A 57,671-nucleotide genomic window follows, 5' to 3' on the forward strand; every position below is an offset into this window, starting at 1 on the left:
GCGACATGACCGGAGTCCCTCCGCCCGACGGTCGTGCACCCGGCGCGGTGGCGGTCGGCTGCACGGCACGCACCTGCGGCGCGGTCGTCGGGCGTACGGTCACTCTACGTGCCGTGCCGCTGCGACGGGGTGGCCGATCGGTGGGTTCCGTCGGGTTTCCGGGAGACGGGCGACCACGGCCCGGAGCCAGGGGAAACTCCGTGCCGTGGCCGCGTCGTGGTCACCCACACCCGCCCAACGAGGCAGGGCGACGGCGGGTTCCCGGGCGCGTCGGCCACCCTCGGCCGGGGACGTGCGTGGCGGCTCAGCCGAACTGCCAGGACCGCTTGGAGAGGCCGAACCAGAAGCCGTCGATGACGCTCCGGTTGTCGAGGCCGCCGGACTCGGAGGCCGCGCCGAGCGTCACGAAGAGTGGGGCGAAGTGCTCCGTGCGCGGGTGCGCCTCGTGGGCGGCGGGCGCCTTGTCGAGGAAGTCGAGGAGGCTGTCGAGGTCCTGGGCCTGCACGGCCTCGTGGGCCCAGTGGTCGAACTCGGCGCTGGCCTGGGGCGGGAGCGCGTCGGCCCCGCCCCGGGGGTCGAACCACCGCAGGTTGTGGGTCGTGAAGCCGGAGCCGACGATGAGGGTGCCCGCGTCGCGCAGCGGCGCGAGCCGCCGGCCGAGCTCGAAGAGCCCGCGCGGGTCGAGGGTCGGCATCGACATCTGCAGCACCGGCACGTCGGCGTCGGGGAAGAGCTCCTTGAGCGGCACGTACGCGCCGTGGTCGAGGCCGCGCGCCTCGTCGCGGTGCACCGGGTGGCCCGGCCCGGCCAGCAGCCGGGTCACCTCGTCGGCGAGCGCCGGGGCGGGCGGGGCGTCGTAGGTGACGTCGTAGTAGCGCTGCGGGAAGCCCCAGAAGTCGTAGGTGAGCGGCGCCCCGGTCGTCGAGCCGAGCGTCGTCGGCGCGTCCTCCCAGTGCGCGGACACGACGAGCACGTTCGCCGGCGTCGGCAGCTGCGCCGACCAGCCCGCCAGCTCCGTCGTCCAGCGGCGGTCGTCGGCGAGCGGCGGGGCGCCATGGCTCAGGTAGAGCACGGGAGCGGGCATCGCGGAGCCTCACTGTCAAAAGTCGTTGAACCATAAATTACCAGACGGGATGCGGGTCCGGGTCCATTCTCACCGGACCCGCGTGCGCCCGGGGGCGCTTCGCCGCGGTCGATCGATGTGGCGGATCGATGTGGCGGATCGATGCGGCGGATCGATGCGACTGCGTGGAGGTGGTGCTGTTACCGTCGGTCCGCGTCCACGTCCGGGCAGCGACGAATCCGCTGCACGTGAGATGCGGGAAGTCGAGGGACAGTCATGGCCGCAGGCAAGGGGCGCAAGCTCGTCATCGTGGAGTCGCCGGCCAAGGCGAAGACCATCGCCGGCTACCTCGGCGGTGACTTCGAGGTCGAGGCGTCCGTGGGTCACATCCGTGACCTGCCGAACCCGTCCGAGCTGCCCGCCGACATGAAGAAGGGCCCCTACGGCAAGTTCGCCGTGGACGTCGAGAACGGCTTCGACCCCTACTACGTCGTCGACCCGGACAAGAAGAAGAAGGTCGCCGAGCTCAAGCGGCTGCTCAAGGACGCGAGCGAGCTCTACCTCGCCACCGATGAGGACCGCGAGGGCGAGGCCATCGCGTGGCACCTGCTCGAGGCGCTGAAGCCCCGGGTGCCCGTCAAGCGCATGGTCTTCCACGAGATCACCCGCGAGGCGATCCAGCGCGCCGTCAACGACACCCGCGAGATCGACACGGCGATGGTCGACGCCCAGGAGACCCGCCGCATCCTCGACCGCCTCTACGGCTACGAGGTGAGCCCCGTGCTCTGGCGCAAGGTCCGCCAGGGCCTGTCGGCCGGCCGCGTGCAGTCGGTCGCGACCCGCATGGTCGTCGAGCGCGAGCGCGAGCGCATGGCGTTCGTCCGCTCCTCCTACTGGGACGTCGAGGGCGACTTCACGCCCGACAGCGCGAGCCAGCAGTTCACCGCCCGCCTCTCCTCGGTCGACGGCGTGCGCGTCGCGACCGGCCGCGACTTCGCCGACGACGGCCGCCTCACCGGCACGGGCGTCGTGCACCTCGACGAGGCGCTGGCCACGCGGATCGCCGAGGCGTGCCTCCCCCTGCAGGCCCGCGTCACCGACGTGCAGGAGAAGCCCTACACCCGCCGCCCGTCGGCCCCGTTCACGACCTCGACCCTCCAGCAGGAGGCCTCGCGCAAGCTGCGCCTGTCGTCCAAGAACGCGATGCGCGTCGCGCAGCGGCTCTACGAGAACGGCTACATCACCTACATGCGAACCGACAGCACGACGCTGTCGGATGCCGCCACGACCGCCGCGCGCAGCCAGGCCCGTGACCTCTACGGCGCGGAGTACGTGCCCGACAGCCCCCGCCGCTACGAGAAGAAGGTCAAGAACGCGCAGGAGGCCCACGAGGCCATCCGCCCCGCGGGCGACCGGTTCCGCTCGCCGGCGCAGGTCGCGGGTGCGCTGCGCGGCGAGGAGTACGCCCTCTACGAGCTGATCTGGAAGCGCACCGTCGCCTCGCAGATGGCCGACGCCCGCGGGTCGACGGCCACCGTCAAGCTCGCCGTCGACACGGCGGTCGAGGGTGCCCAGTCCGTCGAGTTCAGCGCGAGCGGCACCGTCATCACCTTCAAGGGCTTCCTCGCCGCCTACGAGGAGGGCCGCGACGACGAGGCCGCCGCGAAGGCCGATGCCGCCGCCGAGGAGCGCCGCCTGCCCAAGCTCTCCGCGGGCGTGGCGCTCGAGGTCGTGCGCGCCGAGGCCGACGGCCACGAGACGAGCCCGCCCGCCCGCTTCACCGAGGCCACCCTCGTCAAGGCCATGGAGGAGCGCGGCATCGGCCGCCCGTCGACGTATGCCGCGACCATCGGCACGATCCAGGACCGCGGCTACGTCTTCACCAAGGGCCAGGCCCTCGTGCCGACGTGGCTGGCGTTCGCCGTGACGCGCCTGCTCGAGGAGCACTTCGGCAACCTCGTCGACTACGAGTTCACCGCCTCGATGGAGGAGGACCTCGACCGCATCGCCAACGGCGACGAGGGACGGGTCGAGTGGCTGAAGCGCTTCTACTTCGGGGAGGAGGCCACCTCGGCCGCGGGCCTGCGCAGCCTCGTGGCGGACCTCGGCGAGATCGACGCCAAGGAGATCAGCACCATCCCGATCGGCGACGGCATGGTCGTGCGCGTCGGCCGCTACGGCCCCTACGTCGAGGAGCTCGTGCCCGCGGGTGTCGACCTCGCGACGGGCGAGGTGGCCGAGGGCGCCGAGGTGCCGGCGACCCCGCGCCGCGCGACGATCACCGACGACGTCGCGCCCGACGAGATGACGCCGGAGAAGGCGCGGGAGCTGCTCGAGGTCGCGGCCGACGACGGCAAGGTGCTCGGCCAGGACCCCGTGACCGGCCGCGACATCGTCGCCAGGGCCGGCCGCTACGGCCCCTACGTCACCGAGGTCATCGAGGACGACGACGCGGCCGCCGAGAAGCCGAAGGGCAAGAAGGCCGCCAAGGTCAAGCCCCGCACCGCGTCGCTCTTCAAGGACATGGAGCTCGCGACGCTGACCATCGACGACGCGCTCAAGCTGCTCTCGCTGCCGCGGGTCGTCGGCACGGATGCCGAGGGTGTGGAGATCACGGCACAGAACGGCCGCTACGGCCCCTACCTCAAGAAGGGCACCGACTCGCGGTCGCTGACGACCGAGCAGCAGCTCTTCGACATCACCCTCGACGAGGCGCTCGCCATCTACGCGCAGCCCAAGCAGCGCGGCCGCGCCGCGGCCACCCCGCCGCTCAAGGAGCTCGGCGCCGACCCCGTGAGCGGCAAGCCGGTCGTCGTCAAGGACGGCCGCTTCGGCCCCTACGTCACCGACGGCGAGACGAACGCGACGCTGCGCAAGGACGACGACCCGGAGTCGATCACGCCGGAGCGCGGCTTCGAGCTGCTCGCCGAGAAGCGCGCCAAGGGCCCGACGACCCGCAAGCGGACCGTGAAGAAGACGGCGAAGAAGACCGCGAAGACGACGGCGAAGCGCACGACGAAGAAGGCCACGGCCAAGAAGGCCTGACCGCGCGCCGGCGCGAGGGGCGGCGGTGAGAGGGTGAGGCCATGGCAACCGTCGTCTTCGTCCACGCCCACCCCGACGACGAGGCGTCGCAGACCTCCGGGTCGATGGCCCGCGCCGTCGCCGAGGGGCACCGCGTCGTGCTCGTCGTCGCCACCAACGGCGACCACGGTGACGCGCCCGCCGACCTCGCCGACGGCGAGACCGTCGTGCACCGGCGGCGCGCGGAGGCCGAGGCGTCGAACGCCGTCATCGGCACCCACCGGGTCGAGTGGCTCGGCTACGCCGACTCCGGCATGACGGGGTGGTCGCAGAACGACCACGAGGAGAGCTTCGCGCGGGCCGACACCGAGGAGGCCGCCCTGCGGGTCGCGGAGGTGCTCCGCGAGGAGCGCGCGGACGTCGTCGTCGGCTACGACTGGCACGGCGGCTACGGCCACCCCGACCACGTCAAGGTGCACGCCGTGACGCGCCGCGCGGCCGAGCTCGCCGGCACGCCCCGCTACCTCGAGTCGTCGATGAACCGCAGCGCCATGGTGCGCGCCTTCGAGGCGATGGTGGCGGCCGGGCAGGACGTCGGCGAGGACTGGGACCCGCGGGCGCCCATGGACGACGGCAACCCGCTCGGCAGCCTCGAGGAGGAGCTGCACTGGGCGTGCGACGTCAGCGACTTCCTCGACGTCAAGCGGGCGGCGCTCACGGCGCACGCGAGCCAGTCCGACGCGCAGGGCATGCTCCAGATGCCGGCCGAGATGTTCGCCGCCGCCTTCGGGTGGGAGCACTTCATCGAGCCCGGCCGTCCCGACGGCATGGTGACCGCCTGGTTCCTCGCCCCCTGACGCCCGCCCCACCCCGCCCCGCCTCGCAACACACCGAGACGCGCACGACCCACCGGGATCGGATCCCGGTGGGTCGTGGCTCTCTCGGTGTGTTGCGCTGTCTTGCGGTGTGCCCCGGAGGGCGGGCCACTCAGGCCAGGGCGTCGACGATCTCGTTGAAGGTCTTCGACGGACGCATCACCGACGCGACCTTGTCGGCGTCGGGGCGGTAGTAGCCGCCGATGTCGACGGGCTGGCCCTGGGCGTCGACGAGCTCCTGCGAGATCGTGTCGATGCTCTCCTGCAGGTCGCGGGCGACCGGGCCGAAGACCTCCGCGAGGGCGGCGTCGTCGGTCTGCTTCGCCAGCTCCTGCGCCCAGTAGAGCGCGAGCCAGACGTGGCTGCCCCGGTTGTCGATCTGGCCGACCTTGCGAGCCGGGCCCTTGTTCTGCTCGAGCAGCGTGCCGGTCGCCCGGTCGAGCGTCTGGCCGAGCACGCGCGCCCGCGCGTTGTCGGTGACGTCGGCGAGGTGCTCGAAGCTGACCGCGAGGGCGAGGAACTCACCGAGGCTGTCCCAGCGCAGGTAGTTCTCCTTGACGAGCTGCTGCACGTGCTTCGGGGCCGAGCCACCGGCGCCGGTCTCGAAGAGGCCGCCGCCGTTGATGAGCGGGACGACGGAGAGCATCTTGGCCGACGTGCCGAGCTCGAGGATCGGGAAGAGGTCGGTGAGGTAGTCGCGCAGCACGTTGCCGGTGACCGAGATCGTGTCCTCGCCCTTGCGGATCCGCCCGAGGGAGAAGGCGATCGCGTCGGTCGGCTTCATGATCTCGATCGTGAGGCCCTCGGTGTCGTGCTCGCCGAGGTACTCCTCCACCTTGGTGATGAGGTTGGCGTCGTGGGCCCGGTCGGCGTCGAGCCAGAAGACGGCCGGGTCGCCCGTGGCGCGGGCGCGGGTGACGGCGAGCTTGACCCAGTCGCGGATCGGCACGTCCTTGGTCTGGCAGGCGCGCCAGATGTCGCCGGCCGACACGGTGTGCTCGAGGAGCGTCGTGCCGGAGCCGTCGACGACGCGCACGGTGCCGTCGGCGGGGATCTCGAACGTCTTGTCGTGGCTGCCGTACTCCTCGGCCGCCTGCGCCATGAGGCCGACGTTCGCGACGGACCCCATGGTGGCCGGGTCGTAGGCACCGTTGGCGCGGCAGTCGTCGAGGACGACCTGGTAGATGCCGGCGTACGAGCTGTCGGGCAGGACGGCGAGCGTGTCCTGCTCGGCGCCGTCACGGTTCCACATGTGGCCGGACGTGCGGATCATCGCCGGCATCGAGGCGTCGACGATGACGTCGCTCGGCACGTGCAGGTTCGTGATGCCCTTGTCGGAGTCGACCATCGCGATGGCCGGCCCGTCCTCGAAGCCCTTCGCGACGGCGGCCTCGACCTCGGCCCGCTCGTCGGCCGGCAGGCCCTCGACGGCCTTGAGCACGGCGCCGAGCCCGTCGTTGGGGGAGGCGCCCACGGAGGCGAGCGACCCGGCATACGTCTCGAAGACGTCGGGGAAGAAGGCACGCACGACGTGGCCGAAGATGATCGGGTCGGAGACCTTCATCATCGTCGCCTTGAGGTGCACGGAGAAGAGGACGCCCTCGGCCTTGGCGCGGCGCACCTGCTCGGAGAGGAAGTCGCGCAGGGCGGCGACGTCCATCGCCGTCGCGTCGACGACCTCGCCGGCCAGCACCGGGATCGACTCCTTGAGCACCGTCGTCGACCCGTCGGCACCGACGAGCTCGACCCGCAGGGTGTCGTCGGAGGCGATGACGACGGACTTCTCGTTGTGCCGGAAGTCGCCCGCGTCCATCGTCGCGACGTTCGTCTGCGACTCCGCGGACCAGGCGCCCATCGAGTGCGGGTGCCTGCGCGCGTAGCTCTTCACCGACGCGGGAGCGCGGCGGTCCGAGTTGCCTTCGCGCAGAACGGGGTTCACGGCCGAACCCTTGACCTTGTCGTATGCCGCCCGCGCCGCCTTCTCGTCGTCGGTCGACGGGTTGTCGGGGTAGTCGGGAAGCGCGTAGCCGGCCGCCTGGAGCTCGGCGATGGCTGCCTTGAGCTGGGGGATCGAGGCCGAGATGTTCGGCAGCTTGATGATGTTCGCCTCGGGCGTCTTCGCGAGCGCGCCGAGCTCGGCGAGCGCGTCGTCGACGCGCTGCTCGGGCGTCAGGACGTCGGGGAACGACGCGATGATGCGCCCCGAGAGCGAGATGTCACGCGTCTCGACGTGGACGCCGGCCTGCTTGGCGAAGGCCGAGACGATGGGCAGCAGCGAGGCCGTGGCCAGGGCGGGTGCCTCGTCCGTGTGCGTGTAGATGATGGTCGAGTCCAACGCAAGTGCTCCGTTCGGGTTGCGGTTCCTGCCGGGTCCGGTTCGAGGGGATCCCGAATGAATCTTGATATCAAGATATCCGATCCGAGGCGGCAGCGGGGCTGCCGTCCCATCCTGCCGGGGTGGTCTGCGCCACGCCAGCGACCTTTACCTAGGGTGGAGCGGGTGGACATCGACCCGAGCACCGCCCGTTCCCTGCACCACACGCTCGCCGCGGAGCAGCGCCGAGGACGCGTGCCGTCGCTCGCGGCCGGCCTCGTGCGCGACGGCGCCCTGCTCTGGGCCGACGCCGTCGGCACGGTCGACGGTCGGCCCGGCGGCGTGCCGGCCGACCCGGACACGCAGTACCGGATGGGATCGATCACCAAGACGTTCGTCGCCGTGGCCGTGCTGCGGCTGCGCGACGCCGGACGGCTCGACCTCGACGACCGGTTCGAGCAGCACGTCCCGGGCACTCGGCTCGGCGGCGTGACGATCGCCCAGCTGCTCTCGCACGGCGGCGGGGTGCAGGCCGAGACCAACGGCCCGTGGTGGGAGCGCACGCCCGGTGGTGGCTGGGACGAGCTCGTCGGCTCGGCGGTGGCGCAGCGCTTCCGCGCCGGGCGGCGGTTCCACTACACGAACGTCGGCTTCGCCGCGCTGGGGCAGCTCGTGGCCCGGGCCCACGGCGTCGACTGGTTCGAGGTGGTCCGCCGCGACCTGCTCGACCCGCTCGGGATGACGCGCACGACGACGCGGCCGGCCGCCCGCTCCGCGCCCGGGCTGGCGGTGCACCCCTTCGCGGACGTGCTGCTGCCCGAGCCCGAGCACGACGCGGGCGCCATGGCCCCCGCCGGCCAGCTGTGGACCACGGTCGGTGACCTCGCCCGGTGGGCCGCGTTCACGGCCGGTGACACCGCCGGGGTGCTCGCCGCCGACACGCTCGCCGAGATGGTCGAGCCCCACACGGTCGCCGACGAGCCGGGCCAGCCGTGGACGACCGCGCACGGGCTCGGCTTCCAGGTGTGGAACGTCGAGGGCCGTCGGTATGCCGGTCACGGCGGCTCGATGCCGGGCTTCCTCGCCGGGCTGCGCGTCGACCTCGAGACCGGTGACGGCGCCGTCGTGCTCGTCAACGCGACGAGCGGGGTGGCCCCGGTCGCGCTCGCCGCCCGCCTGCTCGGCGAGCTCGCCGAGCAGGCGCCGAAGCCCGTCGAGCCGTGGCACGCGGCCGGCGACGCGTCGGTGCTCGACCTCGTCGGCACGTGGCACTGGGGCCCGACCGTGACCGTCGCCCGCGCCGTCGGCGAGCACCTCGTGCTCGGCGAGCCGGGGCAGGCCCGTGGGTCGCGCTTCGCCGCCGCCGGGCCCGACGGGTGGGTCGGGCTGGACGGCTACTACGCCGGCGAGCCCCTGCGGGTCGTCCGCCGGGCCGACGGGTCGCCGTCGCACCTCGACCTCGCGTCGTTCCGCTTCACCCGCACCCCCTACGACCCGGAGGCCGACGTGCCGGGCGGGGTCCACGACGAGGGGTGGCGGTAGTGCCGGTGGCGGGCGAGGTCGTCCCGCCGTGGCTCCGCACGCGCCTCGAGGGCCTCACCTGGCCGCGCCGCACCCACCGCCTGCGCCTGCGACCGCTCCGGACCGACGACGTCGACGCCGTCCTGGCCTACCGGAGCCTGCCCGACGTGGTGGTCCACCTCTCCCACGACGTGCTCGACCGCCCTGCGGTCGAGGCCCGCGTCGAGGGGTGGATCGCCCGGGGCCGGCCGGGCTCGCCCGCGCCCCTGCTCGGTCTCGCCGTCGAGGAGCAGGCGAGCGGCCGGGTCGTCGGCGACGTCATGCTCCGGCTGGAGCCCAGCCACAGCATCTCCCGCACGCCCACGGCCGAGTGGGAGGGCACGATCGGCTATGCCCTCCACCCCGACGTGCACAGCCGCGGGTTCGCGGCCGAGGCCGCCACCGAACTGCTCGTGCTCGGCTTCCGCGAGCTCGGTCTGCGCCGGATCACCGCCGACGCGTACGCCGCCAACGTCGCGAGCAACCGCGTGCTGCGCCGGATCGGGATGCGGCACGAGACGACGGTCCGCGCGAAGTCGCTGGGCAAGGACGGCACGTGGCTCGACGACAACATCTGGGCCCTGCTGCGCGAGGAGTGGTCCGGCTAGGGGCTCCGGCGCCGAGGGTCCGCCCGCCGGCCGGCTGGGGGGGAACTCGGGTTCAGGTGCGGGTACGGGTGTGGGCCGCGCACCGGAAGGGAGTCCGGTGCGCGGCCCACGGTCGGCCAACACCACCTCGGGAGGAAAGGGGCCTGGCCTGGAGGAAGGTCCTGAGGGCGACGTCCAAGGTTTGTCCAAGGTTGCCCTCGATTCAAGAGGGCTGCCGACCTCGTGTCAAGGGCGGGGGGCGTCCAGCTTCTCGCGGTCCTCGTCCGCGGCCTCCGCGGAGACGGCGCCGGGGCCCTGGGTGGGCGTCGGGTGCGGGCGTCGCGGCCACCAGAACCGGTCGCCGAGCACGACCGCGATGGCCGGTACGAGCAGGGTGCGCACGACGAGCGTGTCGAGCAGCACGCCGACGCAGATGATGACGCCGATCTGCGCGAGCACGACCAGGGGCAGCACCCCGAGCACCGCGAACACGGCGGCGAGCAGGATGCCCGCGCTCGTGATGACCCCGCCCGTCGCGGCGAGGCCGCGCAGCATGCCCTGCCGGGACCCGTGCTCGCGCGACTCCTCGCGGGCCCGGGTGACGAGGAAGATGTTGTAGTCGACGCCGAGGGCCACGAGGAAGACGAAGGCGAAGAGCGGCGCGTTGTCGTCGAGGGCCGAGAAGCCGAAGACCTTCGTGAAGATCCACCACGACGCGCCGACGCTCGCGAGGTACGTCGCGACGACGGTCGCGACGAGCACGAGGGGGGCGACCACCGAGCGCAGCAGCAGGCCGAGGGCGACGAGCACGAGGGCGAGCACGATCGGGAAGATGACGAGCCGGTCGCGGGCCGAGGCCTCGGCCTGGTCGAGCGCGACGGCCTCGGTGCCGGCCACGTGCGTCTCGGGGAGGTCTGAGACGGCGGCGCGCAGCGCCCGCACGGTCTCGGCGGCCTCGTCCGAGCCGGGGTCGGCCTCGATGACCGCATCCACCTCGGCGACGCCGTCGGCCTGGGCGACCGTGCGCGTCCCCGCGATGCCGGGCACCGCGCCGACGGCGGCGCCGACCGCCTTGGGGTCGGCGGTGGTGACGACGATGGCCGGGTCGGCGCTGCCGGCCGGGAACGACTCGGCCAGCCGCTCGCTCGCCGCGATGGCCTCGGGCTTCTTGAGGAACTGGTCGGACGACTTGAGGCCGGTGTCGATGGCGGCGATGCCCGCGGCCATGACGGCCAGCACGACGAGCGTGATGCTGATGATCCGGCGGGGGTGGGCAGCCACGCGGTCGCCGACCCGGCGCCAGAGGGAGTGGCCGTCGGCGAGGGCCGGCTCGCCCTCGCGCGGCACGCGGGGCCAGAAGATCCACCGGTCGAAGATGACGAGGGCGGCGGGCAGGACGAGCAGCACGAAGGCCGCTGCCACGACGACACCGACCGCACAGGCCAGGCCGAGCCCGCGCGTGGCGGGGAAGAGCGACAGGAGCAGCGTCAGCAGGCCGATGACGACCGTGACGGCGCTCGAGAGCACGGCCTCGGCGGTGCGCCGGAGGGCCAGCGACATGGCCTCGCGTCGGTCGTGGTGACGACGCAGCTCGTCGCGGTAGCGCGAGATGAGCAACAGCGCGTAGTCGGTGCCGGCGCCGAAGACGAGCACCGAGAGGATGCCGATGGTCGACTCGTCCCACACGACGGAGAACGTGGCGAGCACGTGCGTGGCGAGGACGGCGGCGAGTCGGTCCGCCACGCCGACGACGACGAGCGGGAGGATCCACAGGATCGGGCTGCGATACGTCAGCACGAGCAGGAGGGCGACGACGGAGGCGGTGGCGATGAGCAGCCGGGTGTTGGCCCCCGCGAAGACCGCCGCGAGGTCGGCCTGGACGGCGGCCGGGCCGGTCACCTGTGCCGTCACCCCGTCGGGCAGGTCGGCCTTGACGGCGGCGCGCACGTCCTTGACGCGCTCGGCGACCGCCGTGGCGTCGGTGGCCTCCACGGGGATCACGGCCAGTGCGGCCGTGCCGTCCTCGCTGCGCTGCAGGGGCGTCCTGCCGGCGCCGGGGGCGTCGGCGAGCCGGGCCTCGATGGCCGAGACGTCGGCCGTGGTGAGGGAGCCCGACTCGCGGCTGAAGAGCACGACGGCCGCTGAGCCCTCGGCCTCGGGCAGTCGGTCGCGCAGCTGCAGGGCGGCCGCGCTGTCGGAGCCGATCGGCAGCGCGTCGGTCGACGCGCTGGTCCGCGTCGCCTCGCCGAGCGTGCTCACCACCCCCATGGCACCCGCAAGGGCCAGAATGACGATCGCCACGGCCCACCACTTGCGCGTGATCCTGTCGGTCACCGAGCGCACGACACACCTCCCGTAGGATGAGTAATCAACTTACTCAATAGATTACTAAGTTGGTGAGTGACATTAGCAGCAAGCACCCAGCCGGCCAACCGCCGACACCGCCGCCGACCCCGGATGCCGGGGGCGGAGTCGCCGACGTCGCGGACGGTCGCCCTGCCGGCCGTCCAGCCGGACGCCCGGACGTCGGGCTCGTGCCGGGCGTACCGGGCTGGCGCACGACGGGCACCCTGGCCGCGCTGCAGGAGCTCGTCGAGGTGTCGGAGACGGTTCCGGCCGTCGTCGCCCGGCAGGCCGGCCTCAGCACCTCGGAGCTGCACTCCCTGCGCCACCTCATGCGCGGGCCGGTGGGGCCCGTCGACCTCGCCCGCCTCCTCGGGGTCACCTCGGCGGCCTCGTCGGGGGTCGTCGACCGACTCGTCTCGCGCGGCCATGCCGAGCGCCGATCGCACCCGGGTGACGGGCGCCGCACGGAGGTGCTCATCACCGACAGCGGGCGCGCCGAGGTGCTCGCTCGCATGACGCCGATGTTCGAGAGCCTCGCCGCGCTGGACGCGACGCTCGGAGACGACGAACGGGTGGTCGTCGAGCGCTACCTGCGCGGCGCGACGGCCGCCATGCGCAACCTCATGCAGTAGCAGCGCACGCCGGCAGGGCCCGGCCGTCCGGCTGTCGCCGGAGCAGGTCTCAGGCGGGCAGCCGGCCGCGCAGCAGGCTGTCACCGGAGTGGGCCGGCTTGTCGTCGTAGTGCTCTCGTGAGATGTCGACGACGACGTAGCCCTGGTCGATGAGCGCCTGCGAGATCGGGAAGGTCCCCGACTCTCCCTGCCCCAGCACGCCCACGGACACCATGCGCTTGCCGTCGGCGTTGAGGAGCCACACCTCGAGGTAGCCGTCACCGGCGTCGAGCCGCCGGTCGGTCACGACGCGCAGGTCGAGCCCGTTCCGGGCGCGCAGCACGGTGGCCTCGCCCTCCGGTCGGGCCGTGTCGAGCGTCGACAGCGCGACCTGGCTCACGCGTCCTCCGTCGTCGCCGCCCCAGATCGCGCGGCCCGTGAGGAGGCCGACGGCGAGGCTCGCCGCGACGAGAACGCCGGCCAGGGCGACGGCGCGCCGCCGGAAGCGGCGCCGGCGGCGGGCGCCCGCCCCGGGGTGAACAGGCAGGGGGTGGACGGTGGTCGGCGCTGGGGTCGGGGTGGGCTCGACTGGGGGTGCGGGCGTCATGGGGGCGTCCAGCTCCGCCGCGATGCGCTCCCACACCTCGGGGCGCGGTGGCTGCCAGTCGACCGGCTCGGTCGACCAGCCCGTGAGGACTCCGGCCCGGCGCAGCTGGTCGAGCGCTGCGGTGCAGCGGTCGCAGCCCGCGACGTGCGCACGCTGAAGCTCGCCCACGGGCTCGCCGATCGCGAGGTCGACGAGCTCGTCATCGCTCGGATGCGACACGTTCCACCTCCTGGAGTCGGTTCCTCAGCTCGATCAGTCCCCGCCGCACGTGGCTCTTGACCGTGCCGAGCGGCAGCTCGAGGGTGCGGGCGATGTCGTCGTGCGTGCGGTCCTCGATGAAAGCCATTCGGAGCACAGCGGCTCGTGGATCGCCCATCCGCTCGAGCTCGTGCACGAGGAGCAGTCGCTCGGCCCAGTCGCCGTCGTCGACGTTCGCCTCCGTGGCCGCCTCCGAGGCCACGGCCTGCAGGTTGCGCCGGGTGCGGTAGCGGCCCGCCTGCGCGTCGGCCACGCGGTGCTTCGTGATCCCCACGAGCCAGGCCACGGGCGACCCCCGCTCGGGCCGGAGGGAGGCCCGGCCCTGCCACGCCGCGACGAAGACCTGCTGCACCACGTCCTCGGCGTCGTGCGGGTCGCCGAGGGACCGCAGCGCGATGGTGTGCACGAGCGTGGACCACCGGCGGTACATCTCCGCGAGCGCGTCACGGTCACCACCGGCGAGACGGGCGGCGAGCTCGGCGGACTCGACGTCAGGGTCGTCGTGCACGTGCACGGCCCCACCCTAGCTGCGCCGCCCTCACGCCGTGGGCTCGGCGGTGACGACGACGTTCTCGTCGTAGCGTCGGGCCTCACGGTCGAAGTCGCCCCCGCACGTGACGACGTGGAGCCGGGCCGGCCCGTCGCGGGCGAAGAGCGCGTCGAGGTCGAGGGCCGTCTTGCGGGTGCTCTCGACGGAGGTCACCGTGTAGCTCCGGACGGTCGGCCCCGACCGCACGGAGAGCACGTCGCCGCGCCGCAGCGACCCGATGCCCGCGATCGGCCCGATGCCGTAGCCCGGCATGTCGAGGTGGGCAGCGAGCACCGTCGCGCCCGAGCGCTCACCGGGGCGCGGACCGTAGGCGTACCAGCCGGCGAGCGCGGGGGTGGACGGCAGCGCCATCTCGCCGTCACCGGACACCCCGACCGGCACGATGCGCATGTCGACGCCGAGGCGCCCGATGCGCAGCCGGTCGGGGGACGGCACGGTGGCGGCCGGCGCGGGGGCGGCCGACCGCGCCGTCGCCGACCGCCGGGCCGCGGCCCGATCGGCCGGAGACCGCACCGCTGAACCAGAGACCGCCGTGCCGGGAGTCACGCCGTCGGGAGTCACGGCGTCGGTCGACGTCCGGACCGGCTGCGTCGTGGTGGGGACCGGGTCGTTCGGACGCGTCAGCCAGGCCGTGCCCGCCCCCGCGAGGAGGGCGGCAGCCACCGCGGCGGCCACCCTCCTGCGGGCGGACGACCCGGTGCTCCCCGGGGCCGGGGAGTCGTGGTCGGACGGGTCGGTCATGGTGATCGGTCCTGGTGGTCGGTCCTGAGAGGCGTCGCGGCCGGGTCAGCGCGCGCCCGCGCCCCGCCGACGGGCGACGAGCACGAGGCCACCGGCGGCGGCCGCCGCGCCGACGACGAGCGCGGAGCGGGCCGCGGCCGAGTCGGACCGCGCTTCCGCCGCCTGCCCACCGGCGCCGGCGGGCACGCCGCCGGGGGCCGAGTGCATGCCCGAGATCGTCTGCATCGCGAGCTCCAGGTTCTTGTCGGCGGCGCTGCCCCACGCGTACACGATGGTGTTGGTGCCCTCCTTGAGCGTGAGGTCGGCCGGGCCGATCGCGACGTCGGACGTGCCGGCGAGCACGACGTCGGCCTTGATCGTGCCGGCGTCGACGACGGCCTTGGCCTCGTTGGGGTTCGTCAGGCCCTTGAGCGCGACGGCCCCGTTGGCGCGGACGTCGACGGCCGGGGCGGCGGCCGTGTGCCGGACGGTGAGGCGCGCCTTGCCGGCCGGCACCTTCGAGGTGTCGTTGACGAACGGCGTCAGCACCGGCTTGCCGTCCGCCGAGAGGTGGGCGACGACCGTGACGTTGGCGCCGCCGGGCACCTGCACGTCGTTGGCCTCGATGACGGCCTTGCCGCCGGCGCCCGCGCCGGCCGCCGTGACCTTGAGGTCGTAGGTGCCCTCGGGGAGCATCAGCGGGTCGGTCAGGGTGCCCGGCTTGAAGTTCGTGAGCAGCGCCTTGCCGTTCGCGTAGACGTCGACGGTCGCGCCCGGCACGCCGTGCAGGATCGAGACGGTCGCGTCGGCGGCGTGGGCGGGTGCCGCCAGGAACGCGGCGGGGGCCAGGGCGAGGGAGACGGCGGCAGCGATGCGGATGGTCTTCATGGGAGGTCCTTTCGAGGGTGAGTGCTCGGGTGGGACTGCTGTGGAGGGGGAGCGGGGGTCGTGGGTGCGCCGGTCGGCGCGGGTGTCACTCGTGTCTCCGGTGGCACCGGTGGCACCGGCACGAGGGCCGTGCCCGGCCGGGTCAGAGGTCGAGCGGGCGCAGGACGAGCACGATGCCGTGGGCGACCTGCCGGTTGCCCCGGTTGATGTCGAGCGCGCGGGGGTTGAGCAGCGGGTCGAGGTCGTTGCGGTCCTGGTCGACGAGCCGGACGAGCTTCAGCCACCGGGACAGCACGTCGACCTTGATCGTCGCGCCGGGCAGGGCGGTCGTCAGCCGGGCGCCGTCGGAGCGCAGCGCGGTCCGCGACGAGATGGGCGCCCCCGGGACGACGTGGTAGAGCAGCACCGACTCGATGGCGTCGACCCCGACGGCACCGACGAGGGCCGAGAAGACCTGCGACTCCTTGCCGTACCAGCGGTGGGTGAGGTCGGCCGCGAGAACCTGGAAGGCGCGGTCGTTGGGGATGAACGCCGTGACCGGCTCGTCGCCCCGGGTCAGCACGCCGACGGGGCTGTTCGGCTTGGCCTTGAGCACCGCCAGCACCGCCTCGGTGACGATGTCGTAGTCGTACCAGTTGCGGTCGAACCGGTTGCCGTCGGCGGTCAGGACCGCCGCGAGGCTCCGGGTGCCCGAGGGCAGGGCCGACGATGCGGCCGAGGCCGGGGCGGCGGCGGTCGGTGCCGCCACGGCGGCAGGCACGGCGAGCGCGCTCGCCAGGGCGGCGACCACGGGGACGAGATGACGCTTCTGCACGGTCTGTCCTCTCTTCGGGGGCGACGGCGTCGGTGCCGTCTGCTCCCTACTTCCGAGGACGTGGCCCCTCCGGATGCACCCGGAGCGAACTTTTTTCCAGCCGCCTGCTCCCGTGGGCCGATCCGGTGGTCCCGTCGGGTCTCGCGTCAGGCGGCCCGGAGCGCCGCGCGGCCCCGCCACCGGGCGGCAGCGGCGAGCACGACCACGACGGCCACGACGGCGGCGAGGCCGGTGGCGACCGAGCGGGGCTCGTCACCGAGGCGGCCCACGGCGATCCAGGCGAGGCCCCACGCCATCGCAGCGGCCACCGTCCACCGGCCGCCGAGCTGCTGCGCGAAGACGACCCCGAGCACGGCGGCCACGGCGACGACGACGACGGCAGCCACCTGGTTGCCGACCGAGCCGAGGTCGACGCCCGAATCCACCAGCGCCGCAGTGACGTTCGCGCACGTCGCGACGGCGACCCAGCCGAGGTAGAGGCCGAACGTCGCGTCGACGACGACGCGCTCGACGGTCGACGACGCCGGCTGGGCCGTGAGGCGGCGCAGCAGCACGCCGAGGGTCAGCGCCAGGGCGACGATGACGACGACGCTCGCCCAGATCCAGCCCTGCTGCGTCACGAGCAGCCAGGCGGCGTTGAGCACCATCGACGCGGCGGCCAGCCACCCCGTGCGCCGCACCCGCTCACGAACGGCGTTGGCGGGCAAGGCCTGCCACACGGCATACGCGAGGAGCCCGAGGTAGATGACGCTCCAGATGGAGAACGCCGGGCCGGCGGGCGCGATGAGGGTGGCGGTGGCGGCGAGCGCGCCGCCCGCGGCCTCCTCGACCCGGGTGCCGAGCACCCCGATCCCGAAGAGCGTGCCGACGACGCAGAAGATCTCGGCGGCCACGACGACGACCCGCCGGGCCTGGTCGGTCGTCGTCAGCGTGGCGTGGGCGGTGGGCGTGGCTGCGGTCATGTCGATCACCTCGGAGCGGGGGACGGGACGGCCGGGTCGCTCGGAGGGTTGCTCACCTGCTGAGCGATCCGGTCGATCTGGTCCTACCCGATCAACCGCGCAGCCGGACCGAGAGGCACGTGACGCATCCCTCGAGCTTCTCGAACTCGGAGATGTCGACGGTGGTCACGTCGAGCCCTCGCGCCGACAGCAGCTGCGCCGTGCGGGGGGCGGCGGCCGACAGCAGCACCGACTGGCCGCCGAGGAGAACGACGTGCGACCCGGGCTCCTCCGGTACGGGGAGGAACGCGCTCCACACCGACGTGTCGTCGACGAGCGGCGGGTAGCCGACGACGGTGCCGTCGGGCAGCGCCGTCACGGCCGACTTGAGGTGCAGCACGCGGCTCACCGGCACCGGCACGACCTCGACGCGGTGGCCGGCGAGGGCGCGGCGCAGCGCCTCGACGCCGGCGGCATTGGTGCGACCGCCCACCCCGACCCACACGTGGTGCCCGTGCTTGAGCACGTCGCCGCCGTCGAGGGTCGCCGGCTCGGTCATCTCCACGACGCGGTAGCCGAGCGGCTCGAGCACGCCGCGCAGGCCGACCACCTCGGGCCGCCGCGAGACGGCGCCCGAGCGGCAGAGCACGGCGACGTCGCCGTGCACCACGACGTCGTCCTCGACGAACACGCCGTCCGGGCAGTCGTCGACGGCGGCTGCCTCGAGGACCTGCCAGCCGCGCCGGCGCAGCACGTCGACGTACTCCTGCCACTGCCGCCGGGCGAGGTCGGCGTCGACGTCGGGCGAGCGCTCGAGGTGCGTCACGATGCCCTCCGCCAGCCGGGGGGAGGGGCGGCGGACGAGCGCGAGGCGGCGGTGCACGCGCCCACTCTAGGTGCGGCTCGGGGCCACACTTGACCCTGACGTGACGTGAGGCGCGAGGCTCGAGCCATGACCGGAAGGACGCAGGAGATGACCACCTGGACGGTGGGGCAGGTCGCCGAGCTCGTCGGCGTCACGGTGCGCACGCTGCACCACTACGACGAGATCGGCCTGGTCGTGCCCAGCGAGCGCTCGCGGGCCGGCTACCGGCTCTACACGGACCGGGACCTCGCCCGCCTCCAGCAGGTCGTGGTCTACCGGCGGCTCGAGATGCCGCTCGATCAGATCGCGACCCTGCTCGGCGGCGGCGAGGACGCGGCCGACCACCTGCGCCGTCAACGCGCGACGGTCATGACCCGGCTGGGCGAGCTGCGCGAGCTCGTCACGGCCATCGACCGAGCACTGGAGAGAGAGATGAACGACCAGCCCGCCACGACCGAGGACCTCAAGGAGCTCTTCGGCGACGGCTTCAAGGACGAGTACCAGCAGGAGGCGCAGGAGCGCTGGGGCGAGACGGACGCGTGGAAGCAGTCGCAGGCCCGCACCCAGCGCTACACGAAGGCCGACTGGCAGCAGGTGAAGCAGGAGGCCGACGAGGTCAACGCGGCCTTCGTCGCGGCCCTGACCGCGGGGGAGCCGGCCGCGGGCGAGGCGGCCATGGACGCCGCCGAGGCGCACCGCCGGCACATCGACGGCCGCTTCTACGCCCTCGACCACGCCTTCCACCGGGGACTCGCCGACATGTACGTCGCCGACCCGCGGTTCACGAAGACGTACGAGGACCTCGCGCCCGGGCTCGCGGCATACGTCCACGACGCGATCCACGCCAACGCCGACCGCCACGCGGCCGCCGGCTGAGCACGGGTCGTCGAGCACGGGCGCGCCTGACCGACAGGTGAACGCGGCGGGGGAGGGCGATCTCCCCCGCCGTACCCTTGTCGCCATGCGAGTCGGAGTCTTCGGTGCCACGGGTCAGGTCGGCGGGGTCATGCGCGCCCTTCTCGAGGAGCGCGACTTCCCGGTCACGCAGGTGCGCTTCTTCGCGTCCGCGCGCTCGGCCGGCACGACGCTGCCCTTCAAGGGTGAGGACGTCGTCGTCGAGGACTCCGCCACCGCCGACTTCTCCGGCATCGACATCGCGCTCTTCTCCAACGGCGGCGCGGCCAGCCGTGAGCTGGCGCCGAAGGTCGCCGCCGCGGGCGCGACCGTCATCGACAACTCGAGCGCGTGGCGCAAGGACCCCGAGGTGCCGCTCGTCGTCTCGGAGGTCAACGCCGCCGACCTCGACGACATCCCCAAGGGCATCGTCGCCAACCCGAACTGCACGACGATGGCCGCGATGCCGGCGCTCAAGCCGCTGCACGACCGCGCCGGGCTGGTGCGTCTGCACGTCAGCAGCTACCAGGCCGTGAGCGGCTCCGGCGGGGCAGGCGTCCAGGAGCTCGACCGCCAGCTCAAGGGAGCGTATGCCGCGGGCGACCCCACCGGGCTCGCGCTCGACGGGCGCGCGGTGGCCGTCCCCGAGGCCCGGCTGTATGCCGTGCCGGTCGCCTTCAACGTCGTGCCCCTCGCGGGGTCGGTCGTCGACGACGGCTCGCTCGAGACCGACGAGGAGCAGAAGCTGCGCAACGAGTCGCGCAAGATCCTGCACGCCCCCGACCTGCGCGTGTCGGGCACGTGCGTGCGCGTGCCCGTCTTCACCGGGCACAGCCTCGCCATCCACGCCGAGTTCGCCGAGGACATCTCGCCGGAGGAGGCGCTCGACCTGCTGGGGAACACCCCGGGCGTCATCGTCACCGACGTGCCCAACCCGCTCGAGGCCGCCGGCCGCGACGAGGTCCTCGTCGGGCGGGTGCGCGCCGACCAGGCCGCGCCCGCCGGCAAGGGGCTCGTGCTCTTCGTCGTCGGCGACAACCTGCGCAAGGGCGCGGCGCTCAACGCCGTGCAGATCGCCGAGGAGCTCCTCGCCCGTCGGTCGTGACGGTGGGGTCGCATAGGGTCGGGGCGTGACGGAGAACCTCGCGGCCGCGACCCACCGGCAGGAGACGGCGCCCGGACTCTTCGTGTGCTTCGAGGGTGGTGACGGCGCGGGCAAGTCCACCCAGGTGCGCCTCCTCGCCGAGGCCCTCGAGAGCCGCGGCAGCAGCGTCGTCGTGACGCGCCAACCGGGTGGCACCCCGCTCGGCGCGCGCATCCGCGAGCTCGTGCTGCACGGCGACCACGTGTCGGCCCGGGCCGAGGCGCTGCTCTTCGCCGCCGACAAGGCGCACCACGTCGACGAGCTCATCCGCCCGGCCCTCGAGCGCGGGCAGGTCGTCGTCACCGACCGCTACGTGGACAGCGCCATCACCTACCAGGGCACGGGGCGCGAGCTCGGCCGCGACGAGATCACCGCCCTGCAGCACTGGGCCGTCGGCGGCCTGCTGCCCGACCTCACAATCGTGCTCGACGTGTCGCCCGAGGCCGGCCGCCGGCGCCGCGGCGACGTGCACGACCGGCTCGAGTCCGAGGCCGACGACTTCCACGCCGCGGTGCGCCGCGGCTACCTCGAGCTGGCCGCGCGCGACCCCGAGCGCTACCTCGTGCTCGACGCGACCCTGTCCGTGGAGCACCTCCACGCCGCCGTGGTCGACGGCGTGGCCCGCGCGCAGGACCGGCGATGAGCGTCTGGGACGACCTCGTCGGCCAGGAGCCGACGATCGCGACGCTCTCGCGGGCCGCGCGCGACGAGTCGGCGATGACGCACGCCTGGCTCTTCACCGGCCCGCCCGGCTCGGGGCGGTCGACGGCTGCGCGAGCCTTCGCGGCGGCCCTGCAGTGCCCCGAGGGCGGCTGCGGGACGTGCCGCGAGTGCCGCACCGCGCTCGACGGCAGCCACGCCGACGTCACGGTGGTGGCCACCGAGGGCCTGTCGATCAAGGTGGCCGAGGCGCGCGCGCTCGTGCAGGAGGCGGCGCTGCGCCCGTCCGTCGGGCGGTGGCGGATCATCATCATCGAGGACGCCGACCGGCTCACGGCCTACACCGACGCCCCCGCCGACGCCCTCCTCAAGGCGCTCGAGGAGCCCACCCCCCGCACCGTCTGGATGCTCTGCGCGCCGAGCCTCGAGGACGTCATCGTCACCATCCGCTCCCGCTCGCGGCACGTGCGCCTGCGCACGCCGCCCGCCGCGGCCGTCGCCGACCTGCTGACCCGCCGCGACGGCGTCGACCCCGCCATGGCCCTGTATGCCGCCCGCGCCGCGCAGTCGCACATCGGTCTCGCGCGCCGGCTGGCCCGCGACGAGCAGGCCCGCATCCGGCGCCGCGACGTCATCGCCATGGCGACGAGGATCAGCGGTGTCGGCGACGCGATCGGCGCCGCGGCCGACCTCGCCCAGATCGCCGACGAGGAGTCGACCTCGGCGACCGCCGAGCGCGACGCCGCCGAGCGCTCCCGGCTGCTCGAGACGCTCGGCGCCGACCCCACCGCGCGCACCCAGCCGCCCCACATCCGCTCGCAGGTGGCCGCCCTCGAGCGGGAGCAGAAGACCCGGGCCACCCGGGCCGCGCGCGACGTCGTCGACCGGGCGCTCATCGACCTCACCTCGGTCTACCGCGACGCGCTCGTGCTGCGGCTGCGCTCCGACGTCGACCTCGTCAACCCCGACGCCGTCGACAAGGTGCGTGCGCTCGCGGGCGTCTTCGGGCCCGAGCAGCTGCTCGCGGCCATGGACGCGATCGCCGAGGCCCGCGACCGCATCAACGCCAACGTCTCGCCACTGCTCGCCCTCGAGGCGATGGCCCTGCAGCTGCGCGTCCCGCGCGACCTCGGGGTCTAGCCGTACGGGGCCGCGTCGGGCCCGGTCGTCGGTCGGCGCCCCACGACCGGCCGCGACCCGGCGACTCACGGGTGGCCGGGTTACGGTGTGCGCCATGACGACACGGCTCGACGCGACCGACGCGCCCGACCGGCCGCGCGCCCGCCGCCGCCCGGCGGCAGCGGCGCTCGCGGTGCTGCTCGGTGCGGTGGTCGCCCTCGGGGCGTGCACGACGAGCGAGCCGCCCACCCCGCCCGCGGCCGGCACCGACGTGCCCGCGGCCACCGCGGCGCCGACGGCCGCCCTCGCCCGCTACTACAGCCAGACGCTGGACTGGACGGCCTGCGGTGGAGTCCAGTGCGCCGACCTCACGGTGCCGCTCGACCACGCGAAGCCCGACCCCGCCGACGACCTCACCATCAAGGTCGTGCGGGTGCCGGCCCGCGACCAGGAGCACCGGCTCGGCTCGCTCCTCGTCAACCCCGGCGGCCCGGGTGCCTCCGGCAACGCGTACGTCCGCGCGGGGGCCGACAGCATCGGCGGCCCCGAGGTGCGCCGCTACTACGACCTCGTGGGGTTCGACCCGCGTGGCGTGGCCGCCTCGGACCCGATCGACTGCCTCGGCGACGCGGCGCTCGACCGTTTCCTCGGGACCGACTCCACCCCCGACGACGCCGCGGAGGAGCAGGCGTTGCTGACGCAGGCCGAGGCGATGGCCGACGGCTGCGCCGCGCACGCCCCGAAGCTCATCCGCCACCTCTCGACGGCCGACGCGGCGCGCGACCTCGACGTCCTGCGCGCGGCGCTCGGGGACTCCCAGCTGAACTACCTCGGCAAGTCCTACGGCACCTTCCTCGGGGCCACCTACGCCGACCTCTTCCCCAAGCGCGTCGGCCGCGTCGTGCTCGACGGGGTGCTGCCGCCCGACATCACCAGCGCCGAGCTCGGCGAGGGCCAGGCGCGCGGGTTCGAGATCGCGACGACGGCCTACCTGCAGGACTGCGTGACCGGTGACTGCCCGCTCGGCGACTCGGTCGACGCGGCGCGGCGCGGCCTCGACGCCCTCTTCACCGCGATCGACCGTCAGCCCCTGCCGACCGGCGACCCCTCCGTGCCGAACCTGACCGAGGCGTGGGCGCGCCTCGGCGTCGCCATCGCGCTCTACGACCAGGGCATGTGGGGCTTCCTCACCGACGCGATCCGCGAGGCCGAGGCCGGTAACGGCGCCAGCCTCATGCAGCTCGCCGACAGCTATGCCCATCGTCGGCCCGGCGGTGGCTACGACGGCAACCTCATGGAGGCGATCTTCGCCGTCAACTGCCTCGACCGGCCCGACAGCCCGGACCTCTCGGCCTACGCGCGCTACGCGAAGGACTTCTCGGCCAAGGCGCCGACGTGGGGCGCGACCCTCGCCTGGGGCGCGCTGCCCTGCGGCGTCTGGCCGGTCACCGGCGGCGACGGGCCGCACCGCGTCACCGCCGCGGGCAGCAACCCGATCGTCGTCGTGGGCACGACCCGTGACCCCGCGACGATCTACGAGTGGTCGGTGCGGCTGCGCGACCAGCTCGACGACGCCGCCCTCGTGACCTTCGACGGGGACGGCCACACGGCCTACGGCCGGAGCAACTCGTGCGTCGACAGCGCCATCGACGCCTACTACGTGCAGGGGCGCGTGCCCCGGGACGGACTGCGATGCTGAACGACACCCCGCGCCCCGACGACCTCCCGGAGGCACCGAGCGCGTATGCCGCCCTCCCGCCCGACTACCCGCAGGCTCCCTCGGGTGCCGGCCCGGGTGGGTCGTCGGGGCCCGGCACCGGTGGTCCCGGCCGCTCGCCCCGGCTGCTCGTCGCGGCTGGTGTCGCGGTCGTGGTCGTCGTGGCCGTGGCGCTCGCCGTCTGGAAGGGCGGCGGCGCCGAGCCGGCCGCCCGCTCCACGGCGCTGCCGTCCGCGACGCGCAGCAGCAGCCCGGCCGGCCCGATGCCGTCGACACCCGTGCCCGCACCCACCGCCCCCGGCGGCGTGCCGGCCGGGCTCGTCGGCTTCTACACCCAGCGCCTCGACTGGTCGCCGTGCTCCGACAACGCCAAGCACCGGTGCGCGACGATGGAGGTGCCCGTCGACTACGCCAAGCCCACGGGCGACCGCTTCACGCTGGCCCTGCGCAAGGCGCCGGCCACCGAGCCGGGGAAGCGCCTCGGCTCGCTCGTCATCAACCCCGGCGGCCCCGGCGGCTCGGGGGTGGAGTACGCCCAGTACGCGTCGTTCGTCTTCTCGCCGGCGGTGCGGGCGGCATACGACGTCGTGGGCTTCGACCCGCGCGGCATCGGCGCCTCCTCGCCCGTGCGGTGCCTGACGGACGACGACATGGACCGGCTCTTCAGCTCGGACCCGACGCCCGACTCGGCGGCCGAGCGCTCGACGCTGCTCGCCGAGGCCGACGCCATCACCGCACGCTGCGCGACCCGCGGGGGCGACCGGGCCCGCCACCTCAGCACGACCGAGGTGGCCCGCGACATGGACGTCATGCGGGTGCTGCTGGGCGACGAGAAGCTCAACTTCTTCGGCGGCTCCTACGGCACCTTCCTCGGGGCGATCTACGCCGACACCTTCCCGACGAAGGTCGGGCGCATGGTGCTCGACTCCGCGATGTCGCCGAACCAGACCGACGAGCAGGAGATGTCCTACGACATCCAGGGCTTCGAGTCCTCGATCGACGCCTTCATCGACTGGTGCGTGCCGCGCTCCGACTGCGCCCTCGGCAGCGACAAGGCGGGTGCGCGGCAGAAGATCGTCGACCTGCTCGACGCCGTCGAGCGCGACGGGCTGACGACGACCACGCCGGGCCTGACCCGCATCGGTGAGGGCTGGGTCGGCTTCTCCATCTTCATGTGCCTCTACTCCGACACGTCGTGGCCGACCCTCAACCAGGGCCTCAAGCAGGCGTTCGCGGGCCGGGGCGACATCCTCCTCGAGAAGGGGATGTCGGTCGTCGAGCGTGACGAGTCGGGCGCCTACGCACCGACCACCTACCTGCAGGCGATGATCCCGGTGCGGTGCGCCGACTGGCCGCGCTCGGCGACCGACCCGGCGCTCGCCGCGGCCCAGGCGAAGGCCAAGCGCGAGCACCCGCTGTGGGCCCGCATGACGGGGGAGCTCTACGACAACTGCCGCACCTGGCCGACGGCCGGGCGCACGCCCAAGGGCTCGACGCTCGCCGTCGGCGCCGCCCCGATCCTCGTCATCGGCAACGAACGCGACCCCGCGACGCCCATCGGCGGCACGAAGCAGCTCGCGAAGGACCTCGACTCGGGCATTCTTCTCACTTCCGACCACGACGGACACGGCACCTACTACGCTGGCAACTCGTGCGTGGACTCCGCCGTGGACGGCTATCTGCTCAGGGGAACGGCGCCGGCCGACGGCACGACCTGCTGAGCCGGCTGCGCGCACCCCTCGTCTCCGCTGCCCTCCTCGCCGGCCTGCTGGCGCTCGCGGTCGCCCCGACGTCGGCGTCCTCGCCCGGGACTCCGGGGACTGCCGGGGCTGCCGGGACTCCCGGGTCCACGGGCTCCGGGGCCGCCGCCGGTGCCGCCGCCGGTGCCGCGGGCGCCCAGCAGCCGGCGGAGCGCCCGGGCGGCGACCTGACGCCGTTCGCGTTCACCGGGTCGGTCGACCCGGAGCCGGAGCCGCTCGCGGCCTTCTACGGCAAGCGCGTGCGCTGGAACCCCTGCGAGGACGACGGCGGCTTCGACTGCGGAACCGTCACGGTGCCCGTCGACTACGCCCACCCGGACGGCGCCACGACCCGGATCGCGCTGCGGCGCCTCCCGGCCGCCGGGCCGGCGCCCCGCATCGGCTCGCTCTTCCTCAACCCGGGCGGCCCGGGCGGCTCCGGCATCGACTTCGCCGAGGCGGCGCCCGACGTCTTCGGCGACGCCGTGCTCGAGCGCTACGACGTCGTTGGCTTCGACCCGCGCGGCCTCGGTGAGTCCGACCCCGTCGACTGCCTCACCGACGCCGACCTCGACGAGGTGTTCGGGGCCGACCCCACGCCCGACACGGCCGCGGAACGGGCGGCCGCCGCCCGCGCCCCGGCGGTGCGGGCCCGGCGCTGCCTCGAACGCGGCGGCGCCCTCGCCGGCCGGATGGGCAGCGAGTTCGTGGCCCGCGACCTCGACGTCCTCCGCTCCGCCGTGGGCGACGACCGGCTCAACTACTACGGCGTCAGCTACGGCACGATGATCGGCGCGCTCTACGCCGACTTCTTCCCCGGGCGGGTGGGGCACCTGGTGCTCGACTCCGCCGTGCGCACCGACGGGCTCGACCCGGGCACGCCGACGCAGCAGGAGGTCGACGCCTCGGCCCGCGGCTGGGCGTACGAGTTCGACGACGTCTTCGACGACTTCGTCAGCGCCTGCGTCGACGAGGCCGACGACGCCGGTGGCGCCGGCTGCCCGCTGGGCCCCGACACGGCGGAGGCCTCGCGCCGGATCGTCGGGCTGCTCGACCGGCTCGACCGCTCGCCGCTGCCGACCGGCCTCGACTCCCTCCCGCAGCTCACCGAGGGCTGGGCGAGCACCGCCATCGGCTTCGGCCTGGGCGACCCCGACGCGTGGCCCGACCTCACCGCGGCCCTCGCGGCCGCGCTCGAGGAGGACGACGGCGAGGGGCTCGCGTGGTTCGCCATGGCCGAGGCCGAGCGCGACGACGACGGCAGCTACCCCGCCGCCACGTTCGGGCGGGCCCAGCTGCTCGTCCGCTGCTCCGACTGGCCGTCGACCGCGTGGGACGCGGCCGTGCCCAGCGCCGACGTGCTCGCCAACCACCCGTTGTGGGCCCACGTCGAGCCGCCGACCACCGACCCGTGCACCGGGTGGCAGGGCGTGCGGCGCCACACCCTGCTCGTCGGCGCCGACGTCGCCACGCCGGTGCTCGTCATCGGCAACGCGCACGACCGCACCACCCCGATCGAGGACACCGAGGCGATGGCCGCCTCGATCGTGCGCAGCCGCTTCGTCACGGTCGAGGCGGAGGGGCACGGCGCCTACGACAACGGCAACGCGTGCGCCGACGCGGTCGTCGACGGCTACCTCGCGCGCAGCGAGGCACCCGAGGACGACTACGTCTGCGGCTCCTGACCCCGGCCCGCGCCCGGGTCAGTCGGTCGAGACCTGCACGGTGATCTTGCCGGCCGCGTGACCCTCCTGGCTGAGCCGGAAGGCGTCGGCGAGCTCCTCGAGGGGGAAGGTGCGCGCGACCGGAACCGTCAGCTCGCCGCGCTCGACGAGCTCGGTGAGGCGCGAGAGCTCCGCAGCGTCGGGGCGCACCCAGATGTAGTGGCCGCCGGCCTCGGTGACCGACCCGTCGGCGATGGACGCGTGGCGCCCACCCTCGGCGAGCACCGCGGTCGTCACGTCGAGCACGTCGCCGACGAAGTCCGCCACGGCGTCGACGCCGTCGGGGGCGAGGGCGCGCACGCGCTCGACCACCCCGTCGCCGTAGGCCACCGGCTCGGCCCCGAGCTCACGCAGCCGGTCGTGGTTGCGCTCCGAGGCGGTGCCGATGACGCGGGCGCCGAGGGCACGGGCGATCTGCACGGCGAGCGAACCGACGCCGCCCGCCGCCGCGTGCACGAGCACGGTGTCCTCCGGGCCGACCTCGAGGCGGGTGAGCAGGCGCAGCGCCGTGAGGCCGGCGAGCGGCAGCCCGGCGGCCTCGTCCCAGCTCATCGACGCCGGCTTGGCGGCGAGGGCGCGCACCGGCACGGTGACAAGCTCGGCGAAGGTGCCGCCGTGCACGTAGTCCTTGCGGGCGTAGGCGAGCACCTCGTCACCGGGGGCGAACTCCGGGGTGTCGAAGCCGACCTCCTCGACGACGCCGGCCACGTCCCAGCCGGGCACGACGGGGAAGCGGACGTCCATGACCGCGTCGAGCCCGCCCGACATGAGCTTCCAGTCGACCGGGTTGACCGAGGCCGACCGCACGCGCACGAGAGCCTCGCCGGGGCCGACCTTGGGGCGCGGCTGCTCGGTCAGGGCGAGCACCTCGGGGCCGCCGTAGGTGTCGTAGGTCATGGCGCGCATCGTGCTCATCGGGTGTCCTCCGGGGTTCGGGGCCGCCGTCGTCCGCGGCCGTCACTCGGGTCAAGGCCGGGCGGGTGGCGCGGCATTCCCGGACGTGGGGCAGGGCGGTGAGAAGCGAGGGGCGGCGGGCGGCGGGAGGGGCGCCGCGACGGTCTCGGGCGCGATTTTTGTCCGGGTCCGGGTCGTGCGTATACTCAACCTCCGTGTCCGGTCGCGCCTGTCGCGCCGAGCACGACCAGCCGCTTTAGCTCAGTCGGCCAGAGCGATTCACTCGTAATGAATAGGTCGTCGGTTCGATTCCGACAAGCGGCTCCACGCATCACCACAGGTCAGGCCCCCTTCTCGTCAGAGTTGGGGGCCTTCTCCTTGCCCCTAGCGGGGTCAGATGCCCCCGTGGTGCCCCCGACTTTCTGCGCCGCTTCCCACAGGTTGCGGTCGATCAGGTGGCCGTAGAGGTCCATCGTCATGGCCGCCGAGGCGTGCCCCAGGATGCGCTGGACGACCTTCGGGTCGGCGCCCGCACCCAGCCAGATGGACGCCGCCGTATGCCGTAGGTCGTGAGCCCGCAGGGTCGGCCGGCCGATGGCGGCGCAGGCCTCAGGCCACCCGACCGAGCGTTTCCAGTTGGACTCCGAGAGCGGCCCGCCGCCAGGTGCGCTGAACATCCATGCCGAGGGCGGCTTGCCGGCCGACCAGAGGTCGAGGATCGGCACCACTGCAGCCGGCAGCGCCACAGTGCGCGAGCGGCGACCCTTCAAGGTGTCGACGTAGAGGCCGCCCTTGGAGCTGCTGGCGAGAACGGTTCGCTGCAGGCGCAGGCCCTCGCCCGGCACCTTCACGCGGTCCCCGACCTGGAGGCCGGCCAGCTCGCCCCACCTCAGTCCGCACAGGCCGAGGACCCTGACGACGTCGGCATACGGGCCGTTGCATGCGAGGGCCAGCGCCTCGAGCTCCTCCAATGAGAGGAACTGGCCCTCGCGACGGGCGCGCCCTGCCTTGGGCGGTTTGACCAAGGCCGCGACGTTCCTGGACACGCGACCGTCAGCGACCGCGAACGCCAGCATCGAGCGCAGCGTGGACAGGTATCGGCTGGCCGTCGATCCGGACAGACCGGCCGCTACGAGCCCACCTGCCCACGCCGAGACCTGGGCCTCGGTGATCGAGGCGATCGGCAGGTGGCCGAACTTGGGGGCCACATGGTTCGCCCACGCCGATAGATCCGCCTCCTGCGTCTTCCTCTTGAGGCTCCGGCGCGAGGCGACCCAGTCAGGGAAGAGCGACGCGAGCGGCACCCTTCCCCGACGCGGGTCGAACCACTCGCCTGAGCGCAGCCGGCGGGCCTGCTCCTGCTCCCACGCGACCGCATCAGACTTGCGATCGAAGACTCGCGTCGCCACTTCACGGCCATGGGACTTCACGCGCGCCCTGTAGCGGACGCGATCGCCACGGACCAGTCGCTGAATGCTCACGCCGCCGGTGTCCCTTCGCGTTGCGCCTCGAGCCAGGCGTCGACGTCCTTGACGTCCCAGACGAGACGGCGCCCCACCTTGATCGCGGGTGCGAACCGGCCCTCCTGTCGCAACCAGCGGATGGTCAGGACGGGGACGCGCAACCGTTCGGCGACCTCGTCGATGGTCATCAGTTCCATCTCTCAACTCCAATCTCCTCGCGGTGCGGTCTCTCGTGTTCGGCTCTCGCTCGTTCCTGGGCGTACTCGCGGGCGCGGGCGGCGGCTGCTTTGGCGAGTTCAGCGTCGCCGTCGGTGTCCCAGCCGGATCCGGCGTAGGTCCACTGGCCGACGACGAGAGTGGTCTCGGTGTCCTCGTCGTCGAGGAGGTCCTCGAGGTCGCGAGCTTCGAGGGCGCGTCCCTCACGGGTGGCCGCGGCGAGGCGGCGCTGGAAGCGGACGCGGGCGCGGCGCAGCCGGCCGAGGGTGACGCTGTAGCGGCGGGACTTGGAGGAGAAGTGGCCGCGGAAGCCGAGCATGTGGGCCCACTTGCCGAGCAGCGCGTACGGGTGCTCCGCCATCGCCTGGTCGGTGGCAACGGCCTCGGCGTGCTGCCCGGCGACGGTCTGGGCGATGGTGGCGCGGAGACGGTGCAGGTGCGGACTCGTGGTGTCGGTCGAGTCGGTGGCGGACTTCGTCGCGTACTTCGCGAGGTAGCCGGCGACCTGCTCGGCCTCGAGCTGCCTGTCGGGGTCGTCGGTGCGGTGGGCGTCGCGGACCGGCCGGGCGTCGACCTGGGCGCCGAACCGCAGCCGGCGGACCAGGTCGCCGCCGAGCAGGGGCGGGGCGTCGAACCACACCGACGCTGCTGCGGTCTCGATCGCGGACGACAGCAGGGCGGCGGTGATCCCGGCCGGGGCCGGCACGTGCGTGTCGCCGCTCGCATCGTTGCCGGTGGTCTTGCCGTCGACGCGGACGAGGGCGTGGAAATGGACGAGGCCGCGCAGCTGGTACTCGGCGACCTTGGCGAACTGCACGGTCGCGACCTGCGCGAGCCGGTGCGGGCTGATCCCGAGCATCCGGGCCAGGGCGCGGCGCAGGGCGATGGTGAACCGGCGCCACAGCTCAGGGGCCCACCACTGCCACACGAGGTGGCTCTCGTAGTCGTAGCAGTCGCCGCACAGCGGCTGCCCGAGCAGCGGGTCGCCGTCGGTGTGGGTGGCGTGGCACCTCGCGGGCCGGCCGTGCACACACCAGTCTGCTTCGCCCTTGGCTTGGTAGGGGCGGCAGCGGCGCCCGTTGCGCGTGCCGTGCACCGGCCCGAAGGACGGCGCGGTCAGCGTCGCGAACACGAGCGGGTTCTCCCGCACCTGCTCGGGGACGCCTTTGCCGCCGACGACACCGGCGCGGATCAGGTGGAAGGTGTCGGCGGCGTAGACGCGGGAGCAGGAGGGGCAGTCGGAGGCGCGGCGGTTCCCGCAGCGGACGTGCAGGACCCCGAGCGGGCTGTCTGCCGAGGAGAAGGACGAGAGCACCTCGCCGGTCATTGCGTCGACCGTCTGGGACGACCCATGCAGCCGAATCGGTCTGGCGCAGTGCCCAACCCGGGAAGCGGCTTCGGACCAGGCGTCGAAGTCCCGCGACAGCAGCCGGGCGAGCACCTGCGCCTCGGTGGTGGCGTCGAGGTGGCCCAGGTCGAGTGGGTGACCGTCCGCGGCGGGATGCTCACCGGGGTGCAGCGGCAGGGCGTCCCAGACGCGGTCTCGTGTTTCCCGGGTCATGACGGCGACCCCCTTCCCTGTTCCGGGGTGGGTGTGTCGTGCAGGTAGAGCAACCCGCGCTGCACGACACACCCGGTCCGAAAGGGCGGCCACTGAAAGCGTTGTCCGAGAAGGAGATGCCGGCGCCGCGGGTTGCTCACACGCCGGCCACGTCAAAGGTCACGAGGAAGATGGCGGACCAAGAAATGTGTTTGGTGTGTGACGGCTATTCGTGTGTATGGCCTCTGGCCGGGGTGGGGAGCCGACCCCCAGGGCATCAAGCCCGCAGTTTTGTCAGTTCAGGTCTTTTTGTGTGTGTATGTCCGCACCACCAGAGTCCACGGCCGGGGTGCCGGGAGACGAAGAAACACGCCGAGTGTCGCGCGGTCGAAGTTTCACCCACATGCCGATGACAGTGCGTTTCGACCTTGGCGATGTGGGCGGCTGAACCGCTGCGAGACAGTGTTCCGCCCTCGCTTCCTCACTAGGTAGACTGATCTACCTAGTGAGAGGACGGACACCCTATGAGCAAGCCCGGTTCGGCCCGACAGCGGTTGCTGTCCGCGGCAGCGGAGTGCTTCTACGCGCAAGGTGTCGCCGCGACGGGCATCGACACGATCACCGCGACCGCCGGCGTGGCGAAGATGAGCCTGTACAACAACTTCGCGTCCAAGGATGAACTCGTGCTGGCCTACTTGCAGGAGCGTCACGCGGAGTGGCTCGGGCTCTACGAGGCGAGGCTGGCCGCCAGCGACGGCACGGGTCGGGCCGGGGTGGCAGCGGTCTTCGACGCCTACGCCGACCACGCCAACGCCGCCTACGTGCACGGCTTCCGAGGGTGTGGGCTGCTCAACGCTGCGGCGGAGCTGCCGAGCGGTGCCCCCGGTCGGGAGCAGGTCCGCCAGCACAAGGAGCAGGTGCAGCAGCTGCTCGCGGGGCACCTCGCGAATGTCGCCGGCCTAACCGCCAACCAGGTCGAGAACCTGGCTCTGCAGCTGTCCTTCGCGCTTGAGGGCGCCATGTCCCGAGCCGGCCTGGAGGGACGTTCCGACCTGCTGGTGCGCGCCAAGATCCTCGCGCTGCAGCTCGTGGACCAAGCCGCTAACGCGGCCGACACATCGCAGGCCTCCGCATGAGGTCGGGGACCGGCCTGGGCACGGCCGCAGTGTTACTCGCGGCGCTGCTGTGGGGCACGACCGGCACCGCCGCTGCGTTCGCGCCCGGCGTCTCCGGGCTCGCGGTGGGCGCGGCCGCCATGGGTCTCGGCGGACTGCTCCAGGCGGCGGCCGCCGCTCCCCAGGTCCGTCGCTACCGGGGCGCGTTGCGCATGCAGTGGCCAACGGTGGCGGTCTCCGCTGTCGCCGTGGCGGTCTTCCCCCTCGCCTTCTACTCCTCGATGCGCCTCACGGGCGTCGCCGTCGGCACGGTCGTCACCATCGGCTCCGCCCCACCTGCCGCCGCGCTCATCGAACGAGCCATGGACGGCACCCGGCTCTCCCGCAGGTGGGCCCTCGGAACTGGTCTCGGCGTCCTGGGCGTCACCGCCCTGGCCCTCGCACACTCGGACCCGTCAGGAACGGGCACTGCCACGACTGGCGGGTGGGGCCACGTCGCCGGCATCGGCCTGGGCCTGCTCGGCGGAGCCACCTACGCCCTCTACTCCTGGGGCGCCGCCCGTGTCATCCGGACCGGCATCCCCAGCCGCGCCTCGATGGGCGCCATCTTCGGCCTCGGCGCCGTCCTGCTGATGCCGGTGCTGGTGCTCACCGGCTCGACCATCGTGGCCACACGCGTGAACCTGGCCGTCGTCGCCTACCTCGCCCTCATCCCGATGTTCCTCGGCTACGTCCTCTTCGGCCGCGGCCTAGCCAGCGTGAGCGCAAGCACCGCCACCACGCTGTCCCTGGCCGAGCCGGCGGCCGCGGCCGTCATCGCCATGCTCGTTCTGCACGAGCAGCTCACCGGGGTCGCGACCGCGGGGCTGGTCCTGCTCTTCGCCAGCCTGGCGGCCACCACCCTCGCGCCTCGCCCGACGTCCGCTGCCTCGCGACCCGTGCGGCGCGGCACGATCATGCGCGAACCCCTCGAACGCGCCTGATCCACCCATCCGCTTCTGCCGCTGACCGGTCGCGCTGAATGGCGGTGTCTGATCGGCCCGCGGCCTGTGGTGTTGGTGACGCTGGGCTTGCCGCCGCCATCTCGAAGGTGGCTGTCGACTGGACGGTGTTGCCTCAGCGTCCCTGTTCGTCTGCAGGTGCGCGATGAGCGGCGGCCGTCTCGCTGGTGGCCCAGCTGGCGAGCAGGGCGAGCGCGTCGTGGGTTGGCGTGCCGGGTTCGGGGAGGTAGGTGACCAGGTTTGTGCTGGTGCTGGGTTCCAGTGGCAGTGACTCGAAGGGCAGGTCGAGGTCGCCGACGACGGCGTGGCGCAGCTTCTTGAGGCCCGTGTTGTGGATGCGGACGTCGTGGGCGGCCCAGCGGACCCGGAAGTCCTCGCTGCGCGTGGATAGCTCACCGACCAGGTCGGAGAGGGCTCGGTCGTAGGGGTTGCGCCCGGCTTCGGCCCGCAGGAGCGCGACGGTGTCGTTCGCCACGGCCTCCCAGTCGCGGAACAGGGAGGTTGCCCGCGGGTCGAGGAAGACGAGGCGGGCGTTGTTCACGGGCTGGTCGGTGTCGTACCAGGGCGAGAACAGAAGGCGGCCGAGGTGGTTGGCCGCGAGCACGTCAAGGCGTCCGTTCATGACGACGGCTGGCACAGTCGGCATCGCCTCCAGCAGGCGGTGGATGGTGGGGCGAACGCGAGTGGGCGAAGGCGTACGCCGTGTCCTGGCGCGGGCTGGCGCGCCGGCGGTGCGAAGGAGATCCAGCAGGTGCGCGCGTTCGGCGTCGTCGAGGCGCAGCGCGTGGGCGATCCCGTCGATGACGCTTTCCGAGACGCCGGTGGCGTCGCCTCGTTCGAGCCGGATGTAGTACTGGGGAGAGACACCGACAAGAAGGGCGGCCTCCTCCCGTCGCAGCCCGGGCACCCGACGGCGGTCGTTGCCGTAGGTCGGCAGACCGGCCTGTTCTGGCGTGATTCTGGCTCGTCGGGTGCTGAGGAACTCCCGGATCTCAGCCCTGACGGCGTCTCGGGGGCGCGGCTCTGCTGCGGTCACCCTGTCCACTTTAAGAGTGCCCAGGGCGGGTTGGGGGTCCCTGTCAGTGGCCCCCATGACAGGGACTGCCGCACGTTCTTGTGCGCTGGTTCTCTGGTTGATGGGGCACATCAGGCTCCCCCTCAATCCATCCAGAAGGACGAAGAACAGCAATGACCGAAGAGATGCGCACCGCCGAGACCATCCCCGCCGACACCGCCGCCGCCCAGCCGAGCGAGAAGAAGGTCTGGCTGGTGACCGGAGCCGGTCGCGGCTTGGGCGTCGACATCGCCAAGGCGGCCTTGGCCGCTGGCCATGCGGTGGCCGCCACCGCCCGAAGCGTCGAGAGCATCACCCGCGCCCTAGGGCAGCACGACGACCTGCTGGCCGTGCCACTCGACGTCACCGACCAGGGCGCTGCCCAGGCGGCGGTCGCCGCAACCCTCGAGCGGTTCGGTCACCTGGACGTCCTGGTCAACAATGCCGGCAGCTTCCAGGCCGGGTTCTTCGAAGAGATGAGCCCCGAGGCGTTCCGGTCCCAGATCGAGACCACCCTCTTCGGGCCGGTCAACGTCACCCGAGCGGCCCTTCCCCAGTTGCGGGCCCAGCGCTCCGGCCTGGTGGTGACGATCTCCTCGACCGCCGGCATCGCGTCCACGGGCGACTTCCTGACGGCGTACGCCGCCTCCAAGTTCGGGGTCGAGGGCTTCATGGAGGGACTGGCCTCCGAGATCGCTCCGTTCGGGATCCGCACCATGCTGGTCGAGCCCGGCTTCTTCCGCACCGAGCTGCTCACCCCGCAGTCCACGCAGTACGCGCCGCCGTCCATCACGGACTACGCCGACCGGACCGCCGTGACCATCGAGGCGTGGCGCGGCATGGACGGCAAGCAGGGCGGGGACCCCGCGAAGCTCGCCGCCGCCCTCGTGCAGCTGGCCGCACTCGAGCAGCCACCGGCGCGGTTCGCCGCCGGCGCCGACGCCGTCGAGCTCTTCGAGACCAAGGCCCGCACCCTCTTGGCCCAGGCCGACGCTCATCGAGAGCTGTCCTCCAGCCTCTCTCACGGCGACGCCTGACCAAGCCTCTACTCCCCGGAACAGCCGGCGAGGTCAGTCCGCGACATCCGCTCATGCCCCCCTTCGAGCGATCGTGGCGATGACCGCGCGTCTGTAGTGACGTCTGGGCGTTGACTTCCCGAGCGTTGGGCGGCGGCCTCACCGCGCCGTCTCGGGGACGACGTGGCGAAGGCTGAAGGCACCGTCAGCGGTCGATCATCTTCTGCATGGCCTCGGGGTAACGCGCACCTTGGACCTGCACGCTCGCTGATGCACCGTCGAGCTCTGCCAGGTCCTTCGGGGAGAGCTCGAGGTCCGCCGCCGCGAGGTTCTCGTCGAGGCGCTCGAGCCGCCGGGTTCCCGGGATCGGGGCGATCCACGGCTGCTGCGCGAGCAGCCAGGCGAGGGCCACCTGCCCCACCGTGGCGCCCTTGCGCTCGGCCACCGCCTTGATGAGCTCGACGAGGGCGAGGTTGGCCTCGAGGGCCTCCCGTTCGAATCGTGGGAGCGAGGCGCGGATGTCGCCTTCACCGAACTGGGTGGCTGCGGTGACCTGCCCGGTCAGGAACCCCCGTCCGAGCGGGCTGAACGGCACGAACCCGATGCCCAGTTCCTCGAGAGCGGGGAGGATTGCCTCCTCCGGCTCGCGCCAGAAGAGCGAGTACTCGCTCTGCAGGGCCGTGACCGGCTGCACCGCGTGGGCCCGGCGGATGGTCTCGACACCGGCCTCAGACATGCCGAAGTGGCGCACCTTGCCGGCGTCGATGAGCTCCTTGACGGTGCCGGCCACTTCCTCGATCGGGACGTCCGGGTCGACGCGGTGCTGGTAGAGCAGGTCGATGGCGTCGGTCCGCAACCGTCGCAGTGACCCGTCGACGGCGGCGCGGATGTTCTCGGGGCGGCTGGTGACGCCGGTCTGGGCGCCGTTCTCGTCGAAGGCGAAGCCGAACTTGGTGGCGAGAACGACCTGGTCGCGGACCGGCTCGAGGGCCTCGCCGACGAGCTCCTCGTTGTGAAAGGGGCCGTAGACCTCGGCGGTGTCGAAGAAGGTGACGCCGCGCTCGACCGCGGCGCGCACGAAGGTGATCATCTCCTCCCGTGGGGGTCGCGGCCCGAACGACTGGCTCATGCCCATGCAGCCGAGGCCGAGGGCCGAGACCTCGAGTCGGTCGTTGCCGAGAGTGCGTGTCTGCATTGCTGTTCTCCCTGTTCTCGGGTGGAAAGGCTGTGGTTCTCAGAGCTGGCCGGCGGGGCGCAGCAGGATCTCGTTGATGGCCAGGCGTCGTGGTCGGCTGAGGGTGAAGGCGATGACCTCGGCGATGTCCTCGGCCGTGACCTCGGCCTGGTCGTAGAGCTTGCCGACGCCCTCTCGAGTCTCCTCGTGGGTGATGTGGGTCGGGAGCTCGGTGGCGACCACGCCGGGCTCGATGAGGGTGACGCGCACGTCGGGCAGCAGCTCCTGGCGCAGCGACTCCGACCAGCCGTTCATGCCCCACTTGGTGGCGGCGTAGACGCCGTTGCCGGCCCGGGCGGTGCGACCGGCGACGGAGGAGATGTTGACGATGTCGGCGCCGGTGGGGCTGGAGCCGGCGGTCTTGAGCTGGTCGAGGAAGACCTCGGTGGCGGTGATCGCGCCGAGCAGGTTGACCTCGATCATGTGCCGGTAGTCCTCGCGCTGGTCGGCGGCGAAGGGGCCGAGCAGCATGACGCCGGCGTTGTTGACCAGGACGTCGGCTGGACCGAGTTCGCTGTTTACGCGGTCGGCGGCGGCGAGCAGGCTGTCGCGGTCGGTGACGTCAGCTTGGACGGCGATGGCCCCGTCGCCGAGCTCGTCGGCCAGGGCCGTGATGCGATCCAGACGGCGAGCCAGGAGCGCTACGCGGTAGCCGTCGGTGCTGAGCGCGCGGGCGGTGGCGGCGCCGATGCCGGAGGAGGCACCCGTGATGACGGCAACGCGTGCAGGGTTGGCCTGAGTCATGGGTCAGGCCTCCGGGATGTCGCGGCCGAAGCTCTCGAGCGTGATGGCGGCCGGCTCGGGCCCGCCGCGCTGCCCGGTGTCTAGGGCATCGATCGCGGCGAGCTCCTCGGCGGTGAGGTCGAAGTCGAAGACGTCGAAGTTCTCCGCGATGCGGTGCGCCTTGGTGGACTTGGGGATCGCCGAGCGTCCCTGCTGCAGGTGCCAGCGCAGCATCACCTGGGCCGGGGTCTTGCCGTGTGCCTCCGCGATGCCGCCGATGACGGGGTCCTGCAGGGTGCTGCCGTGGCTGCCGTCGCGGTAGAACGTGATGCCACCGATCGGTGACCAGGCCTGGGTGAGGATGCCGTGCTGCGCGCCGAACGCCTGGACCTCGCGCTGCTGGAAATAGGGGTGGAGCTCGATCTGGTTGACCGCGGGCACGACCGTCGCCTTCTCGAGCAGCGCGGTGAGGTGCTCGACCATGAAGTTGCTGACGCCGATGGCCCGGACCTTCCCGTCCGCGAGCAGGGTCTCCAGCGCCCGGTACGCCTCGAGGGTCTTGTCGAAGTCGGACGGGAGGGCCTGGTGCAGGATGAGCAAGTCGATCTGCTCGACGCCGAGCTTGCCGGCGCTCTTGTCGAACCCGTGCAGGGTCTGCTCGTACCCGTAGTCGCTGATCCAGATCTTCGTCTCCAGGAAGACCTCCTCGCGGGCGACGCCGGAGCTGCGGACGGCGTCGCCGACCTCGCGCTCGTTGCCGTAGGCGGCGGCGGTGTCGATGTGCCGGTAGCCGGTTGCCAGCGCGGCCTCCACGGCGGCGCGGGTCTCCTCCGGCGGGGTCTGGAACACCCCGAGACCGAGGGCGGGCATCTCGACGTGGTTGTTCAGCTGCAATGTCGTCATGTCCTCGACCGTAGGCGCGGGGCCGGGCCGCTGGGAGGGGCTGGTGTTACCCCCCTCGCCGGGCGCGCGGTTGGGCTGGCTGATGGTCTCGCGGGTGTCGGTCATGACGGGGTTCCTGTCTGAAGGTTGATGCGGGTGAGCCACGCACTGACGGCCTGGTCGGCGTTGGCGACCTCTTCGCCCTTGACGGCGAGGCCCTCACCGACGGTGGCGCCGCGGCAAGCAGCCGCGTACTCGCGTTCGGTGGTGCCGAGGCCGCTCATGGCGTGGGTGGTGAACGGGTGGACGGTCGTGCCGGTGAAGCCGAGGCTCTCGGCGAACGTGTGCATGATCATCGGTGGCCGTACGTTCCAGATCGAGCTGCCGAGCAGGACGACGTCGTAGTCCCGGATGGACGGCAGCCGGTTGCCGATGCCGGGCCGGGCGTCAGCGTCCTGTTCGCGGACGTTGCGGGCGACCGTGTCGTCGTAGCCGCGGGAGTACGGGTCGAGCGCCTCGATGCGGTGGATGTCGCAGCGCAGGCGTTGGGCGATCATCCGGGCGAGGACCTCGGTGTTTCCCACCGGGAGGTCCCGGCGGCCGCCGTAGTAGTAGTTCTCGCCCGGGCGGGAGAAGTACGCGACGAGCACCCGGGGTCTCGGGCGGTCCCCGGGCGCGGAGGACTCGGCGGCGCTCTCGCTCGCGGTCCCCGTCGCCGCGTTGCTGGACGCCCGCGGTACACCTGCGGTCGAGCCGCCGGTCGAGCATGCAGCCTGGGTCCCGGTCAGGGCCAGGGCGCCGCCGACGACGGCGCCACGCAGCACGGTGCGCCGGCTCGTCCCGGGCAGCACGGCGCCATGGTCGACACGAGGGTCGCGATGGTGGTCGGTGCTCATGAGGGGTCCTTCCGGTCTCGCGGGAGCAGCACGCTCAGCGCTGCGGTGGCCGCGACGAGGACGGCCAGGGCGACCAGGCTGGTGCGCAGCCCGCCCATGAAGCCCGCCGTGTGGGCGATGACGGCGCCGCTCACGGCTACACCCATCGAGCCCCCGACCTGGCGGGCGGTGTTGAGCACCCCGCTCGCGGTCCCGGCCCGCGTGCCCGGGACGACCTCGAGCAGCAGCGAGGTCAGCGGCGGCACGGTGAGGGAGCCGCCGACCCCGACCGGGACCATGACCAGCGCGACACCCCACAGGGGCAGGCTGGCCGGGGCCAGCGCCAAGGCGAACAGACCGAACACCATCAGGACCTGCCCGGTCACGATCGGCAGCCGTGACCCGAACCGCGCGGCGAGCCGCGCCGCGCCGGGGTTCAGGATCGCGACCAGCGCCGTCATCGGCAGGAACAGCAGCCCGGTCTGTATCGGCGAGGCCCCCCGGGCCTGCTGGAAGTAGAGGCTCTGCATGAAGACCACCCCGTAGAAGGCGGCCATGGTCAGGAATGCCGCCGCGAGCGCGATGGCCACCGGCCGGTCCCGGAACAGCTCGAGCGGAACCATGGGGTGCCGGCCGCGCCGCTGGGATACCAGGAAGCCCCCGCCGGCCAGCACCGCCAGGACGAGCGCCACGACGACATCGGCGGCGCCGTACCCGCACCCGCCGCCCTCGATGACCCCGTAGGTCACGGCGACGAGCGCGACCAGGGCCAGCAGCTGGCCCGTGACATCGAAGGGATGCGGCCGCCGCGGGGACACCTTCACCCGCCTGAGCAGGACCAACGCCGCCGCCCCGACCGGCAGGTTGACCCAGAAGATGGCGCGCCAGCTCAGGCCGGTGAGGACTCCGCCCAGGACCGGGCCGGCCGCCGCCGCGACCGAGCCGCCCAGAGCCCAGTAGGCCACCGCCTTCGCCCGGGTCCGGGCCTGCGTGTAGGCCTCCCGGATCAAGGCCAACGAGGTCGGGGTGATCAGCGCTGCCCCAACACCCTGGGCGACCCGGGCCGCGACGAGGACACCCAACGTCGGGGCGAAGCCGCACAGCGCGGACGCCAGGACGAAGATCGCCATCCCGAGCGCGTACGCCCGGCGGGCACCGACACGGTCCGAGAACGTGCCCGCGAACAGCAGCAACGACGAGAACGACAGCGTGTAGCCGGTGACGACCCACTGCAGACCCGATAGGCCGCCGCCGAGGCTCGAGCCGATGTCGGGCAGCGCCACATTGACGATCTGCGCGTCCAGGGCGACGACGAAGAAGCCGAGCATCGCGACCAGCAGCGGCGTCAGGCGACGAGTCATCGCCTCTTGGGGAGCGGTTCGAGGAGTCCCAGCGCGCTGAGGCGTCGGAGCGGTGGAAGTGGTGGATTCGAGCACGGGGATGCCTTCGACGAGTGGACGGGACGTTCCAGGAGCGCCGCCGAGGGTGTTGCACCCTCGTGGCGGCCAGCACCTCAAGAAGACCTCGCTCGGCCACGGGTTGGCAGTGACAGCCTTTACAGGTAACGCCAGACCCTCCCTGGGCCCCGCCCCGCGCCGTACGGTCGAGGCATGGACAACAGGGCCGAGGTGCGCGACTTCCTGACCTGACGCCGGGCACGGCTCACCCCCGACCAGGCGGGCCTGACGCTCTACGGGAGCAACCGGCGGGTCAAAGGGCTGCGGCGCGAGGAAGTCGCCATGCTCGCCGACGTCAGCACGGACTACTACACCCGCCTCGAGCGCGGGAACCTCTCCGGTGTGTCCGAGTCGGTCCTGGAAGCCGTGGCAGGCGCCCTCAAGCTCGACGAGTCGGAACGGGTCCACCTGTTCGACCTGGCCCGGGCAGCCAACACCGGCAACCGGCGCAGACGCGCCACCAGCAAGCAGCAGCTGCGACCTGGAGTGCAGCGCATCCTCGACACCATCAGCGCCCCGGCATACGTCCGCAACAACCGCCTCGACCTGCTCGGCGTCAACCAGCTCGGCCGGGCACTGCTGTCAGACCTCTACACCACCGACACCAGCCGTCCCAACCTCGCGCGCTACCTATTCCTCGACGACCGGTCCCGTGAGTTCTACACGGACTGGGCCGCCGTCGCGAAGGACGTCGTCGCCTCCCTGCGCCTCGAGGCCGGACGCAACCCCTACGATCGCGGCCTGACCGACCTGATCGGTGAACTCTCCACGCGCAGCGAGCAGTTCCGCACCTGGTGGGCCGGCCACGCCGTCCGGCTCCACCGCACCTCCACGAAACAGATGCACCACCAGATCGTCGGAGACCTCGAACTGACCGGGGAGGCCCTGGAGCTCCCCGGCGACACCGGACTCACCATCATCACCTACATCGTCGAACCGGGCACACCCTCAGCCCAAGCCCTTCAGTTCCTCGCCAGCTGGGCCACCAACGAACCAGCATTGCGCGACGCACACGAGAAAACGCGCTGAGCAACGCACGCTCATGCCGCGGGCAGGGCGTTGGGTTTCCCAACCGGGGTCCTCACGCAACAGGCCACCCCCATGCACGTCAAGGGAGCCGTCGACTCCAGAAGGGGTCGTCAGCCCAGCCCTCGGGGATGCCCATCCCTCGCAAGTTCATCGCAGGACGCGTGCTCAGCAGCCCATTGAGTCGCTGGGCCCAGCCGCTGCGGGGTGAGACCGCATAGAGAACGGACTGCAGCGAAACGAGAACCGGGTATAGCCGCTTCCTAGACCGCTCTGGCAGCGCGTCGTCGCCTTCGAGCCAAGGGACCGTCGGCGAGGTCGGGATTGCCGGGTACACGCCAAGCCCGACGTTCCACAGCCTGCCGTGGTGGGCGCATATGTTGCGCACTCGGACATAGGTCTGCATCCAGGACTCGAGCACGGTCGTGGTAAGTCCGATGCTGTTCGCGACCGCAGTCCTGTCGGCGCGCTGCATGAGGTTCCGGTACATGTTGGTGAGCTGACCGATGGTCAGCATCTCGCCCATGAGCCAGGAAGGCGGCAGTTCGGGGGAGCCGTACGTCGTCAGGTAGTGCTCAAGGGCCGATCGGTGAACCAGCGAGTCCTCCCCGGCATCTGGAGTACCTCGTAGCCGATCCTCGCAGGTGTCCCTGACGATCTTCACGAGCCGTGTGTGCCTATTGCGGTCACGGAAGTGGGAGGGGGTCACGTACCAGTGAGGGTCGGCGTACGTCGTCGACATGTGGTCCGTCAGCGCCGCGCGCACGGCGACCTCGACGCGCTCGATTGCATCCATGACGATCAGGCGCAGAGCCCGGTCGAAGACGTAGAGATCGAGAAGGTCGTCGAAGGACGTCCCCACGCGCAGCGCGTGATCGGGGCCACCCTGTTGGAAGGGGATCGTGTAGGGGGACAGCCGGTAGTAGCCGATGTGCCGCAGGTACCGCCGGGCGCGGTCGCGGTCGGGCACCTCGAGCCCTCGGTCAATCAGGCGGTCCACGAGCTCGTCGAGGCTCAGCGACGGCTTGTCGTAGCTGAGCGAGCCGCGTGGACGCATCTCCTGAGGCATCGGCTCTCCCTTCTGGCCCAGGGGCAGAAAAAATCCCCCAAGTGCGCATCGTGGAGAGGCGTGGGGGATGTAGTGCTCCGCACACTATCACGCTGGGTTGGCGCGGGTGCCCGACGCCAATACGAATTGTCCTCGGCGCCGAAACCCCTCCGATTCGCTCCCAGCAAGCCTCTGTCACTTCCGAGACCCGCGATCGGGAAACACAGAACCGAAGGTCAGAGGTCGGCTTGGTGAAGAGTTTCTGTACTGGCTCAAGCTGCGCCTCCGGCGCAGAAAAGCGCGGGGACCCGCGGCAGGGGCCCCGCGCTGCGGGCGGCGCTGGCGCGCCGTCCTCGCGCACCCCGCCGCCCCCACGCTTCTCACGAACTCACGGCGGAGCCCGGCCTGCTGTAGACACTCGCACTCGTGGCCTCGTCGATCCGCGGAGACTCAGGCGCCTGGACGAGGGATGCCCCAGCCGTCGCCGCTCGGGCTCCGTCCCACGGAGGACCACTGCCCACCTCGACAGCCACCTGGCGACTACGGCCCGCCCGGCTGGGTCGGTCAAGCGCCTTCTGCGCGGCACCTTCTCGAGCGGCCAGGTGATGGTCGATGCGCAGACGCGCAGGGCCGGCATCTGCCCCGCTCGTGCCCCCGACGTGCCCCTGACCGCCCTCAACAGCAATGCCAGCCGGCACCACATGGCAGGCAGCTACAGCGTGAACGCGGCCCAAAGCATCGCCAAGGACGAACTCGTAATGAATAGGTCGTCGGTTCGATTCCGACAAGCGGCTCGGCCCGAGGCCCCGTTCCCTCCCCAGGGAACGGGGCCTTCGCCGTCCCCGGGGGACCGGGCCCGGGTCGACGGCGCGGGCGGGAACGACGAAGGAGCCCGCCTGCGATGCAGGGGGCTCCTTCGGGGCTGGTGCGGATGGGGGGGTGCGTTCCAGCCATGGGGGTTGTTACAGATGCGACATTAATCAGCGATTGCCACAGTTGTGTGCGGTTTCGGGGATTTTTTCCCGAGAATTTTGCCGACCGTCGCTCGCGAGGCCGCCGCGGAAGGGCGTCGGCGGGCCGTCGCACGACGGAATCCGCGGTCCGATCCGGGGGATCTTCGGGATGGTCCGGACCTACCACCGCAGACCCGGCACCGGGATGGACCAAATCAGGAGACGCGCCCGGTGGGGGTGCCCATACTGAAGGGGCAGCCGGGGGGATGGCACTGGGGGGTACAGGGCATGAGCGCAGGTGTGTCGGGGCAGACGGCAACGCAGGCGGAGTCGATTCGGGTGCTCGTCGTGGACGACCACCGCACGGTGGCGGACGCCATGTCGTTCGCCCTCGCTTCGGAATCCGGCATCGAGTGCATCGGTGCGGTGCACAGCGCCCGGGAGGCCCGCGCGATGGCGCACCGCCTCGCGGCCGACGTCGTCGTGATGGACGTCCAGCTCGGCGACGGCGACGGGGTCGAGGTCGCCGCCGACCTGATGCGGGCCGCGCCCGGGGTCCGCGTCGTCATCCTCACGGGGATCGTCGACCAGCCCCTCCTGCGCCGGGCCGCGGACGCCGGCGCCGTCGCGGTGCTGGCGAAGGACGGCACGCTGACCGAGCTGCTCGCGGCCATCCGGGGCTCGTCGTCCGAGGGCCTCGTCGTGCACCCGCGGGTGCTGCGCCGGCTGCTCGCCGCGGCCGGACCGGCTGCGGGCGCCACGGTGCGCCTCACCGCCCGCGAGGGGGAGGTCCTGGCCCTGCTCGCCGAGGGCCTCGACGTCCACCGGATCTCGGCGCAGCTCGGGATCACGGTGCTGACCTGCCGCGGCTACCTCAAGAACCTCATGGCCAAGCTCGACGCGCACACGCAGCTGGAGGCGGTCGTCACCGCCACGAGGCTCGGACTGGTCCGGGCCGCGACGGGTGGGTAGGACCGGCGAGGCCGAGCCGATCGGGGTGCCGGTGCGCTCGGTCCGCAGCCAGGCCGTGCGGAGGTTCGTCTGGTGGAGCCTTGCCGCGTTCGTCATCTGCACCGTCGGCGGTGTGCTCGCCGTGCGGGCGGTGGCGGCGGAGATCGCCGCCCGCGACGCCGGCACGCGCGGCGCGTCGTTCGCGCGCAACGTGGCCGCGCCCCTCGTCAACGCCGCCGTGCGCCAGGGCGACGCCGAGCAGACGAAGCTGCTCGACACCGTGATGCGCAACCGCATGCGTGACGGCTCGATCGTCCGGATCAAGATCTGGTCGCCGGAGGGCAAGGTCATCTGGTCGGACGACCCCGTGGTGAACGGGGAGACCTTCACCCTCGAGGAGCAGGACGCGGCCCTGCTCGGCACCGAGGGGGTCAACTCGGCCGTCTCCGACCTCGACAAGCCGGAGAACAGCCGCGAGCAGGGCTTCGACGAGCTCGTCGAGGTCTACGCCGGGGCGAAGGACGCCGACGGCCGGCCCCTGCTCGTCGAGTCGTACTGGAGCACCGACCGCATCCTGCGCGACGAGCTCGTCATCTCCACCCGCGTCGTGCCGCTCATCGTCGGGGTGCTCGTCGTCTTCATGCTCGCCGTGCTCCCCCTCGCGTTCTCCCTCGCCCGACGCATCGACCGCGCGCAGGCCGACCGCGCCGCGATGCTGCGCCACGCCCTCGCGGCCTCGGACCGGGAACGCCGGCGGATCTCGCGCGAACTGCACGACGGACTCATCCAGGACCTCACGAGCCTCGGCTACGCGCTGCCCGCGGTCGCGCGGGAGCTGCCCGCCGGCGCCGTTGCCGCGCGCGACCTGCTCGAGTCGGTCCACGTCGGCCTGCGCGACGACGTGACGTCGCTGCGGGGTGTCCTCACCGAGCTCTATCCCGACGACCTCGCGAGCGACGGGCTCACCTCCGCCGTCGAGCAGCTCATGGCGCCCATGCGGGGCGGCGGGCTGACCGTCGAGGTGCACATCGCCGACGAGGTCGAGACGCTCTCGCCCGACGCCGTTCAGCTCGTCTACCGGGCCGTGCGCGAAGGAGTGCGAAACGTCGTCAAGCACGCCAGCGCGCAGCGCGTGGTCGTCGAGGCCCGGCTGCAGGAGGGCGACGTCGTCGTCACCGTGACCGACGACGGCGTCGGACCGACCGACGAAGCGGCCGACGGAGCGATCGACGGCGGTCACCTCGGCCTCCGCATGCTCCAGGACGACGCCGGCGACATCGGTGGCATCGTCTCGCTGCGGGCGCTCGAGACCGGGGGCGCCTGCCTGACGGTGCGTTTCCCCAGGGAGTTCGCGTGGTCGTGGGAGGTCCCGAGCCCCTGACCCCCCACCTGGGGGGTCGGGAGCACCCCGACCGGGGGCTGCCCGCCGCGGGCCTACCACGCGAGCATCGATGCGTGGACATGAGGGCCGGGGGGCCTGTGAGCCCGAGAAATCGAACGAGCACCGATGCCGTGCCGCCCATCCCGGGGGTGGTGGCCGCGACGGCGTCGGTGCGTCTGCGCGGAGAGCTGTCCGTGCGGCTGGGACCTGTCGTGCTGGGTCCGCGCCAGCTCGGCGGCGTCAAGCCGCGTCGGCTGCTGCTCGCGCTCCTGCTGGCGCACGGTGCGCCGGTCTCGAAGGACCGTCTCGGCGAGCTGCTCTGGGACGGGCCGAGGCCCGTCACGGCGGCCGCCACCATCGAGGCCTACGTCTGTGTCCTGCGCAAGCGTCTGGAGCCGCAGGCGGGCCCCCGGGCCAGCCTCATCGAGACGCGCGCCGGCGGCTACCGCATCGAGCGCGACCGCCTCGTCCTCGACGTCGACCGCGACGAGCGCCTCGCGTCTCGCGCCCTCCACCCGGCGACGGCGCCCCACGACGCCGTCGCGCTGCTGCGCGAGGCGCTGTCCGAGGCGACGGCTCCGCTCGTGCCCGACGAGGGCTCCGCGGACTGGCTCGTTGCCGCCCGCACCGCGCACGAGGCACGCACACGCGAGCTGCTCGTCGCCGCGGCCGAGAAGGTCGCCCACGTCGCGCCCGACGACGCCACGCACTGGGCGCAGCTCGCCCTCGACTCCGACCCGTTCGACGAATCGGCCTGGCACGCCCTACTGCACACGAAGGAGCTGAGCGGCGACCACGCCGACGGCCTCCGCGCCTACGGCCGGTGCCGCACGTTGTTCGCCGACGAGCTCGGGTGCGCGCCCGGGCCCCGGCTCCAGGAGCTCTACGGCCGGCTCCTCGGCGGTGGCGGTCACGCGGCACCAGGACCGCACGGCGGCGCCGACGAGCTCGAGCAGCTCATCGAGGCCGTGGTCCGGCTGCACCACGACCTCTCCGCCGGCCCGGCGACCATCGCGGACGGGCAGGGGAGGGGAGCCGCGCGCGGCATCTCGTCCGACCAGGCGCGGCGCGCCCTGACGGCGCTCGTGCAGCGCTCGGCGCGCTCCCGCCCGCGGCTCGTGCGGACCGAGAGCGCGTGACGACGGACGGATGGCAGGGGGCCACTCGGGCACCCAACGCCCCAAAGGTTTTTCGAAGGAGCCCACACCACCGTGGGCAGGACCAACTCCACTGATGAGGCAGGTGTGCAATGAATCGGTTCACCGACATGTTGCCCCGGGGATCCACACCCGGGGCCCGCGACGGCGCCCGTCGGTCACGGGGCCGCGCCCCGTGGCGGCCGAGCCTGGCCGTCCGGTTCCGGCGGGTGGCGGCGGGCGTCGCCTTCGTCGTCCCGATCGCGATGGTCATCCCCACGACCGCGACGCAGGCCGCGGTCGCCCCTGCCGGCAACGGCTTCGTCGTCACCGCCGGTGACCTCTCCTTCATCCTCAAGCAGATCAAGATCGCCGAGCGCCACTCGGCGACGTGGACCGCCTCGAACCTCTGCGGCACGCTCGTCGGGCCCGGGCCGGACCAGGTGCCCGACCGGCTGACCTCCTACGGCCTGCGCACCGTCGACGGGTCCTGCAACAACCTCTTCTCCGGGCGCGAGACCTTCGCGGCCGCCGACCAGCCGTTCCCGCGCCTGGCCGCCGCGACGTTCCGCGACGCGGAGGACAGCCCCGTGGACTTCTTCGGACCCGGCAGTGGCACCGTGCCCTCCAACGGCGGCTACACGCAGAAGCTCGCGGGCAACGTCGTCTTCGACTCCCAGCCCCGCACGGTGAGCAACCTCGTCGTCGACCAGACGTCGACCAACCCTGCCGCGATCGCCGCGGCCGGGGCCCCGGTGCGCTCCCAGCGCAACCCGGGCCTCTTCCCCTGCACCGTCGACCCCGACCCGGTCAACAACGTCGACGCGTCCCCGGCCGGTTGCGTGCCCTCGCACCAGACGCTCTTCATCCCCAACGTGACGACCGACGTCGGGCTCTCCCCGCCGTACAACTCGATGTTCACCTTCTTCGGCCAGTTCTTCGACCACGGCGTCGACCAGACCGTCAAGAGCAGCGGCACCGTCTTCGTGCCGCTCAAGGCCGACGACCCGCTGCGCACGCTCGGCGCGGACGGCAAGGCGAACACCGGTGACGAGGTGCCCGCGAGCCAGGCCTTCATGGTGCTGACCCGCGCCCAGAACCAGCCCGGCCCCGACGGCAAGGTCGGCACGGCCGACGACGTCACCGACGCCACGAACACCGACTCGCCCTGGGTCGACCAGAGCCAGACCTACACCTCGCACTCGTCGCACCAGGTATTCCTGCGCGAGTACACGCAGGTGGCGGGCAAGCCCGTCCCCACCGGCAGGCTGCTCGGCGGCCTGGCCGCGGGGCAGACGTATGCCGGCTCGCCCGACGGTCGTGACGGCATCTCGACGTGGGCCTCGACGAAGAAGCAGGCGCACGACCTGCTCGGCCTCCGGCTCGTCGACGCCGACGTGACGAACATCCCGATGCTCGCCACCGACCCCTACGGCAACTTCCTCCCCGGCCCGAACGGTCTGCCGCAGTACGTCCTCAAGGACGGCAGCACCGTCGAGGGGCACCTCGACGACCCGGCCACCGCGGCCGACGAGACCGTGCCCGTGCCGGCCGACGTGCGCTACTTCGACACCCCGTTCCTCACCGACATCGCGCACAACGCCGACCCGTCGCCGCAGGACACCGACCACAACCCCGCAACTGCGCCCGTCGCCCCGATCCCGGACGCCGACAACACGCCGTCCGCCGACTTCGCGCACCAGCCCGCGGGGACCTACGACGACGAGATGCTCGACGCCCACTTCACCTGCGGTGACGGTCGGTGCAACGAGAACATCGCCCTGTCGACGATCCACCAGGTGTTCCACTCCGAGCACGACCGGCTCGTGGCCGACATCACCGCCACGCTGAACAAGCCCGAGAATGCCGCGCTGCTCGCCGACTTCCAGGGGGCCCACCCGTTCAACGGCGCCGACATCAGCTTCGGCTTCGGCGGCCGCCTCTTCCAGGCCGCGCGCTTCGTGACGGAGATGGAGTACCAGCACCTCGTCTTCGAGGAGTTCGGTCGCAAGATGGTGCCGGCGATCCGTCCGTTCCACGTCTACTCGCCCGACATGAACCCGGCCATCGACGCCGAGTTCGCCCACGCCGTCTACCGGTTCGGTCACTCGATGCTCGACGACGACGTCGCCCGGGTGTCGACGAGGGCCGACGGCTCGAAGGTGGACAACCACCTCAAGCTGCTCGACGCCTTCCTCAACCCGCCGGCGTTCTACGACAACGCCGTCGACCCGGCGCACCCGGTCTACACCCCGCAGGAGGCGGCCGGCGCCATCGTCATGGGCTCGTCGGACCAGGTGGGCAACGAGCTCGACGAGTTCGTGACCGAGACGCTGCGCAACAACCTGCTCGGGCTGCCGCTCGACCTCGCCTCGCTCAACATGACGCGAGCGCGTGACGCGGGGGTGCCGCGGCTCAACGAGTTCCGCCGCGCGGTCTTCGCCGACACGAACGACGGGCAGCTCGCGCCGTACACGAGCTGGCAGGACTTCGGTCAGCACCTCAAGCACCCGGAGTCGCTCGTCAACTTCGTGGCCGCCTACGGCCAGCACCCCAGCATCACGAGCCAGACGACCCTCAAGGGCCGGCGTGACGCGGCCCGGGCCATCGTCGACGCCCGGCCCGTCCAGGCCGGGCCGGACAACGTGCTCGGCACGGCCGACGACATCCCGGCCGACGTGCAGCCGGCCGACGCCGCCGACTTCATGTTCGGCAACGCAGCCTGGGCCGACGCCGCCGGGCGGACGACGACGGGCGTCGACGACGTCGACCTCTGGGTCGGTGGCCTCGCCGAGGTGACGAACCTCTTCGGCGGCCTGCTCGGCTCGACCTTCAACTACGTCTTCCAGACGCAGATGGAGAAGCTGCAGGACGGTGACCGGTTCTACTACCTCAACCGGACCCCCGGCATGAACCTGCGCACCCAGCTCGAGGGCAACAGCTTCTCCGAGATGATCCAGCGCAACACCGACGGCACGAACACGCTCAAGGCCGACGTCTTCGCGACGGCCGACTGCAAGTTCCAGCTCTCGGCCCTCAAGGGCACCGCCGCCGACTACACGGCGCTCGGCTCCACGGTCGCCGACGACCCGGCCACCGAGGACTGCAACGAGAGCCTGCTGCTCGTCCGGTCGCCCGACGGCACCATCGCCTACCGGCAGCGCAACACCGTCGACGTCCCGGGCATCAACGGCCAGGCCGTCTACAACGGCACCTCCGGTGTCGACCGCGTCAAGGGCGGCAACGACAACGACACCTTCTGGGGCGGTCCCGGCAACGACGTCATCGACGGTCAGGGCGGCGACGACATCGCCCTGGGTGGCGACGGCAACGACATCATCACCGACCTCGACGGCGCCGACGTGCCCAAGGGTGGCCCGGGCAACGACGCCATCGACGCCGGTCCCGGGGACGACATCCCGATGGGCAACGAGGGCCAGGACTTCATCAACGGCGGTGCCAACGACAACGAGACGTTCGCCGGTCCCGGCAACGACTTCGTCATCGCCGGCCAGGGCGCCGACGCCGTCTTCGGCGACGGCGGCGACGACTGGATCCAGGGCGGCTCGGGGCAGGACCTGCTCCAGGGCGACCACGGTGCACCGTTCTTCGACGACCCCGCGGAGTCGGCACCGGGCAACGACATCTTCGTCGGTCAGGTCGGTGAGAACGACTACGACGCCGAGGGTGGCGACGACGTCATGGCGCAGAACGCCGCGGTCGACCGGAACGCCGGCGCGGGCGGCTTCGACTGGGCGATCGGTCAGTACAACACCGTGGCCCAGAACGACGACATGATGGTCAACAACAACCTGGGCGGCCTGCCGATCCAGCTCGTCGTCAACCGCGACCGCTGGCAGGAGGTCGAGGCCGACTCCGGCACGCCGTTCAACGACACCATCAAGGGCACCGACGGCGTCCTCGCCACGCCACGCCTCATCGACGGCACCACCGGCGGCTTCACGGGCTGCGACGCCATCGACCAGGCCGGCATGGCCCGGATCGGCGGGCTGTCGGCGATCCTGCCTCCCGTCGCGCAGTGGCAGGGCACGTCCGCCGCCGTGGCGGCGCTCTCCGCCTCCGGCGTCTGCCCGCTGAGCGGACCGGTCTGGGGTGAGGGCGACATCCTCCTCGGCGGTGGCGGCAACGACACCCTCGAGGGGCGTGCCGGCGACGAGATCATCGACGGCGACCGCGCCCTGACCGTGCGGATCAGCGTCCGCACGAACCCGGCCGACCCCGCCACCGAGATCGGCAGCACCGACCTCATGGAGAACAGGGCGGTCTCGGGCAACTTCGGGCCCGGCACGACCGGCATGACGCTCCAGCAGGCGGTCTTCGCCGGACTGGTCGACCCGGGCAACCTCGTGGCCGTCCGCACGATCTCCTCGTCGGTGACGGCACCGGGTGACTGCGGGACGACGGCCCCGTTCACGGCGACGCCGACCTCGGTCAACTGCGACGTGGTCGTCTTCACCGGCCCGCGGGCGAACTACACGATCACCCCGGTCGCCGCGAGCGGCAGCACGGCTGCTGGCGTCGTCGTGAGCCAGACCGGCGCCAACGTCGTCGGCCAGCGGCTGAGCGACGGCACCGACACCGTGCGCAACGTCGAGGCGCTGAAGTTCAGCGACGCGACGGTGCAGGTCAAGGTGCCGGCCGCCCCGACCGTCGGCACCGCCACGGCCTCGGCCGCGGCCACCGCCACCGGGTCGGCGACGGTGAGCTGGACCGGACCGGTCGCCAACGGTGGCCCGCCCGTCACCGGCTTCGAGATCGTGGCCACCCCGACGTCGGGCACCGCGCCCGTCGTGACCCGCACCGGCATCGCGCGCACCGCCCTCAGCGGGACCGTGACCGGACTGGTCAACGGCACGGCCTACACCCTCCAGGTGCGCGCCGTGAACCTCTTCGGGGCCGGCCCGTTGTCGGCCGCGTCGAACGCGGTGACCCCCGCCGGGCTGCCGGGCACGCCGACGTCGGTCGTCGCCGTGCGTGGCAACGGCACGGTCGACCTCAGCTGGACCGCTCCGGCCAACGGCGGCTCGCCGATCACCGGCTGGTCGGTCCAGGTGCGGGTGGCCGGCGTGGTCGTGCGCACCGACCCCCTCACGGGGTCGACGCCGTCCGCGACGATCGGTGGCCTGGCGAACGGGACGACCTACACCTTCCGGGTGGCGGCCCGCACGGCCGTCGGTCTCGGCGCCTACTCGACCGCGTCGAACGTCGTCACGCCGGCCACGGTGCCGGACGCGCCGGTGCTGGGTGCGGTGACGCAGGGCGCGGTCGGAGGAGCCCTCACGCTGGCGGTGGCGTGGACGCCGCCCGCCGTCACCGGAGGCAACGCCATCACCGCCTACACGGTCACGGCGTACAACTCCTCCGGCACGGCGGTGCAGACGGTGGTGGTCGGCTCGACGATCCGCAACCGCACCTTCACCTTCACCACGGTGGGGCCGTTCACCTTCGACGTCACCGCCACGAACGGTGTCGGCACGGGAGCCGCGTCCGCGCGGTCGGCACCGCTCAACGCGAGGTAGGCCGCACGCCGCAGCCCACCCCACGGTGACACCCCCGCCCGTGTCCCGGCCCGCCAGGGTCGGGACACGGGCGGCGACTCGCCCCGCAGGAGCTGGACACGGCCGGCACGGACGGCCGGGCGAGGGTCAGGCCGGCGCCGGCCCGGCCTCGAGCGGCCGGGCCTGGGCGCGCCCGAGCAGCCGGCGGAAGCCCCACGACACGAGCACCGCGGCCGCCCCGGCACCGACCGTGACGGCATACGCCGGCGTGTGGCCACCCCAGTCGGCGAGGCGGCCGGCCAGCGCCGCCCCGAGCGCGTAGCCGAGCCCGGTCGAGGCGGCGAGCACCGTCATGGCGGCCCCGGTGCGCGAGGGCGGCGTGACGCGCTCGGCGAGGGTGAAGGTCGTGATCATGTAGGGCGCGACGGTGCACCCGAGCACGAGCAGCACCGGCACGAGGCCGAGCAGCGACCCGACGAGCAGCAGGGGCGCCGAGAGCACGAGCAGGCCGACCGCGAACCAACGCAGCCGCACGGGGAGCGCGATCGTGGCGGGCAGCGCGGCGACCGCCAGGCCGGCGAGCACGCTGCCGATGCCGAGGAGGGCGTGGAAGTAGCCGGTGAGGCCGGGGGAGCCGGCGGCGGTCGCGAGCACCGAGGTGCCGGTCTGCACCGACCCGAAGACGGTGCCGACGAGCAGCTGCGCCGCGCACAGCACGACGAGCGCGGGGGTGAGCAGGCGACCGACGACCCCGGTCCGGTCCGACGTCGCGGCGTGCGTCACGACGGCCGTCTCGTGCAGCGCGAACCACGTGCCGAACACGGCGAGGGCGACGGCCGCGAGCGCGAGGGCGACCGACGGGTCGGCGACCGAGACACCCAGCCCGACCAGGGCCGGGCCGAGCACGAAGGAGGCCTCGTCCGCGGCGCCCTCGTAGGAGAACGCGGCGTCGACGAGCCGGTGCTGGCGCGAGCCGGTCTCGGAGGTGATCGGCCGCCAGCGCACGCGCGCGAGCGGGCCGATCTGCGGCAGCAGCAGGCCCGCGACCGCGCTGACGAGCGCGGCCACGCCCCAAGGGAGCCCGGCACCGACGACGAGCAGGATGCCGACGAGGCCGGCCGCCCCGGCGAGGGACTGGAAGGCGACGACGCGGCGCTGGCCCAGCCGGTCGGCCCGCGCGCCCCAGAAGGTGGCGCCCGCGGCGTTCGCGACGGCGAGCGCTCCCGCGCAGAAGCCCCCGGCGCCGTAGCTGCCGGTCGCCGACGAGACGAGCAGCAGGGTGCCGAGCTGGCTCATGGCGAGCGGCAGCCGGGCGAGGAAGGCCACGACGATGTAGGTGCGGCCGGTGAGGCCGAAGAGGTGGCGGTACGAGTCGATGGGTGACACGGGGGGCGGCTCCGGATCTGGTCGCGGGGTACGCGACGTCGGGTGCGCGCCTACCCGCCCATCAGGCCACGCCGGATCCCTGTGCACCTCCAGTGTACGGCGTCGTCGGGGCGCCCCCGTGACAGCCGGCTCAGTCGCGGAGGTGGTGCGCCTGCCGGACCGACGGCGAGAGTCGGTAGACGACCTCGACGACCGCGGCGCCCGCGGCGCCGATCGCGAGCGACTGCCACACGAGGGGGAGCGGGGCGTCGAGGTTAAAGAACCGCGCGGCGAACGGCCAGACGAAGGCGACGACGGCGAGGCCCACCATGGCGCCGACGAGGACGCCCTTCCAGAGCCGGAAGGGCCGGGCCAGCACGACGAGGATCCAGAAGAAGACGGTGAGCAGGGTGATCGTCGCGCCACTGCCCGTCTGCCAGCACGCCACGTCGGTGACGGTCTTCGCCCCGGCCTCGACGGCGCACCGGTCCGCGAACTGGTCGCGGGGGACGCCGTAGCTGCTGCCGGCGAGCAGGTAGGCGGTGATGACGGCGACGCCCGCCACTGCTCCCGAGGGCACGGCGAAGCGCAGGATGCGCCCGAGGAAGCCGGGCAGGTAGCGCCGCTGGTTCGGCCCGAGCGCGAGGAAGAAGGCGGGGATGCCGATGGTGACGGCCGACACGAGCGTCAGGTGGCGGGGCAGGAACGGGAACGGCACGGCGATGAGCGCGGCCGCGAGGATCGCGACGAGGCTCATGGCGTTCTTCGCGACGAAGAGGTTGGCGACGCGCTCGACGTTGCCGATGACGCGGCGCCCCTCGGCGAGCACGTCCGGCAGGTGCGAGAACCTCCCGTCGAGCAGGACGAGCTCGGCCACGGCCTTCGTGGCCTGCGCGCCGTTGCCCATGGCGACCCCGATGTCGGCGTCCTTGAGCGCGAGCGCGTCGTTGACGCCGTCGCCGGTCATGGCGACGACGTGGCCGTCGGCCTGCAGCGCGTGGACGAAGGCCCGCTTCTGCTCGGGCGTCACGCGGCCGAAGACCGTGTGGGTGGCGAGCACCTCGCGCAAGGCGTCCTCGTCGTCGGGCAGGGTGCGGGCGTCGACGGGCTCGCCGACGTCGAGCCCGACGGTGCGGCCCACGGAAGCCACGGTGACGGGGTTGTCGCCGGAGATGACCTTGATCGCGACGTCCTGCTCGGCGAAGTACGCGAGCGTGTCCTTCGCGTCGGGGCGCACCTGCTCGGTCAGGGTGACGAGGGCGGCCGGGGTGAGGTCGGCCGGGAGGGTGGCGTCGGTGAGGTGCGCCTCGCTGCGGGCGAGCAGCACGACGCGACGCCCGGAGTCGGCTAGCTCGGCCACCTGCGCGCGGATCCGGTCGAGCACCTCCGGCGGGGACGGCTGCGGGTCGGCGGCCAGCAGCACCTCGGGCGCGCCGAGCACCCACGTGGACCGGCCGGCGAAGCAGGCCGCGCTCCACTTGCGCGAGGAGTTGAACGGGATCGTCTGCGTGCGCTCCCAGCCGGGCGGCCCGACGACGGCGGCGACGGCGGTGAGCGTGCCGTTGGCGTTCGGGTCGTCGGCGAGCGCACCCAGCGCGCAACGGATCTCGTCGGCGTCCTGCCCCTCCAACGCGTGGGCGTCCTCGAAGGCGATCTCGCCGGCCGTCAGCGTCCCGGTCTTGTCGAGGCACACCACGTCGACGCGCGCGAGCCCCTCGACGGCGGGCAGCTGCTGCACGAGGACGTTGCGGCGGGTCAGTTGCACGGCCGACAGGAGGAAGGCGACCGACGTGAGCAGGACGAGCCCCTCGGGCACCAGCCCGACGACGCCGGCCGCCGAGCGGATGACCACCTCGCGCCAGCCCTGGTCGCCGACCGTGCGCCACTGCGACCAGATCGCGATCGGCAGGGCGCCGACGATGACCCACGTGATGTAGCGCAGCAGGGTGTTGATCGACTCCTGGATCTCGGAGCGTGTGCGCGTGAACTTCCTGGCGTCAGCGGCGATCCGGTTCACGTAGGCGTCCGCACCGACCTGCTGCGCGTGGTAGCGGCCCGACCCGGCGACGACGCTGGTGCCCGACATGATCTCGTCGCCCTCGGCGTGTGGCACCGGGTCGGACTCGCCGGTGAGGTTGGCCTCGTTGAGCTCCAGCCCGGCACTGGCGATGAGGACTCCGTCGGCCGGCACCTCGTCGCCGGTGCGCAGCTCGATGAGGTCGTCCTGCACGACCTCGGTCGTCGCGACGACGCGCACCTCGCCGTCACGCAGCACGCGCGTCGTCGGGGCGTTGAGCAGCGCGAGCTGGTCGAGCTTCCGCTTGGCGAGGTACTCCTGCACGATGCCGATGGCGGAGTTGACGACGAGGACGATGCCGAAGAGTCCGTCGGCGAACGAGCCGGTCACCATGACGAGCACGAAGAGCGCGCCGAGGATCGCGTTGAAGCGCGTCAGCACGTTGGCCCGCACGATCTCGCCGATGGAGCGCGAGGTGCGCTCGCTCAGCCGGTTGACGGCGCCGCGGGCGACGCGGTCGGCCACCTCGGCGCTCGTGAGGCCGTCGGGCCGGGTCAGGGTCGCGTCGCCGGGTGTCGTCACCGGCCCATTGTCGTATGCCGGACGCCCCGACCGCGGGGGCACGCGCGGACCGGGGGTGTCGACGCGGGTGGCGGCCGGCATACGGCCGACGGCCGACGACGAACGACCGGACGCGGGCGCGTGCGGGTCGCGGGAGGGAGCGGGCGGACAAAGGTTACTGATCGGTCCGCGGACCATGTCGGGCGCGCTTCTCGGATCGTGGGACGATGGCCGACGTGACTGAGTCGATCCAACGTGCCCGCGCCACCACCGCCTCCTACTCGATCACGATGCGCATCCACACGGGGACCGATCCCGCGGTCATCGGGACGCTCGCGGTCAAGGTGGCCGAGAGCGGCGGCATCACGACGGCGCTCGACATCGTCGACTCGCACCCGGACCGCCTCGTCATCGACCTCACCTGCTCCGCGAGCAACGCCGAGCACTCGACCGAGATCGTCGCCGCCGTCGAGACGCTCGAGGGCGTGCGCGTGCACAAGGTCTCCGACCGCGTCTTCCTGCTCCACCTCGGCGGCAAGATCAGCGTCGAGAGCAAGGTCAACCTCCGCAACCGCCAGGACCTCGCGATGGCCTACACGCCGGGCGTCGGCCGCGTGAGCCAGGCGCTCGCCGACCACCCCGAGGACGTGCCCAAGCTGACGATCAAGGGCAACTCGGTGGCCGTCGTCACCGACGGTTCCGCGGTGCTCGGTCTCGGCAACATCGGCCCGATGGCCGCGCTCCCGGTCATGGAGGGCAAGGCGGCGCTGTTCAAGCGCTTCGCCGACATCGACGCGTGGCCGATCTGCATCGACACCACCGACGTCGACGAGATCGTGCGCACCGTCGAGCTCATCGCCCCCGGCTTCGGCGGCATCAACCTCGAGGACATCGCCGCGCCGCGCTGCTTCGAGATCGAGGCCAAGCTGCGCGAGCGCCTCTCGATCCCCGTCTTCCACGACGACCAGCACGGCACCGCCATCGTCGTGCTCGCCGCCCTGCAGAACGCGCTGCGCATCATCGACAAGCCGTTGCCCGAGGCGCGCATCGTCGTGTCCGGCGGCGGGGCGGCCGGCTCGGCCATCGTCCAGCTGCTCCTCGCGGCCGGGGCCCACGACGTCACGGTCAGCGACCGTCCGGGGCTGCTCAACCAGGCCGACGAGTCGCTGACCCCGGCGTGGAGCGAGCTCGCCCGCAAGACGAACCCGCGCGGCCTCACCGGCA

At 72.5% G+C, this 57,671-nt stretch carries 44 protein-coding genes and 1 tRNA gene (1 of these 45 cut by a window edge); 22 read left to right on the forward strand and 23 right to left on the reverse strand.

All coding sequences use genetic code 11. The annotated features are described in order from the left end of the window. Positions 1-304 precede the first annotated feature (304 nt). Positions 305-1,084: a dioxygenase family protein gene (locus tag ABD979_RS14415; RefSeq protein ID WP_345508181.1), complete on the reverse strand. Its 780-nt coding sequence runs from the start codon at positions 1,082-1,084 to the stop codon at positions 305-307. A gap of 255 nt (positions 1,085-1,339) precedes the next feature. Here ABD979_RS14415 and topA point away from each other — a divergent pair, with 255 nt between their 5' ends. Together topA and ABD979_RS14425 are read left to right on the forward strand one after the other, a co-directional pair. Next, positions 1,340-4,108 (forward strand): type I DNA topoisomerase, encoded by a 2,769-nt coding sequence (gene topA / locus ABD979_RS14420; RefSeq protein ID WP_345508182.1) that lies wholly within the window; start codon positions 1,340-1,342, stop codon positions 4,106-4,108. A 41-nt stretch (positions 4,109-4,149) separates the two neighbouring features. After that, positions 4,150-4,944 carry a PIG-L deacetylase family protein gene (locus ABD979_RS14425; protein WP_345508183.1) on the forward strand — a complete coding sequence of 265 codons (795 nt, stop codon included), beginning with the start codon at positions 4,150-4,152 and terminating at the stop codon, positions 4,942-4,944. Positions 4,945-5,074: 130 nt separating this feature from the next. Here the strand turns inward: ABD979_RS14425 and ABD979_RS14430 are convergent, their stop codons facing one another. Continuing rightward, the gene (locus ABD979_RS14430; protein ID WP_345508184.1) at positions 5,075-7,297 is read right to left on the reverse strand and encodes an NADP-dependent isocitrate dehydrogenase; all 2,223 of its coding nucleotides are present in this window, start codon (positions 7,295-7,297) and stop codon (positions 5,075-5,077) included. Positions 7,298-7,462: 165 nt separating this feature from the next. Between ABD979_RS14430 and ABD979_RS14435 the strand changes: the two genes are divergently transcribed. Both ABD979_RS14435 and ABD979_RS14440 read left to right on the forward strand, forming a co-directional pair. After that, positions 7,463-8,818: a serine hydrolase domain-containing protein gene (locus tag ABD979_RS14435; protein ID WP_345508185.1), complete on the forward strand. Its 1,356-nt coding sequence runs from the start codon at positions 7,463-7,465 to the stop codon at positions 8,816-8,818. Then, positions 8,809-9,444 carry a GNAT family N-acetyltransferase gene (locus ABD979_RS14440; RefSeq protein WP_345508186.1) on the forward strand — a complete coding sequence of 212 codons (636 nt, stop codon included), beginning with the start codon at positions 8,809-8,811 and terminating at the stop codon, positions 9,442-9,444. Before ABD979_RS14435 ends, ABD979_RS14440 begins: the two co-directional genes overlap by 10 nt. Before the next feature lie 225 nt (positions 9,445-9,669). Here ABD979_RS14440 and ABD979_RS14445 read toward each other — a convergent pair whose 3' ends face one another. After that, complete coding sequence (locus ABD979_RS14445; protein ID WP_345508187.1) at positions 9,670-11,757, reverse strand: MMPL family transporter; 2,088 nt, start codon at positions 11,755-11,757, stop codon at positions 9,670-9,672. 62 nt (positions 11,758-11,819) lie between these two features. On the opposite strand from ABD979_RS14445, the gene ABD979_RS14450 reads away from it, so the two are divergent. Then, entirely contained in the window at positions 11,820-12,401 is a 582-nt protein-coding gene (locus ABD979_RS14450; protein ID WP_345508188.1) for a MarR family winged helix-turn-helix transcriptional regulator, read from the forward strand. Positions 12,402-12,450: 49 nt separating this feature from the next. On the opposite strand, the gene ABD979_RS14455 is transcribed toward ABD979_RS14450, so the two are convergent. The 7 genes from ABD979_RS14455 to ddaH all read right to left on the reverse strand — a co-directional run bounded on the left by ABD979_RS14455 (position 12,451) and on the right by ddaH (position 18,041). After that, positions 12,451-13,206 carry an anti-sigma factor gene (locus tag ABD979_RS14455; protein WP_345508189.1) on the reverse strand — a complete coding sequence of 252 codons (756 nt, stop codon included), beginning with the start codon at positions 13,204-13,206 and terminating at the stop codon, positions 12,451-12,453. After that, entirely contained in the window at positions 13,187-13,759 is a 573-nt protein-coding gene (locus ABD979_RS14460) for an RNA polymerase sigma factor (protein ID WP_345508190.1), read from the reverse strand. The genes ABD979_RS14455 and ABD979_RS14460 overlap by 20 nt, the downstream gene beginning before the upstream one ends. 24 nt (positions 13,760-13,783) lie before the next feature. Next, positions 13,784-14,536, reverse strand: coding sequence for a class F sortase (locus tag ABD979_RS14465; RefSeq protein WP_345508191.1), 753 nt, complete (start codon positions 14,534-14,536; stop codon positions 13,784-13,786). 45 nt (positions 14,537-14,581) lie between these two features. Beyond that, complete coding sequence (locus ABD979_RS14470) at positions 14,582-15,403, reverse strand: DUF4397 domain-containing protein (protein WP_345508192.1); 822 nt, start codon at positions 15,401-15,403, stop codon at positions 14,582-14,584. Between the two features lie 142 nt (positions 15,404-15,545). Continuing rightward, positions 15,546-16,217, reverse strand: coding sequence for a fasciclin domain-containing protein (locus tag ABD979_RS14475; RefSeq protein WP_345508193.1), 672 nt, complete (start codon positions 16,215-16,217; stop codon positions 15,546-15,548). Between the two features lie 146 nt (positions 16,218-16,363). Then, positions 16,364-17,179 carry a TspO/MBR family protein gene (locus tag ABD979_RS14480; RefSeq protein ID WP_345508194.1) on the reverse strand — a complete coding sequence of 272 codons (816 nt, stop codon included), beginning with the start codon at positions 17,177-17,179 and terminating at the stop codon, positions 16,364-16,366. 91 nt (positions 17,180-17,270) lie between these two features. Continuing rightward, the gene (gene ddaH / locus ABD979_RS14485; RefSeq protein WP_345508195.1) at positions 17,271-18,041 is read right to left on the reverse strand and encodes a dimethylargininase; all 771 of its coding nucleotides are present in this window, start codon (positions 18,039-18,041) and stop codon (positions 17,271-17,273) included. Between the two features lie 69 nt (positions 18,042-18,110). Here ddaH and ABD979_RS14490 point away from each other — a divergent pair, with 69 nt between their 5' ends. From ABD979_RS14490 to ABD979_RS14520, 7 genes are all read left to right on the forward strand, one after another. Next, complete coding sequence (locus ABD979_RS14490) at positions 18,111-18,899, forward strand: MerR family transcriptional regulator (protein WP_345508196.1); 789 nt, start codon at positions 18,111-18,113, stop codon at positions 18,897-18,899. 85 nt (positions 18,900-18,984) lie between these two features. Continuing rightward, entirely contained in the window at positions 18,985-20,022 is a 1,038-nt protein-coding gene (locus tag ABD979_RS14495; protein ID WP_345508197.1) for an aspartate-semialdehyde dehydrogenase, read from the forward strand. A 25-nt stretch (positions 20,023-20,047) separates the two neighbouring features. Next, complete coding sequence (gene tmk, locus ABD979_RS14500; protein WP_345508198.1) at positions 20,048-20,704, forward strand: dTMP kinase; 657 nt, start codon at positions 20,048-20,050, stop codon at positions 20,702-20,704. Beyond that, entirely contained in the window at positions 20,701-21,861 is a 1,161-nt protein-coding gene (locus tag ABD979_RS14505; RefSeq protein ID WP_345508199.1) for a DNA polymerase III subunit delta', read from the forward strand. Before tmk ends, ABD979_RS14505 begins: the two co-directional genes overlap by 4 nt. Before the next feature lie 94 nt (positions 21,862-21,955). Beyond that, positions 21,956-23,539 carry an alpha/beta hydrolase gene (locus ABD979_RS14510; protein ID WP_345508200.1) on the forward strand — a complete coding sequence of 528 codons (1,584 nt, stop codon included), beginning with the start codon at positions 21,956-21,958 and terminating at the stop codon, positions 23,537-23,539. Beyond that, entirely contained in the window at positions 23,533-25,278 is a 1,746-nt protein-coding gene (locus ABD979_RS14515) for an alpha/beta hydrolase (protein ID WP_345508201.1), read from the forward strand. The genes ABD979_RS14510 and ABD979_RS14515 overlap by 7 nt, the downstream gene beginning before the upstream one ends. Next, positions 25,209-26,981 carry an alpha/beta hydrolase gene (locus ABD979_RS14520; protein ID WP_345508202.1) on the forward strand — a complete coding sequence of 591 codons (1,773 nt, stop codon included), beginning with the start codon at positions 25,209-25,211 and terminating at the stop codon, positions 26,979-26,981. Before ABD979_RS14515 ends, ABD979_RS14520 begins: the two co-directional genes overlap by 70 nt. Before the next feature lie 18 nt (positions 26,982-26,999). On the opposite strand, the gene ABD979_RS14525 is transcribed toward ABD979_RS14520, so the two are convergent. After that, positions 27,000-27,926 carry an NADP-dependent oxidoreductase gene (locus ABD979_RS14525; protein WP_345508346.1) on the reverse strand — a complete coding sequence of 309 codons (927 nt, stop codon included), beginning with the start codon at positions 27,924-27,926 and terminating at the stop codon, positions 27,000-27,002. 238 nt (positions 27,927-28,164) lie between these two features. Between ABD979_RS14525 and ABD979_RS14530 the strand changes: the two genes are divergently transcribed. Beyond that, positions 28,165-28,241, forward strand: a tRNA-Thr gene (locus tag ABD979_RS14530). Positions 28,242-28,255: 14 nt separating this feature from the next. Here the strand turns inward: ABD979_RS14530 and ABD979_RS14535 are convergent. The 3 genes from ABD979_RS14535 to ABD979_RS14545 are packed head-to-tail and all read right to left on the reverse strand — an operon-like array spanning position 28,256 to position 31,154. Continuing rightward, entirely contained in the window at positions 28,256-29,395 is a 1,140-nt protein-coding gene (locus ABD979_RS14535) for a tyrosine-type recombinase/integrase (RefSeq protein WP_345508203.1), read from the reverse strand. Beyond that, positions 29,392-29,565 (reverse strand): helix-turn-helix transcriptional regulator, encoded by a 174-nt coding sequence (locus ABD979_RS14540; RefSeq protein ID WP_256795834.1) that lies wholly within the window; start codon positions 29,563-29,565, stop codon positions 29,392-29,394. Before ABD979_RS14540 ends, ABD979_RS14535 begins: the two co-directional genes overlap by 4 nt. Continuing rightward, a complete protein-coding gene (locus tag ABD979_RS14545) occupies positions 29,565-31,154 on the reverse strand; it encodes a replication initiator (protein ID WP_345508204.1) in 1,590 nt (529 codons plus the stop codon). Before ABD979_RS14545 ends, ABD979_RS14540 begins: the two co-directional genes overlap by 1 nt. 503 nt (positions 31,155-31,657) lie before the next feature. Between ABD979_RS14545 and ABD979_RS14550 the strand changes: the two genes are divergently transcribed. Together ABD979_RS14550 and ABD979_RS14555 are read left to right on the forward strand one after the other, a co-directional pair. After that, positions 31,658-32,269, forward strand: coding sequence for a TetR/AcrR family transcriptional regulator (locus ABD979_RS14550; RefSeq protein ID WP_345508205.1), 612 nt, complete (start codon positions 31,658-31,660; stop codon positions 32,267-32,269). Beyond that, positions 32,266-33,231 (forward strand): DMT family transporter, encoded by a 966-nt coding sequence (locus tag ABD979_RS14555; RefSeq protein ID WP_345508206.1) that lies wholly within the window; start codon positions 32,266-32,268, stop codon positions 33,229-33,231. Before ABD979_RS14550 ends, ABD979_RS14555 begins: the two co-directional genes overlap by 4 nt. A 133-nt stretch (positions 33,232-33,364) precedes the next feature. Here ABD979_RS14555 and ABD979_RS14560 read toward each other — a convergent pair whose 3' ends face one another. Then, positions 33,365-34,285, reverse strand: coding sequence for a helix-turn-helix transcriptional regulator (locus tag ABD979_RS14560; RefSeq protein WP_345508207.1), 921 nt, complete (start codon positions 34,283-34,285; stop codon positions 33,365-33,367). Between the two features lie 152 nt (positions 34,286-34,437). On the opposite strand from ABD979_RS14560, the gene ABD979_RS14565 reads away from it, so the two are divergent. Further along, entirely contained in the window at positions 34,438-35,340 is a 903-nt protein-coding gene (locus ABD979_RS14565; RefSeq protein WP_345508208.1) for an SDR family NAD(P)-dependent oxidoreductase, read from the forward strand. Positions 35,341-35,524: 184 nt separating this feature from the next. Here ABD979_RS14565 and ABD979_RS14570 read toward each other — a convergent pair whose 3' ends face one another. The 5 genes from ABD979_RS14570 to ABD979_RS14590 all read right to left on the reverse strand — a co-directional run bounded on the left by ABD979_RS14570 (position 35,525) and on the right by ABD979_RS14590 (position 40,394). Then, positions 35,525-36,514 (reverse strand): aldo/keto reductase, encoded by a 990-nt coding sequence (locus ABD979_RS14570; RefSeq protein ID WP_345508209.1) that lies wholly within the window; start codon positions 36,512-36,514, stop codon positions 35,525-35,527. A gap of 39 nt (positions 36,515-36,553) precedes the next feature. Further along, positions 36,554-37,297: an SDR family oxidoreductase gene (locus tag ABD979_RS14575; RefSeq protein WP_345508210.1), complete on the reverse strand. Its 744-nt coding sequence runs from the start codon at positions 37,295-37,297 to the stop codon at positions 36,554-36,556. A 3-nt stretch (positions 37,298-37,300) separates the two neighbouring features. Further along, on the reverse strand, positions 37,301-38,179 hold the full coding sequence (locus ABD979_RS14580; RefSeq protein ID WP_345508347.1) for an aldo/keto reductase: 879 nt from the start codon (positions 38,177-38,179) through the stop codon (positions 37,301-37,303). Between the two features lie 101 nt (positions 38,180-38,280). Continuing rightward, positions 38,281-39,054 (reverse strand): flavodoxin, encoded by a 774-nt coding sequence (locus ABD979_RS14585; protein WP_345508211.1) that lies wholly within the window; start codon positions 39,052-39,054, stop codon positions 38,281-38,283. Continuing rightward, complete coding sequence (locus tag ABD979_RS14590; RefSeq protein WP_345508212.1) at positions 39,051-40,394, reverse strand: MFS transporter; 1,344 nt, start codon at positions 40,392-40,394, stop codon at positions 39,051-39,053. Before ABD979_RS14590 ends, ABD979_RS14585 begins: the two co-directional genes overlap by 4 nt. 321 nt (positions 40,395-40,715) lie before the next feature. On the opposite strand from ABD979_RS14590, the gene ABD979_RS14595 reads away from it, so the two are divergent. Then, on the forward strand, positions 40,716-41,519 hold the full coding sequence (locus ABD979_RS14595; RefSeq protein ID WP_345508348.1) for a helix-turn-helix transcriptional regulator: 804 nt from the start codon (positions 40,716-40,718) through the stop codon (positions 41,517-41,519). 79 nt (positions 41,520-41,598) lie between these two features. Here the strand turns inward: ABD979_RS14595 and ABD979_RS14600 are convergent, their stop codons facing one another. Then, on the reverse strand, positions 41,599-42,585 hold the full coding sequence (locus ABD979_RS14600) for an Abi family protein (protein ID WP_345508213.1): 987 nt from the start codon (positions 42,583-42,585) through the stop codon (positions 41,599-41,601). A gap of 1,220 nt (positions 42,586-43,805) precedes the next feature. Here ABD979_RS14600 and ABD979_RS14605 point away from each other — a divergent pair. The 4 genes from ABD979_RS14605 (at position 43,806) to ABD979_RS14620 (ending at position 52,525) form a co-directional block, all read left to right on the forward strand. Further along, positions 43,806-44,489 (forward strand): response regulator, encoded by a 684-nt coding sequence (locus tag ABD979_RS14605; RefSeq protein WP_345508214.1) that lies wholly within the window; start codon positions 43,806-43,808, stop codon positions 44,487-44,489. After that, positions 44,482-45,849, forward strand: coding sequence for a sensor histidine kinase (locus ABD979_RS14610; RefSeq protein ID WP_345508215.1), 1,368 nt, complete (start codon positions 44,482-44,484; stop codon positions 45,847-45,849). The genes ABD979_RS14605 and ABD979_RS14610 overlap by 8 nt, the downstream gene beginning before the upstream one ends. 131 nt (positions 45,850-45,980) lie before the next feature. Then, complete coding sequence (locus ABD979_RS14615) at positions 45,981-46,988, forward strand: AfsR/SARP family transcriptional regulator (protein WP_345508216.1); 1,008 nt, start codon at positions 45,981-45,983, stop codon at positions 46,986-46,988. A gap of 227 nt (positions 46,989-47,215) precedes the next feature. Next, a complete protein-coding gene (locus ABD979_RS14620; RefSeq protein ID WP_345508217.1) occupies positions 47,216-52,525 on the forward strand; it encodes a peroxidase family protein in 5,310 nt (1,769 codons plus the stop codon). 126 nt (positions 52,526-52,651) lie between these two features. Here the strand turns inward: ABD979_RS14620 and ABD979_RS14625 are convergent, their stop codons facing one another. Further along, positions 52,652-53,890: an MFS transporter gene (locus tag ABD979_RS14625; protein WP_345508218.1), complete on the reverse strand. Its 1,239-nt coding sequence runs from the start codon at positions 53,888-53,890 to the stop codon at positions 52,652-52,654. Between the two features lie 130 nt (positions 53,891-54,020). Continuing rightward, the gene (locus ABD979_RS14630; RefSeq protein WP_345508219.1) at positions 54,021-56,468 is read right to left on the reverse strand and encodes an HAD-IC family P-type ATPase; all 2,448 of its coding nucleotides are present in this window, start codon (positions 56,466-56,468) and stop codon (positions 54,021-54,023) included. Positions 56,469-56,674: 206 nt separating this feature from the next. On the opposite strand from ABD979_RS14630, the gene ABD979_RS14635 reads away from it, so the two are divergent. After that, positions 56,675-57,671, forward strand: the 5' portion of a protein-coding gene (locus ABD979_RS14635; RefSeq protein WP_345508220.1) for an NAD-dependent malic enzyme. 452 nt of this gene lie beyond the right edge of the window; the window shows 997 of its 1,449 coding nt (coding positions 1-997); it begins with the start codon at positions 56,675-56,677; its stop codon lies beyond the right edge, outside the window.

Origin of the sequence: Terrabacter aeriphilus (genome assembly GCF_039542985.1) — a bacterium.
Lineage (GTDB): Bacteria > Actinomycetota > Actinomycetes > Actinomycetales > Dermatophilaceae > Terrabacter > Terrabacter aeriphilus.

What these genes read in the sequence shown, in the direction of transcription:
- ABD979_RS14415 (WP_345508181.1), bottom strand. Translation starts at nt 1,084, where the DNA reads ATGCCCGCTCCCGTGCTCTACCTGAGCCATGGCGCCCCGCCGCTCGCC.
- topA (WP_345508182.1), top strand. Translation starts at nt 1,340, where the DNA reads ATGGCCGCAGGCAAGGGGCGCAAGCTCGTCATCGTGGAGTCGCCGGCC.
- ABD979_RS14425 (WP_345508183.1), top strand. Translation starts at nt 4,150, where the DNA reads ATGGCAACCGTCGTCTTCGTCCACGCCCACCCCGACGACGAGGCGTCG.
- ABD979_RS14465 (WP_345508191.1), bottom strand. Translation starts at nt 14,536, where the DNA reads ATGACCGACCCGTCCGACCACGACTCCCCGGCCCCGGGGAGCACCGGG.
- ABD979_RS14470 (WP_345508192.1), bottom strand. Translation starts at nt 15,403, where the DNA reads ATGAAGACCATCCGCATCGCTGCCGCCGTCTCCCTCGCCCTGGCCCCC.
- ABD979_RS14480 (WP_345508194.1), bottom strand. Translation starts at nt 17,179, where the DNA reads ATGACCGCAGCCACGCCCACCGCCCACGCCACGCTGACGACGACCGAC.
- ABD979_RS14490 (WP_345508196.1), top strand. Translation starts at nt 18,111, where the DNA reads ATGACCGGAAGGACGCAGGAGATGACCACCTGGACGGTGGGGCAGGTC.
- ABD979_RS14495 (WP_345508197.1), top strand. Translation starts at nt 18,985, where the DNA reads ATGCGAGTCGGAGTCTTCGGTGCCACGGGTCAGGTCGGCGGGGTCATG.
- ABD979_RS14505 (WP_345508199.1), top strand. Translation starts at nt 20,701, where the DNA reads ATGAGCGTCTGGGACGACCTCGTCGGCCAGGAGCCGACGATCGCGACG.
- ABD979_RS14510 (WP_345508200.1), top strand. Translation starts at nt 21,956, where the DNA reads ATGACGACACGGCTCGACGCGACCGACGCGCCCGACCGGCCGCGCGCC.
- ABD979_RS14515 (WP_345508201.1), top strand. Translation starts at nt 23,533, where the DNA reads ATGCTGAACGACACCCCGCGCCCCGACGACCTCCCGGAGGCACCGAGC.
- ABD979_RS14525 (WP_345508346.1), bottom strand. Translation starts at nt 27,926, where the DNA reads ATGCGCGCCATGACCTACGACACCTACGGCGGCCCCGAGGTGCTCGCC.
- ABD979_RS14540 (WP_256795834.1), bottom strand. Translation starts at nt 29,565, where the DNA reads ATGACCATCGACGAGGTCGCCGAACGGTTGCGCGTCCCCGTCCTGACC.
- ABD979_RS14545 (WP_345508204.1), bottom strand. Translation starts at nt 31,154, where the DNA reads ATGACCCGGGAAACACGAGACCGCGTCTGGGACGCCCTGCCGCTGCAC.
- ABD979_RS14550 (WP_345508205.1), top strand. Translation starts at nt 31,658, where the DNA reads ATGAGCAAGCCCGGTTCGGCCCGACAGCGGTTGCTGTCCGCGGCAGCG.
- ABD979_RS14555 (WP_345508206.1), top strand. Translation starts at nt 32,266, where the DNA reads ATGAGGTCGGGGACCGGCCTGGGCACGGCCGCAGTGTTACTCGCGGCG.
- ABD979_RS14565 (WP_345508208.1), top strand. Translation starts at nt 34,438, where the DNA reads ATGACCGAAGAGATGCGCACCGCCGAGACCATCCCCGCCGACACCGCC.
- ABD979_RS14570 (WP_345508209.1), bottom strand. Translation starts at nt 36,514, where the DNA reads ATGCAGACACGCACTCTCGGCAACGACCGACTCGAGGTCTCGGCCCTC.
- ABD979_RS14575 (WP_345508210.1), bottom strand. Translation starts at nt 37,297, where the DNA reads ATGACTCAGGCCAACCCTGCACGCGTTGCCGTCATCACGGGTGCCTCC.
- ABD979_RS14580 (WP_345508347.1), bottom strand. Translation starts at nt 38,179, where the DNA reads ATGACGACATTGCAGCTGAACAACCACGTCGAGATGCCCGCCCTCGGT.
- ABD979_RS14585 (WP_345508211.1), bottom strand. Translation starts at nt 39,054, where the DNA reads ATGAGCACCGACCACCATCGCGACCCTCGTGTCGACCATGGCGCCGTG.
- ABD979_RS14590 (WP_345508212.1), bottom strand. Translation starts at nt 40,394, where the DNA reads ATGACTCGTCGCCTGACGCCGCTGCTGGTCGCGATGCTCGGCTTCTTC.
- ABD979_RS14600 (WP_345508213.1), bottom strand. Translation starts at nt 42,585, where the DNA reads ATGCCTCAGGAGATGCGTCCACGCGGCTCGCTCAGCTACGACAAGCCG.
- ABD979_RS14605 (WP_345508214.1), top strand. Translation starts at nt 43,806, where the DNA reads ATGAGCGCAGGTGTGTCGGGGCAGACGGCAACGCAGGCGGAGTCGATT.